Raw genomic sequence first — 55,017 nt, 5'->3', positions numbered from 1 at the left:
GGCACGGCCGGCGTGCGCGGGCCGCGCCGCGGCGGCGCGGGCGCGGCCAGCTCCATCACGCGCGTGCCCTGGCGGTCGGGCCGCAGGTAGCCCTCGGCCGCGAGATGCTCGTAGGTGGCCGTGACGGTGTTGCGCGACACCGCGAGCGCCTCGGCCAGCGCGCGCGAACCGGGCAGCCGCGTGCCGGGCGCGAGCCGGCCGTCGAGGATGGCGCGCTTCAGGCGCTCGTGGAGCTGGCGCTGCATCGAGCCGGCCTCGCGCTCGCGTGCGAGCGGCGCGTCGAGCAGCGCGCGGCGCACGGGGTCGGACAGGGTGGCGGAGGGGTCGGCGGCATCGGTCATCGGGCGTTCTCGTGGCACCATGAAATTCGCATGGCGTGGCGCTTTTCGTGGCGCCACGACGGGCGTACTGTAGCGCCTGTCGTCATCGAAAGAGAGTCCCCCATGCCCGCCTCCCACCCCCCGCTCACGCCGCGCACCAACCAGTTCGGCCAGACCATCGGCGCCGCCCTGCCCGGCTGGTCGCCGCGCCCGAAGCCGCCGCGCACGCCGATCGAAGGCCGCCTGTGCCGGCTCGAACCCTTGTCGGCCGAGCGCCACGCGGCCGACCTGCATGCCGCCCATGCGCTGGCACCCGACGGCCGCGACTGGACCTACCTCGCGGTGGAGCGCGCGCCCGACGCCGCGAGCGCGCGCGCCTACGTGGAGCTGATCGCGCAGAGCGTGGACCCGATGCACTTCGCGGTGATCGACAAGGCCACGGGCCGCGCCGTGGGCAGCCTCGCGCTGATGCGCATCGAGCCCAACCATGGCGTGATGGAGGTCGGCCACGTGACCTTCTCGCCGCTGCTCAAGCGCACGCCGCTGTCGACCGAGGCCCAGTACCTGCTGATGCAGCTGGCCTTCGACGAGCTCGGCTACCGGCGCTACGAATGGAAGTGCGACAACTTCAACGCGCCCTCGAAGAAGGCGGCGCAGCGCCTGGGCTTCCAGTTCGAGGGCGTGTTCCGCCAGCCGCTGGTCTACAAGGGCCGCACGCGCGACACGGCCTGGTTCTCGGTCATCGACAGCGAATGGCCGGCGCTGCGCGCGGGCTTCGAGCAGTGGCTCGCGCCCGCCAACTTCGATGCCGACGGCAAGCAGCGGCAGTCGCTGGAACAGCTGCGCGCGGCCGCGGCCTGAAGCGCGTCAGGCGGCGGCGGGCGCGGGCAGTTGCTCGCCGAGGAAGGCCAGGAAGGTCTTCACCACCTCGGGCAGGGTGCGGCCCGCCAGGGTCTGCAACTCGACCGCGCGGCCGCGCATGCCGCGCTCGCGGATCTCCGCCGCGTGCAGCTCGCCGCGCCGCACGCGGTCGCGCACCGTGATCTCGCCCGCGATCGTGAGGCCGCCGCCATGCAGCACGAAGCTGGCCAGCGACTCGAAGCGGTTGCTGGTCAGCACCGGCTCGAACACCAACCCGCGCTGGCTGCAGCCCACGTCGAACAGCTGGCGCACCGTGTTGTCGGCGCCCGAGAGCGCGATCGGGTACGGATGCATCTGCGCCAGGGTCACGGTGCGCAGCTTCGCGAGCGGATGGTCGGGCCGCATCACGGCGAACACCGAGGCCGGCTGGCGCCGCTCGACGCGGATGCCGTCGACCGCGGCGCGGCTGTAGGTCAGGCCGATGTCGGCCTCGCCGAGCAGCACCGCCTCCGTCACCTCGGCCGGCCGCGCAGCGCGCAGCTGGAACTGGATGCCCGGGTGTTCGGCGCGAAAGTCCGCGATGGCGCGCGGCAGGAACTCGTTGGCGAAGCCCGAGGAACAGGCGAGGCGCACCCGGCCGCGCTTCAGGCCCTGCAGCCCGCGGATGTCGGACACCACGCGCTCGGCCTCGAGCGCGCCGTGCAGCGCATGCGCGGCCAGCAGCTCGCCCGCGGGACTCGCGACCATGCCGCGCGGATGGCGCTCGAACAGCGGCACGCCGAGCAGGTCCTCGAGCATCGCCACCTGGCGGCTGATGGCCGAGGGGCTGACGCTGAGCCGCTCCGCCGCCACCGTGAGCGAGCCGCTGCGGGCCACCTCGAGGAAGTAGCGCAGGGCGGTGTCCTGCAGGCGGTGGGCGGTCATGGCTGGCTTTCGCTTTGAGGAAAACGCAAAGATATCGCCAAAAAACGGCAATTGTTCAAAAGCGGCGGGCTGCCTAAGCTGCACGGTGGCCGCCCCGGCCAGCCCCTTCCCTCATCCCACCGAACGATCCGCGCATGCACCTCCCGCTTCTCCACCGCCCCGCGCCCCGCCCACGGACCCTGCTCGCCCTGCTGGCCGCCGCCCTGGTCGCCGGCACCGGCCCGGCCCAGGCGGCCGACCTGCCGCAGGCCGAGGCCGAACGCCACGCGCAGGCCAGCTACCGCGAGTACTTCGAGCTGCTCTCGCTGCCCAACGACGCGATCGTTCCCGAGGACATCCGCAAGAACGTGGACTGGCTCGCCAAGGCCTTCGAGAAGCGCGGCTTCGCGACGCGCCAGCTCGACAACGACGGCAAGCCGATGCTCTATGCCGAGCTGCCGGGGCGCGACCCGGCGCGCAAGACCGTGCTGTTCTACATGCACCTCGACGGCCAGCCGGTGATTCCCGCGCAGTGGGCGCAGAAGAGCCCGTGGACGCCGGTGCTCAAGCGCCGCGCGGCCGACGGCGGCTGGGAGGAGATCGATGCCGCGCCGCTGTTCGACGGCCCGGTCGATCCCGAGTGGCGCGTGTTCGGCCGCGCCTCGGCCGACGACAAGGGCCCGATCATGATGATGCTGGCCGCGATCGACGCGCTCAAGGCGGCCGGCGGCACGCCCGCGGTCAACGTCAAGGTGATCCTCGACAGCGAGGAGGAGAAGGGCTCGCCCTCGATCGCCAAGGTGATGCAGGCGCACCGCGAGCTGCTGGCCTGCGACGCCATCGTGATCCACGACGGCCCGATGCACGCCACCAACCGGCCCACGCTGGTGTTCGGCAACCGCGGCGCGGCCGAGGCCCGGCTCACGGTCTATGGCGCCAAGGTGCCGCTGCACAGCGGCCACTACGGCAACTACGCGCCCAACCCGGCGCAGCGGCTCGCGAGCCTGCTGGCCTCGATGAAGAACGAGCAGGGCCGCGTGACCGTGGCCGGCTACTACGACCGGGTGCGCATCAGCGCGGCCGACCGCCAGGTGATGGCGGCGGTGCCCGACGACGAGACCGCGCTGCGCCGCCGCCTGGGCATCGCGCGCACCGACAAGGTGGGCGCCAACTACCAGGAGGCGATGCAGTACCCCTCGCTCAACGTGCGCGGCATGGCCTCGGCCGCGGTCGGCGACAAGGTCGCGAACATCGTGCCCGACCGCGCGGTGGCCGAGCTCGACCTGCGCACCACGCCCGATTCCGACGCCGCCTACCTGGGCGCGCAGATCGAGAAGCACATCCTCAGGCAGGGCTACCACCTCGTGAAGGGCGCGCCCAGCGACGAGGACCGCACGCGCTACGACAAGCTCGCGACCTTCAGCTACCAGAGCGAGGGCGCCGACGCGGCCGGCGCGCCGATCGATTCGGCGATCGGGCGCTGGGCCTACAAGTCGCTGACCGACAGCTTCGGCGCCACGCCGGCGCCGGTGCGCATCCGCATGATGGGCGGCACGGTGCCGACCGCGGAGATCGTCAAGGTGCTGCAGGTGCCGTTCGCGATCATCCCGCTGGTGAATGCCGACAACAACCAGCATGCGGCCAACGAGAACCTGCGGCTGGGCAACTACGTGAGCGGCGTGCGCACCATCTACAGCCTGATGACGCACCCGCTCTGAACGAACGGGGGCTCTCAGCCTCCCTTGCCGGGCTTCTGCGCCTGCTCGCACTTCACCTGGATGCGCTCGCGCTCGTCGAGCGTGGCGCCGATGCGCACCGCGCTGAGGCAGCCGCCCCAGACGCAGCCGGTGTCGGTCGACAGCAGGTCGGGCCGCGACACCCAGCCCAGCGTGGACCAGTGGCCGAAAGCGACCGTGGCTTCGGCCGTGCGCCGGCCCGGCACGTCGAACCAGGGCATGTAGCCCGCGGGCGCGTCGGCCGCGCCGTCGGTGGTTTCGAACTCCATCGTGCCGTCGGCGGTGCACAGCCGCAGCCGCGTGAGCGCATTGACGATCACGCGCAGCCGGTCGCTGCCTTCGAGCGTGTCGCTCCAGCGATCGGGCTGGTTGCCGTACATGGTGGCGAGGAAGGCGCCGAGGTTGGGGCCGCGCAGCACCGCCTCGAGCTCGCCCGCATGGGCGCGCACGTCGACCACGCTCCATTGCGGCAACACACCCGCGTGCACCATCAGCAGGTCGCGCGCGGCCTCGCCCGAACCGATGCGCCGGTGCAGCGCCATGTGCTGGTGGCGCAGCCAGTCGAGCATCGCCTCGCGGTCGGGCGCGGCCAGCAGCTCGGCCACCGTGTCCTTGCGGCCGGACTTGCGCACGCCGTGCGCCACGCCCAGCAGATGCAGGTCGTGATTGCCCAGCACGCTGAGCGCCGCGCCGCCCAGGCGCTGCGCGCGCCGCAGCACCTGGGCCGATTCGGGACCGCGGTTGACCAGGTCGCCGAGCAGCACCACGGTGTCGCGGCTGGGGGAAAAAGCGAGCTCGTCGAGGAGCCGGCCGAGGGCGCTGTCGCAGCCCTGGATGTCGCCAATCAAGTAAAGTGCCATCTCCTCATTCTCTCCCCCCGTACATGGATGTCTTCCTGCTGGCCTTGCTGACCACGCTCAACGCGTTGTTCGCAATGTCCGAAATGGCCCTTTCCACCAGCCGCCGCGCACGCCTCGCGGCATTGGTCGAAACCGGGGATACGGGCGCCGCCGCGGCGCTCAAGCTGATGGAGTCGCCGACCCAGTTCCTCTCGACGGTGCAGATCGGCATCACCTCGATCGGCATGCTGAGCGGCATCGTGGGCGAGGCCGCCTTCGCGGCGCCGCTGGCGGTATGGATGGAGAACGCGGGCATGGGCGCGGGCACCGCCAGCGTGGTCTCGACCGCGGTGGTCGTCACCTGCATCACCTTCTTCACGATCATCTTCGGCGAGCTGGTGCCCAAGCGCATCGGCCAGCTCTACCCCGAGCCGGTGGCGCGCTGGGTCTCGCGCCCGATGCACGGCCTGGCCAAGGCCGCCAAGCCCTTCGTCTGGCTGCTCGCGGGCGCCACCGCCACCATGCTGAAGCTGCTGCGCATCGACGCCAACGCGGCCCGCTCGGTGACCGAGGAAGAAATCTCGGCCAGCCTCGAGGAAGGCGTGGACGCCGGCGTGATCGAGCAGCACGAGCACCAGATGGTGCGCAACGTGTTCCACCTCGACGACCGGCGCCTGTCCTCGCTGATGATCCCGCGCGCCGACATCGAATGGCTCGAGGCCTCGTTCAGCGTGGCCGAGGCACTGCAAAAGGTGGCGGCCGCGGGCGCGCTCAACCTGGTGCATTCCTGGTATCCGGTGTGCCGCAACTCGCTCGACGACGTGGTCGGCGTGATCAGCGTGGCGCACCTGCTGCGCCTGGGCCCGGCCCATGTGGGCGCGCTGGGCCAGGAAGCCACGGCCGCGGTCTTCGTGCCCGAGACGCTGACCGGCATGGAGCTGCTCGAGCAGTTCCGCGCGCGCGCCGGCCGGCTGGTGTTCGTGGTCGACGAGTACGGCGTGGTGCAGGGCCTGATGACCCCGCGCGACCTGCTCGAGGCCATCACCGGCGAACTGCAGCCCGGCATGCAGACCGACGCCTGGGCCCACGAGCAGCCCGACGGCACCTGGGAGCTCGACGGCCTGATGCCGGTGTCGGAGCTGCGTGCCCGCCTGGGCATCCGCGAGCTGCCCGACGAGGAGCGCGGCCGCTACAACACGGTGGCCGGCCTGCTGATGTCGGTGTCGGGCCACCTGCCGTCGGTGGGCGAGCACATCGATTGCGCCGGCTGGTGCTTCGAGGTGACCGCGCTCGAGGGCCGGCGCATCGACCGCGTGCGCGCCTCGCGCGATCCCTCGCTGCCGAACGGCAGCGACGACTGAGGCCGCGAGGGCGCGCCGATGCTGTCGCTGCTCGCGCTCAGTTGCCCCCAGTGCTCGGCGCCGCTGCCGCGCGCCGCGCGCTGGCGCACCGTCAATTGCAGCTACTGCGGCGCGACCATCTCGCGCGGCGAGGAAACGGTGGAGCGCGAGAGCTTCCGCGCCGCGTTGCAACGCGCCAATGCACGGGGTGCCGACGGTGCGCGCGTGCTGCGCTGGCGCGGCGCGCGCTACTGCGTGCTGGCGCCGCTGGCCACCGGCGAGCACAGCGAGGTGCTGCTGGCCGAACGGCTCGGCGCCCTGCCCGAGCGCGTGACCTTCAAGCTCGCGCGCGACAGCAACGGCGCCGAGGCGCTGGCGCGCGAGCATGCCGCGCTGCAGGCCCTGCAGTCGCTCTCCATGCCGGGCGCCGCCTATTTCACGCGCCGGCTGCCGCAGCCCGTGGGCCTGGGCGCGACCGGCGCCGAGGATGGATCGGAAGGCGGATCGGAAGGCGGCCGCCAGGCGCTGGTGCTGCGCCATCCGACCGGCTACTGGGGCAGCCTGCTCGACGTGCAGCGCGCCAACCCGCAGGGCATCGATGCGCGCCACGCGGTCTGGCTCTGGCGCCGCATGCTCGAGGTGCTGGCCTTCGTGCACGACGCGGGCTGGACGCATGGCGACCTCTCGCCCGCCCATGCGCTGGTGCATCCGCGCGACCATGGCGTGCTGCTGATCGGCTGGTCACGCGCGCGGCACGACCTGGCACGGGCCGCGGACGACCTCGCGCAGAGCGCCTGGGCGGTGCGTGCCGTGCTGCATGGCCACGAGGGACTCGGCGAACCGGGCACCGGCACCGCCACGCCCGCGCCGCTGGCCGCGCTGCTGCGCCGCTGCAGCGAGGACCCCGGCGAATGCCGCCGCCTCGGCGCGCGCGGCATCGAGCAGGCGCTGTCGGCGGCCTCGCGCGAGGCCTTCGGCGCGCCCCGGTTCATTGCTTTCGATCCCGCGCCGCACGGCGGCTGACGGCTTTTTCTTCTTCTCTCTTCACGACGGGGAACATCCATGGGTTACGGAAACTATTCGCACGCCGCGCACGCGGCCCTGGTCGCGGACCGCGCCGCCAAGTCGGGCGCCGAGGTCTTCACCCAGACCGCCACCCATCCGCTGATGGACCCGCGCGGCCTCAAGGTGCGCGAGGCGCGCGACAACGCCGACCATCCGAACTCGCTGGGCATCGTGTTCGCGCTCGACGTCACGGGCTCCATGGGCGACATCCCGCAGACGCTGGCGCGCCGCGAGCTGCCGACCTTCATGAAGCTGCTGACCGACTGCGGCGTGGCCGATCCGCAGCTGATGTTCATGGCGATCGGCGACGCCACCTCCGACCGCGCGCCGCTGCAGGTGGGCCAGTTCGAATCGACCGCCAACCTGATGGACCAGTGGCTCACCTGGAGCTACCTCGAGGGCGGCGGCGGCGGCACCGGCGAGGAGAGCTACGAGCTGGCCTTCTACGTGATCGCGCAGCACACCGACATGGACTGCTGGGTCAAGCGCAAGAAGCGCGGCTACCTGTTCGTGACCGGCGACGAGCTGCCCTACCCGGCCGTCTCGCGCCACCAGATCGAGGGCCTGGTCGGCGAGAAGCTCGACGAGGACATCCCGATCGAGGAAGCCATCGCGGCCGCGGCCGAGACCTGCCACCTGTTCTTCCTGATTCCCGACGCGCAGCGCCGCCGCCGCTGCGAGCCGCGCTGGCGCGAGCTGCTCGGCGACCACGTGATCTGCATGGACTCGCCCGACGACGCCTGCGCGGTGGCCGCGGGCATCGTCGCGCTGACCGAGAAGGCCGTGCCCAGCCTCGACGAGCTCGGCCGCGTGATGGCCGCGACCGGCAGCGTCGACAAGGCGCGCATCAACGGCGTGCTGCGTGCGCTCGACGGCTATGCGGCGCTGCTCGATCCGAACAAGCCGCGCCATGCGCCGCCGAGCGCCGCCGCGTCGGCACCGCGCTCGTCGTGGTGGAAGCGCCTGTTCGGCTGACCCCGCCGCGCGCGTCGTGAGCACCGGCGCCACGCGCTATCTCTCGCTGCTGGGCCTGGGCTTCGGCGACTGCGGCAAGGGCCTCTATACCGATCACTTCTGCGCCGCGCTGCGCGCCCACACTGTGGTGCGCTTCAACGGCGGCGCGCAGGCCGGCCACAACGTGGTGCGGGCCGACGGGCGCCATCACACCTTCGCTCAGTTCGGCGCCGGCAGCTTCGAGCCCGGCGTCGCCACGCTGCTCGCGAGCGCGGTGGTGGTGCATCCCACGGCACTGCTCGTCGAGGCCGCCGTGCTGCGCGACAAGGGCGTGCCCGACGCGCTCGCGCGCCTGCGCATCGATGCGCGCTGCCGCGTGACCACGCCCTTCCACCAGGCCGCGGGCCGGCTGCGCGAGTGGATGCGCGGCGACGCGGCCCATGGCAGCTGCGGCGTGGGCGTGGGCGAGACCGTGCGCCAGGCGCTGGCCGCGCCCGATCTCGCGCTGCGCTATGGCGACCTGCTGCGGCCGGCGCTCGCGTTCGAGAAGCTCGAGGCGCTGCGCCTCGCATTGCTGCGCGAATTCGCGCCGCGGTCCGATCCCGATTGGCAGCGCGAACAAGCGCTGCTGGCCGATGTCGGCCTGTCGCAGCGCTGGCTCGCGGCCATCGAACCCTGCCTGCGCGCCGCGCCGCCCACAAGCGTCGAAGCCATCGCCGAGCAACTGGCACGGCCCGGTGCCGTGGTGTTCGAGGGCGCGCAGGGCGTGCTGCTCGACGAATGGCGCGGCTTCCATCCGCACACGAGCTGGAGCACGGTCTCGACCGCCGCGGTCGAGGCCGTGCTGCGCGACGCCGGCCTGGGCACACCGCCCGTGCGGCACCTGGGCGTGCTGCGCAGCTACCTCACGCGCCATGGCGCCGGGCCGCTGCCCACGCACGATCCCGCGCTCGCCGCGCGGCTGCCCGAGCCGCACAACGCCGACGCCGGTTGGCAGGGCGCGTTCCGCCGCGGGCATCCCGATGCCGTGCTGCTGCGCTATGCGATCGCCGCGGCTGGACCGCTCGACGGCCTGGTCGCGAGCCATCTCGATGCGATCGGGCATGCGGGCCTGCGCTGGTGCGAGGGCTATCGCGATACGGATGGCGAGACCGTCGCGCAGCTGGCCCTGGGGCCCGAGGCGGACCTCGACCATCAGCAGCGCCTGACGCGCCTGCTCGAACGCGTGCGGCCGATCTACTCGGAGGCCGGCGTCGCGAACACGCGCGACTGGCTCGAACGCGTGGAGGCCGCGAGCGGCCTGCGCGTGCAATGGGGTTCCCACGGGCCCACGCGCCAGGACGTCGCGGAATACGCGAGCTAGCCCCTCGGCCACGGCGGCGCGCGCACGAGGCCGGACAAATCCCTATCGCGCCCGCGCGCGCGATGCCTACCATGCGGCACCGGGCCGATGCCCCGCACCGCTGGGAGACACCATGACGATTCCGACGCCGCGGCAGCGCGCCCGTGGCTGGCTGTTGGCACTCGCTTGCGCCGCGCTCGGCGCGGGCGTGGCGCCCGCCCATGCGCAGGTGCTACAGCTCAAGTGGGGCCATGTCTACGAGGCCTCGAGCATCTTCCACCAGCAGGCCGAACTCGCGGCGCGCAAGATCGCCGAGCAGTCCGAGGGAAAGATCAGGATCGAGGTGGTGCCCGCCTCGAAGCTCGGGCAGGAGGGCGACTACCCGCTGATGCTGGCCAACGACTCGGTGCAGATCGCCTATGTCACGGCCGCCACGCTGGCCGAGGGCTATGCGCCGCTGCGCCTGGGGAGCTACCCCTTCGCCTTCAAGGACCTCGACCACGTGCGCAAGTACCTCGCGAGCCCGCTGCTGGGCCAGCTCATGAAGGGCTACGACGAGCGCAGCGGCAACCACCTCGTGGCCTCGGTCTACTACGGCGCGCGCCAGGTCACCTCGAACCGGCCGCTCGCGCGGCCCGAGGACTTCCGCGACCTGCGGCTGCACGTGCCCGATGCCTCGGCCTACCAGCTGTTCGCCACCGCGCTCGATGCCAAGCCCGTGACCCTGCCCTACGTCGGCCTCTATGACGCGCTGAAGAAAAACGAGGTCGAGGCGCAGGAATATCCGCTGAGCACGGTGAAGGCCAAGAAGCTCTACGAGGTGCAGAAGTACGTGCAGCTCACGGCCCATGTCTACGACACGCTGGGCATCGTGATCGGCAAGGCCGCCTGGGCCAAGCTCTCGGCGCCGCAGCAGGCGATGGTCGAGAAGGTGCTGGTCGACGGCGCCAAATGGACCAACGTGGGCGTGATCGCGGGTGAACTGGAAGACGAGCAGTTCCTGCGCGGCAAGGGCATGACGGTGTCGCAGGTCAACCGGCAGCCCTTCCTCGAGCGCATCGCGCGGCGTTCCACGCCCGAGCAGCTCGGCGCGCGGCCCGGCGACTGGGCGAAGCTGCAGGCGCTCGCGAACTGATCCTTCGTTTCCTGTTGGCGAACCGGCCGCGCTGCTGCACACTGGCGAGCGGCATGCGCCGTGACCGCATTGCCGGGAGCACACCGTGGAATTCCTCCTGGATCCGAATGTCTGGATCGCCTTCGCGATGCTGACCGCCCTCGAGATCGTCCTGGGCATCGACAACATCATCTTCATCTCGATCCTGGTCGGCCGGCTGCCGCCCGAGCAGCGCGACAAGGCGCGGCGCCTCGGGCTGGGCTTCGCGATGATCTCGCGGCTGCTGCTGCTGCTCTCGCTGAGCTGGGTGATGGGCCTCACGGCCGACCTGTTCCACGTCTTCGGCCAGGGCATCAGCGGGCGCGACATCGTGCTGCTGCTGGGCGGCCTGTTCCTGCTCTACAAGGCCTCGCACGAGATCTTCCTCGAGGTCGAGGCCGGCGAGGAGCACGGCCCCGATGCCGACGAGGACGGCGGCGCGCGCAAGGCCGCGTTCTGGAGCGTGATCGGCCAGATCGGCATCATCGACATCGTGTTCTCGCTCGACTCGGTCATCACCGCCGTCGGCATGGTCGACCAGATCGCCGTGATGATGGCCGCGGTGATCGCCTCGGTCGGCGTGATGCTGGTGGCCGCCAAGCCGATCGGCGACTTCGTCGACAAGCATCCCTCGGTCAAGGTGCTGGCACTGGCCTTCCTCGTGATGGTGGGCATGGTGCTCACGGCCGAGGCCTTCGACAAGCACGTGCCCAAGGGCTACATCTACGCGGCGATGGCCTTCTCGCTCGCGGTCGAGGCGCTGAACATCCGCGCGCGCGGCAAGCGCACCGCGGCGCGGGCGCTGAAGGCGCAGGCCAGGGCGAACGCAAAGGCGGGTGAGGCGCCCTGAGCGCCGGCCGCCGCTAACGCATCCCTGTGGCATTATCGGGTCGACTCCAGTTCATCGACCAGCGACGAGACTCCCCATGATCCGCAAGAACCCGCGCGGCGACCTGCCGCAGATCCACCCGAGCGCCTTCGTCGACCCGACCGCGATCCTCTGCGGCCTGGTCGTGGTGGAGGAGAACGTGTTCATCGGTCCCTATGCCGTGATCCGCGCCGACGAGACCGACGCGAACGGCCACATAGCCCCGATCGTCATCGGCGCGCACTCGAACATCCAGGACGGCGTGGTGATCCATTCCAAGTCGGGTGCGCCGGTCACGATCGGCGAGCGCACCTCGATCGCGCACCGCGCCATCGTCCACGGGCCGTGCCGGGTGGGCCGCGGCGTGTTCATCGGCTTCAACAGCGTGCTGTTCAACTGCGTCGTCGGCGACGGCAGCGTGGTGCGCTACAACGCGGTGGTCGACGGCTGCGAGCTGCCGCCGAACTTCTACGTGCGCTCCACCGAGCGCATCGGCCCCGAGACCCCCCTGGACGGACGGCCGACCGTCTCGGTGGATGCGAGCGAGTTCTCGGAAGACGTGGTGCGCACCAACAACGCGCTGGTGCAAGGCTACAAGAACATCCAGAACCAGTTCTAAGCTAGCGCCCTCAGCCTGCGCCATAGGCCGGCTGCGGAAATTCCAGTTCGACGCGCCGGCACGCGCGCGGGAAGATCGTGGCCACCGAACGCCACGAAGGAGCCCGCGATGCACCTCTCCCCGCCATTCCACCACCGCGCCCTGCGCGCGATGCTCCTCGCGGCCGCGTTCGCCGCGGCCGGCGGCGCCTCGGCGCGCGACGCGGCCGTGGCGGTCACGCCCGATCAGCGCTTCCAGCTCGCGCTCGAGGCCCAGTCCGCGCGCGACTACCGTTCGATGATGTCGCTGCTGCGCGAGGCCGGCGCCTCGGGCCACCGCGAGGCGCAGGAGATGCTCGGCGTGGTGCTGCTGGCCGGGCCGCTGCTGTACGGCAACGGCGTGCCCGCCGACCGCTGCGAGGCCCGCCACTGGGCGCGCGAGGCGGCGCGCCAGGGCAGCGAGGTCGGCATGCACCAGCTGCACCTGCTCAACCGCGCGCGCAACGCGCCCATGGGCAAGGAGGCCTGCGATGCGCAGCGTTCCTGAGTTCGCGCGCGGACTGCTCGCGCGGCACGGCGCGCTGGGCCTGCTGCAGGCCTGGCGCATGCTGCTCGCGGCGGTCGCGGTGGCGGCCTTCGCGGCATCGGTCGATGCGGGCAGCGACGAGGCACCGGCCGCGACCTGCACGACCGGCGACTGCGTTCGGGCCACGGCCTGCGAGCATCCGTCGCGCTAGCGATCCGCGTCGAGGCACGGGGACGACAATGGGGCACGCCCCACTCGCCGCCCCCGCATGCCCTTCCTCACCACGATCCTCTCCGTCTTCGCCCACCGGCCGATCGACGGCCTGCTCGAGAACCACGCGGCCTATGCGGCGCGCTGGGGCTACGCGCACGAGGCCAGGGACAGCCTGCACGTGTTCGGCGACCGGCAGGCCGAGCTCTACAAGTACCACGCGATCTACGGCGCCTTGCTCACGCTGGCCGACGGCGGGCTGCTGCTGGTGCTCGACGAGTTCTCGGTCGTCTACGGCCGGCAGAAGCTCGAGGACGTGGCACAGGGCCATGACTTCGTGGTCGTGTCGCAGGAGCCCGGCGCCAGCCTGCCCACATCGAGCGGGATGATCCTGCGCAACACCACCGAGGTCCGCGAGCGGCTGCGGCTGCTGGTGTTCCATCTGTCGGTGAGCGTGGCGGGCGACCCGGACACGCTGGGCAAATCCTCCGGCGAACACCTGGGCGAGGCCTTTGCCGTGCATCCGCTCGAGAACCGCCTGGCCAACGGCTTCTACAGCAGCATCCAGGCCGTCTGGGACGGCGGCGGCCGCGTCGCCATCGACCAGTTGCCGAAGGTGGTGCCGCTGGTCGCGCACGCGGCGCCGCGCTGGGAACGCCAGCATGGCGTGTGGCTGCCGACCTATGGCTACGACTTCCGCTACGTCAGCGTGCTGCTCGAGCAGGCGCGCGCCTTCGAGGAGGAACGGCCGCTCGACCTGCCGGCGCAGTGGGAGCAGGCCGCGCAGGAGGCACGGGGAGGCGAGCTGCACCTGAACCCGCAGGCGACGATCGCCTTCGTCTCGTTCTACGACGCCAAGGTGGCGGGCTACGGCCGCATCCACGAAGACAACCTCGCACGCTACTGCGAGCGCCACGGCTATGGCCATCACCTCTATCGCGAGCTGCCGGCCTTCGTGCCGGCGGGCGTGCAGGCCAACTGGGCCAAGATGCACCTGGTGCGCGAGCATCTGGCGCAGCACGAGCAGCTGTTCTGGATCGACGCCGACATCCTCGCGATCAACCAGCGCCTGGGCGTGGAAGAGGTGCTCGGCGCGCGCGACTTCGTGATCGGCATGGACCACAGTGCCTGGCCCGCGAACTCGGGGCTGATGGGCTTCAGGCCCGGACCGCGCATGCGGCAGTTCGTCGACCATGTCTGCGCGGCGATCGAGGCCGTGCCCGACAAGTCCAACGTCTACGCGGGCGGTGGCGACCAGGCCAGCGTGCTCGCGGGCATGCGCCGGTTCGGGCTCGAGAGCGCCGAGCACGTGGTCGACGCGATCTCGCTCGCGCCGGCGCCGATCTACGCGACCCGCGACAGCCGCTTCGTGCACTTTCCGTCGCAGATCAATGCCTACCGGGCCGAGGCGATGCGGGCCTGGGACCGGTGGAGCCACGAACAGTGAAGCGTCAGACGTTCTTCGCGAAGATGATGAAGCCCGTGCGGTCCGCGACCTTGTCGTAGAGCCGCTGCCCCGCGAGGTTGGTCTCGTGGGTTTGCCAGTAGACGCGCTTCACGCCGGCCTGAGAAGCGCGTTCGTACACGCCCTCGATCAGCCGACGACCCACGCCCTGCCCGCGCAGCGAGGTCAGCGTGAACAGGTCCTGCAGATAGCAGGTCGGCTCGATGCGCGTGGTGCTGCGGTGGAACAGGTAGTGCGTGAGGCCGACCAGTCGGCCCTCGTGCTCGGCCACGAGCGCATGCACGGGCTCGTAGGCGTCGAAGAAGCGCTGCCAGGTGGCCTGCGTGATCGCATCAGGCAAGGCGGTCGGGCCCTCGCGCTCGTAGAAGGCGTTGTAGCCGTCCCACAGCGGCTTCCAGTCGGCGTAGTCGTCGCGCGTGGGCGGGCGGATCACGAGGGTCGGGTTCATGGCGTGTGCAATGGCGCGGGTGCGCGTCGGGCGAAAAGCCCGCATTGCAACACGAACCGACGCGACGCGGCTAAGGATTCGCCGAAGCGGCCGTGGCCCCGAAGAAGGCCTCGAGCGCCTGCATCGGCAACTGGCCGCGCAGGCCGATCGCGACCACCGCGGCGCCTTCGGCATCGAGCGGCGCGGCGGCCCGCCGCAGCATGCCGTGGCGGCCCGCGTACTGGAGCTCGGACCAGGCCTCGCCGCCGCCCTCGGCCTCGATCTTCAGCAGGCCCTTGAGCCGCAGCACGCCGGGCGGCATCGCGCGCATCCAGGCGCGCAAGGCCTCGGGCGCGAACACGGCCGCGGGCCGCGCGCTCCAGGTCGCGAACTGCGCGCCATGGTCGGCATGGTGCGCATGGTCGTGATCGTGGCCGCAGCCCGGCACATCGCAATGCGCGTGCGGCCTGGCCTGGCCCTGCAGCCCCGAGGCCAGCGCGAGCGGCAGGTCCGACTGCGTGGTCGCGACCCGCGGCGTGCCCGGCACGGTCGCGTCGAGCCAGGCCGTGGCGGCGGCCAGCACCGTGTCGTCCGCGATGTCGGTCTTGTTGAGCACCACGAGGTCGGCCGACTTCGCCTGCCGCACCAGCGTGTCGGCCAGCAGCGGGTCGCGCGACTGCGCGGCGACCACGCTCGCATCGACCAGCACCAGCACGGCCTGCAGGCTCAGCTCGGGCGCGGCCATGCCGATCTGCGCGATGCGCCAGGGATCGGACACGCCGCTGGCCTCGATCACCACGGCGTCGAACGGCGGCTCGGCGTCGATCGTGCCCTGCAGCGCGCGGCCGAGGTCATCGCCGATCTGGCAGCAGACGCAGCCGTTGGTGAGCGCGACGGTGTCGCCATGGCGCGCGGCGATCAGGCCGGCGTCGATGTTGAGCGCGCCGAAGTCGTTGACCAGCACCGCCATGCGCAGGCCCTCGGCCTCGGCCAGCCAGCGGTTGAGCAGCGTGGTCTTGCCGGCGCCGAGAAAGCCGCCGACGACCGTGAGCGGCAGGCGCCGCGCCGTCATCGCGGTCATCGCGGTCATCGCGCCCTCATGCCTCGAACACGCGGCCCGACAGCACCGTGCCCCAGACGCGCAGGTCCTTGAGCCGCATCGGGTCGATGGCCAGCGGATCCTCCTCGAGCACGCAGAAGTCGGCGCGCTTGCCGCATTCGATGCTGCCGATCTCGCCATCGAGCTTGAGGGTCCAGGCCGCGCCCAGCGTGATGGCGCGCAATGCCTGCTCGACCGTGATGCGCTCGGCCGCGCCGAGCACGCGGCCCTTGGGCGTGACGCGGTTGACCGCGCACCAGGCGGTGAACAGCGGGCCCAGCGGCGTGACCGGCGCATCGGAATGGATCGCCAGCGGCACGCCCGCGGCGAGCGCGCTGCCGCAGGCATCGAGCCGGTTGGCGCGGTCGGGGCCCATGGTCATCTCGTAGTGCTGGTCGCCCCAGTACCAGATGTGGTTGGCGAAGAGGTTGGCGCACAGGCCCAGCGCGGCCATGCGGCGGAACAGCGGCGCGTCGATCATCTGGCCATGCTGCAGCGTGTGGCGGTGGTCGGGGCGCGGCGCGCGCGCGAGCACGCGGCCGATGGCATCGATCGCGACCTCGCTGGCCTCGTCGCCGTTGGTGTGGGTGTGGATGGTGAGGCCGGCGCGGTGGTAGGTCTCGAAATCGGCCTCGTACTGCGCGGGCGCGGTCACCCAGATGCCGTTGGGCGCGCCGTTGAAATGGCCGGGCCAGCGCAGCCGCGCCGAGAAGCCCTGGATCGAGCCGTCGAGCATCATCTTCACGAGGCCGTAACGCAGCCGGTCGGTGTTGCGTGGCATCAGCGCCTGTACATGCTCCGCGCCCTGCGCCGCGCCGTGCGTGCCGTGGAAGGCTTGGAACGCGGGCAGGATGCGCACCGCGAAATCCTCGGCGCCGGTGGCGCGCTCGAGCACGCCGCAGTCCTCCTCGGTGAGCTTGTTGACCAGGTCGGTGGCGGTGGTCACGCCCTGCATGCAGGCCAGCCGCGCGAAGGAGCGCACGCCGGCCTCGGTCATCGGCGCCAGCAGGCCCGCATTGCCGATCTTGCGCAGCACCAGGAACATCGCGGCCGGTTCCTGCAGCTCGCCCGTGGGTTCGCCCGCGGCCGGCCCGGCGGCGAACTTGACCACGCCCTCGACCTCGTTGTCGCGCGTGATGTCGGCGATGCGCAGCATCGCGCTGTTGACGTTCATCAGGTGGCCGTTGGCATGGCCGATGACGATCGGCCGCGTGGCGCTCGCGCGGTCGACGTGTTCCACCGTCATGCGCTCGCCGCCGAAGTAGATCGGATCGAAGCCCCAGGCCACCAGCGGCTCGGACTCGGGCCGGCCCTCGGCCTGCATGCGCGCGGCGATCTCGGCCAGCCGCGCGACCACGGCCTCCATCGAGCGCAGGCCGCTCCAGACCTTGCCCTGCGGATCGCGCCGGTCGAACCAGCCGAGGTATGCCCAGTCCCACATGCTGCCTTCCTTGAGGTGGCAGTGGCCCTCGACCAGCCCCGGCATCAGCACCTTGGACGCGAAGCGCTCGTCGAGCGCGAAGTCGCCCCAGGCGCGCATCTCGTCGAGCGAGCCGACCGCGAGCACGCGCCCGTCGCGCACCGCGACATGCGTGGCCTCGGGCTGCATCGGGTTCATCGTGAGGATCTTGCGGGCGCTGTAGACGGTGGTGGCGGTCATGGATTCGGGAAGGAGGATGGACGGGGCGCGACGCGATGTTCGCGCGGATTCAATCGGCCTGCAGGCGCAGGGGCGGCAACGGCAGGCCGTCGGCCAGCCCGACGCGGCGGCAGCGCACCCAGTGGCCGGGCACCACCTCGCGCAGCGGCGGCGGCTCGGCCGCGCAGGCCGGCTCGGCCACCGGGCAGCGGCCGGCGAAGCGGCAGCCGTGCGGCGGATCGATCGGGCTCGGCGGATCGCCCGTGAGCTTGATGCGGCCGGCGGCGCGGCGCCGGCCGCCGCCCACGGTGGGCACGGCCGACATCAGCGCCACGCTGTAGGGATGCAGCGGCTGCGCGAAGAAGGCGCGCCGCGGCGCGCGCTCCACGATCTGGCCCAGGTACATCACGGCGATGTCGTCGCAGATGTGCTCGACCACCGCCATGTCGTGCGAGATGAACAGGTAGGTCAGGCCCAGCTCGCGCTGCAGCCGCGCGAGCAGGTTGAGGATCTGGGCGCGGATCGCGATGTCGAGTGCCGACACCGGCTCGTCGCAGACCACGAGCTCGGGATTGGTGGCGAGCGCGCGCGCGATGTTGATGCGCTGGCGCTGACCGCCCGAGAACTGGTGCGGAAACAGCTGCTGCTGCTCGGGCCGCAGGCCCACGGCCTCGAACAGCTCGGCCACGCGGCGCGTGCGTTGCTCGGGCGTTCCCACCTGCATCAGGTCGAGCGGCGCGCGCACCGCGGCGCCGGCGCGCTCGCGCGGGTTGAGCGAGGAAAACGGGTCCTGGAAGATGATCTGCATGCGCGTGCGCGAACGGCGCAGCGCCTCGCCCTCGAGCGCGCCCAGGTCGGTGTCGCCGAGACGGATGCGGCCACCGGTCAGCGGCGACAGCCGCATCACCGCGAGCGCGGTGGTGGTCTTGCCCGAGCCCGATTCGCCGACCACCGCGAGCGTGCGGCCGCGCCGGATCTCGAAGGACACGCCGTCCACCGCCTTCACCACCTCGGGCTTGCGGCCCCAGCCGGCCCTGGCACGCGGGAAGTGCACCTGCAGGTCGTCGACCGCGAGCAGCGTGTCGGCCGGTTCGATCAGGCTCATGCCGCCTCCTCCGCCAGCGCCTCGGCATGCAGCCAGCAGGCCGCGCCGTGCGAGCTGCCGCCATCGCCCTCGCCGGCCAGCGCGAACATCGGCGGCACCTCGTGCGCGCAGCGCGGCATGGCATGCCGGCAGCGCTCGCGGAAGGCGCATCCGCTGCCCAGTTCCCAGATCGAAGGCACGACGCCGGGGATCTCGGCCAGGTCCTCGCGCGTGTCGTCGTCGAAGGCCGCGCTGCTACCGAGCTCGGGCAGGCAGTCGATCAGGCCGCGCGTGTAGGGATGGCCGGGCGCGGACAGCACCTGGTCGGCGCTGCCCTGCTCGATCACGCGGCCCGCGTACATCACCATCACGCGGTCGGCCATCTCGGCGACCGCGCCCATGTCGTGCGTGATCAGCAGGATCGCCGTGCCCTTCTCGCGCTGCAGTTCGCGCAGCAGGTCGAAGATCTGCGCCTGCACCGTCACGTCGAGCGCGGTGGTGGGCTCGTCGGCGATCAGGATGTCGGGCCGGCAGGCCAGCGCCATCGCGATCATCACGCGCTGGCGCATGCCGCCAGAGAGCTGGTGCGGGTACTCGTCCACGCGCCGCTCGGGCGCCGGGATGCCGACCTGGCGCAGCATCTCGATGGCGCGTTCGCGCGCGGCCCGCGCATCGAGGCCCGCATGCAGCCGCAGCGATTCGCCGATCTGGTCGCCCACGCTGAACACCGGGTTCAGCGAGGTCATCGGTTCCTGGAAGATCATCGAGATGCGGTTACCGCGCACCTCGCGCATGCGCGCGTCGGTGGCGCGCACCAGGTCCTCGCCCTGGAACAGTACGCGGCCGTCGCGGATGCGCCCCGGCGGCGAGGGAATGAGCCGCAGCAGCGCGAGCGCGGTCATGCTCTTGCCGCAGCCCGATTCGCCGACCACGCACAGCGTCTCGCCGGCGCGCAGCTCGAAGTCCACGCCGTTGAGCACCAGCGCCTGGCCGCGCCGGGTCCGGAATTCGACGTGCAGGTCCTGCACGCGCAGCAGTGGCTCGCTCATCTCAGCGCTCCCTCAGCTTGGGGTTGAGGGCATCGTTGAGGCCGTCGCCGATCAGGCTGACCGCGAGCACGGTGACGAAGATCGCGGCGCCCGGGAACGCCACGGCCCACCAGCACGACAGCACGTACTGGCGGCTCGAGCCGATCATCAGGCCCCAGCTCATCTGGTTCGGGTCGCCCAGGCCGAGGAAGGACAGCCCGGCCTCGAAGAGAATCGCGGCGCCGATCGCCAGCGTGGCCGAGACCACCAGCGGCGGCAGCGCATTGGGCAGGATCACCTTCCAGATGATGCGGGCGTCGCGCGCGCCGATGGCGCGCTCGGCGCGCACGAACTCCAGCCCGCGGTACTTGAGGAACTCGGCGCGCGTGAGCCGCGCGGTGCCGGTCCAGCTCACGACGCCGATGGCCAGCGTGACCGTCACCAGCGTGGGCGAGAACAGCGTCACCACCACCATCGCGAACAGCAGCGCGGGCAGCACCTGGAAGAACTCGGTGATCTTCATCAGCACCGCGTCGACCTTGCCGCCGTAGTAGCCGGCGAAGGCGCCGAGCGTGATGCCGATCAGCACCGACAGCAGCGCCGCCACCGCGCCCACCAGCAGGGTGGCGCGGCCGCCGTAGATCAGCGCGGTGAGCACGTCGCGCCCGAGGTAGTCGCTGCCGAGCCAGGCCTCCTCGCTGAACGGCGGCGTGAGCGGCGCGGCCTTGATCTCGAAGGGATCGGCCGGATAGAGCCAGGGGCCGGCGATCGCGACCGCGAGCACGATCAGGAGCAGCACCATGCCGGCGATGGCCGCGGGGTTGCGCAGGAACATGCGTGCGGCCTCGATGCCGGGGTGTTCGGCGCGCGGGCCGGCGGTGGCGCTCGTGCGCGCGGGCGCCGCCGGCTTCGCGGCCGGTGCCGGGTCTGGGTCGAGGGTCATCGTGGAGGTCGCATTCATCGGGGGAGGCGTCACGCGGTCTTGATGCGCGGATCGATCAGGCGGTAGCAGAGGTCCGTGAGCTGGTTCATCACCACCACCACGATGGAGGAGAACAGCAGCACGCCGAGGATGGTCGGGTAGTCGCGCCGCAGCACCGAGTCGAAGGCCAGGCGGCCGAGCCCCGGCCAGTTGAAGACGGTCTCGACCAGGATCGCGCCCGCGAGCACGTTGCCGAACTGCAGCCCCAGCACCGTCACCACCGGCAGCAACGCGTTGCGCAGCGCATGCTTGTAGAGCACCACGCGCTCGGCCAGGCCCTTGGCGCGCGCGGTGCGGATGAAGTCGGAGCCGAGCACGTCGAGCATCGACGAACGCGCGAGCCGGCTGTACTGCGCGAGGTAGACCAGGCTCAGCGTGATCGTGGGCAGCACCAGGTGGTGCGCGACGTCGAGCACGTCGGCCAGGCCGCCGCCGGTGGAATCGATGGAGCGCATGCCGGCCACCGGCAGGATCGGGAACACCGAGGCCAGCAGGATCACCAGCATGATGCCGATCCAGAACACCGGCGCCGCGAAGCCCACCAGCGACAGCACGGTGATGAACTGCGACAGCAGCCCGTTGGGCCGGCGCGAGGACAGCACGCCGAGCGCCGTGCCGACCACGAAGGCCAGCAGCACCGAACTCAGCACCAGCAGCAAGGTGGGGGGCACGCGCTCGGCGATCATCTGCGTGACCGGCAGGTTGAAGAAGTAGGAATAGCCGAGGTCGCCGCGCAGCACCTTGCCGAGGTAGACGCCGAGCTGCACCGGCAGCGGCCGGTCGAGACCGTACTGCGTGCGCAGCTCGGCCATGAGCTCGGGTGACATGCCGCCGCTGGCGCCCGCGATGGTCTCGACCGGATCGCCCGGTGCCGCGTGCACCAGCACGAAGTTCAGCACCACCACCGCGAGCACCAGGGCGAGGCCCTGCAGCAGGCGCGAGGCGGCGTAGCGAAGCATGCCCATGTGCGCCCCCGCCTTACTTGATGTAGACCTCGTCGAGCGGCGACAGCGGCCCCCAGATGGTGGTCGGCACATTGCCGACCTTCTTGCTGGTGATCGTGTGGTAGGGCACCTGGTTGATGAACTCGATCGGCAGCTCGTCGGTCACGATCTTCTGGAAGGTGGCGTAGTAGGCCTTGCGCTGCGTCGGGTCGGTCAGGCCGCCGGCGGTGTTGAGCAGCTCGTCGACCTTCGGGTTGGCATAGGACTGGGTGTTGGTCCAGACGATGGGCTTGATGTTGGTCGACAGGTAGGTGCGGTGCACGCCGATGATCGGATCGCCCCAGTTGAAGACCGCGTCCATCGACATGTCGAAGTCGTGCGTGGCCAGGCGCTTGGCCCAGGCCGGGAAGTCGGCCGAGGCGCGCACCTCGACCGTGATGCCGACCTTCTTGAGCTGGCCGCGCACGTACTCGGCCACGTTCTTCTGCTGGTCGTCGCCGCCGGGCAGGTAGTCGATGGTGAGCTTGAAGCGCTCGCCGTTGGCGCCGGCCTTGTAGCCCGCGGCATCGAGCATCTCGCCGGCCTTCTTGAGGTCGAGCGGATAGCGCACCAGGTCGTTGACCGCGAACGGGCTGCTGGCCACCAGCGGGCCGTCGGACACGGTGGCGAAGCCGCCCATCAGCGCCTTGGTGATGAAGTTCTTGTCGATCGAGTGCGCGATGGCCTTGCGCACCTGCAGGTCGGACAGCGGCTTCTTCGCGGTGTTGAAGGCCAGCCAGTTGAGCGGGCCGATGCCGTCGTAGCCCTTGGGCGTGAGCGACACGCGCGGGTCGTTGGCGAAGCGCTTGAGGTCGGTGGGCAGGGTCGCGAAGGGCAGCATCTGGATGTCGCCGCGCTCCACGCCGAGCACCAGGCTCGCCATGTCGGGCGTGATGCTCACGATGACCTTGTCGAGATACGGCTTGTTGGGCAGGAAGAACTTGTCGAAGCGCTCCATCACGATGCGCTGCGAGGGCTTGAACTCGGTGACGCGGAACGGGCCCGAGCCGACCACGTCGGTGCTGTTGCGCGGATGGTTCTTGAGGTCGGTGCCGTCGCCGTAGATGTGCTTGGGCAGGATCGGGCACAGCGCGGGCGACATCGCGAGCACGATCGCCGGATGCGGCGCGCTCATGCGGATGATGGCGGTGTAGGGATCGGGCGTGTCGACCTTCTCGACCGGGCCCAGCATGGTGGTGAAGGGATGGTTGGCCTTGATGGCCATGATCGAGAACGCGACGTCGGCCGAGGTGATGGGCTTGCCGTCGTGGAACACGGCGTTCTTGCGCAGGTTGAGCGTGAGCGACTTCGCGTCGTCGGCGAGCTTCCACGATTCGGCCAGGTAGGGCTGCGGGTTCCACTTGTCGTCGAAGCGCAGCGGGCTCGCGAAGATCTGCGCCGAGGGCAGCGCGGTGGCGATGCCCGACTGCACGGCGCCGTTGAGGTGGCGCGGCGTCTGCGTGCTGCCGATCACCAGCGTGCCGCCACGCTTGGGTTCTTGCGCCGCGGCGGGCAGGGAGCACAGCGCGAGCGCGGCCAGCGAGGCCGCCGACAACAGGGTGACACGGCGCGTGAAGCGGGAGAGCGGAAACGGCATGCGGGACCTCTGGATGGCTACTCGAAGAAGAAGCGGCGCGCGGTGCGGCGCCGACGAGATCGACGATAGGCCCCCGAGCAGGTGCCACGAAGAGCCACGTGGCACCGATCCGCAGGGCCAGACGCTGCGGGTTTGCCCCGTTGTGCGGCGTGCGATGCGCCGTTTGCGGGAAGGCGCACCGGATGCGGGAGCGCGATGGTGCCGGCGCGCGCTACTTCTCGTCCTTGAGCCAGTACCACTTGTAGAGCATGCGCTGGCCCATGCGGCGGAACGGCGCGAAGGCCTGCGACTCGACCAGGCCCATCACGTTGGGGAAGGGCAGCGGCGAGTCGTAGATCGGCAGCTCGAACACCTCGCGGCCCGCATCGCGGCCCGCGATGCGCTCGGCCAGGCGCTTGCCGGCCCAGGTCGAGAACGAGACGCCGTTGCCGCCATAGCCCACCGCGTACCAGATCTTCTTCGACGCATCGGGCTGCGTGATGCGCGGCATCATGTCGTGGCTCATGTCGACCCAGCCCCACCACGAGTGGTCGATGCGGATGTTGGCGAGCGGCGGGAACTTGCGCGCGATCGCGTCGGTGAGCAGCTTGAGGTGCACCGGTGCCTCGGCATCGGCGCCGCTGACCGAGCTGCGGCTGCCGATCTGCAGCCGGTTGCCCTCGAGCAGCCGGTAGTAGAAGCGCAGCGTGCGCGTGTCGGTGAGGAAGGTCTTCGAGCGGAAGTTGGTGGCCTTGAGCTCGGCCTCGGTGAGCTCGCGCGTGACCACCGAGTTCGAGAGGATCGGCATCACGCGGTTCTTCAGCAGCGGGCTCAGCGCCTGGCCCGTGTAGCCGCCGGTGCACACCGCCACGCGGCGCGCGCGCACCGTGCCGCCGGGCGTGCGCAGGTGGTGCACGCCGTCGATGGTCTGCCAGCCCTGCACTGGGCTCGAGGTGTGGACCTTCACGCCGAGCGCGCGCGCGCGCCGCAGCAGCCCGAAGGTGAACTTCAGCGGATGGATGCCCACGCCCTCGGCCTCGAACATCGCGCCCACGGTCTCGCGCTCGTCGCAGTAGTCGCTGCGCACTTCCTCGGCGCTCATCATGCGCGTGGCATAGCCGAAGGTGTCGCGCATCAGCGCGGCCTCGGCGGCGAGCACCGGCAGCTTCTCGCGGCGGTGCGCGAGGTAGAGATGGCCGCCGTCGAAGGCATCGCAGTCGATCTGCTTCGTGAGCGCCTTGAAGTTCTCGAAGCCCGCGCGGATCTCGGCGTCGAGCTTCTTCGCGGTATCGAGGCCCCAGCGCGCGATCCACTGCGAGCGCTTGAGGCGGCCGCTGGCGTTCTGGCCCTGGCCGCCGCTGCGGCTCGAGCAGCCCCAGGCGGCCTGGTTGGCCTCGAGCACGGTGGCGCGGATGCCGTGCTCCTGCGCGAGGTAGAGTGCGGTCGACATGCCGGTGGCGCCCGAGCCCACGATCGCCACGTCGACGTCGATGTCCTGCACCAGCGGGCCGTCGTCCTCGGGCGGCGTGCCCGCGCTCGCGACCCACCAGGTGGGCGCATAGGCGCGGCCGGCGCCGGGGTCGGGCGCGAGCAGCGGGTCGTAGCGCGGGTCGTAGGGCCGCGAGGGCGTGGCGGGCACGGCCTCGGCGGATGCGAAGTGCGTGGCGGTACCGGTCGTCATGGCCTTGTCTACTTCGCCGCGGGCAGGTTCGGCCGTGCCTTGCGGAACACGTTCTTGAGCTGGATCTTCCCGTCCTTGAAGGTGAAGACGTCGATGCCGTCGGTCTCGATGCGGCTGCCGTCGGCGGCGGTGCCGGTGAAGGTCCACTGCGAGGTGCCGAAGTCGCCGTGCACGAAGTGCACGCCGTCGATCCACTGCGCGTCGGGCACGGCCTGCCAGGCCGCCGCGAAGGCCTTGCGCACGGCCTCGGTGCCCGTGTGGCGGGTGCCGCAGGCATCGGGGCCGGCGGCGGTCTGGAACACGCAGTCGTCGCTCATGAAGCTCATCAGCGCATCGATGTCGTGGCGGTTCCAGGCCGCGCTGAAGGCGGCGAGGGTGTCGGTGGTGACGGGCGGGAAGGAAGAGGACATGGCGCTCGGATGAAAGTCTTTGGGGAATGAATGGAGCCGAGGGTAGGCAGCGGGCGGGGTGCGCGATAGGGCCAGATGCGGGGATTCGACCGAGCCAGAGCGCACCGCCCTGCGCGCCAGCGCAAGCCCTGCCCTAAACTGCGGCGACCATGGCGAGCCATCCCCGAGCCACCCAGTGGGCACAGCTCTTCGCGCTGCCCGACCAGCCCGCGCTGCCGCTGCAAGCGCGGCTGCGCGCCGCGGTGGTGCAGGCCATCCTCGAGGACCACCTGAGCGCGGGCGCGTCGCTGCCCTCCTCGCGCGAGCTCGCGGTGCTGCTGGGCCTGAGCCGCAACACCGTGACCTCGGCTTACCTGCAGCTGATCGACGAAGGCTTTCTCGAGGCGCGTCCGCGCAGCGGCGTGTTCGTGGCGCGCAATGCGCGCCCGCCCGCGGCGGCGCCGGCCGAACCGCTGGTGGGACGCAGCGGGCAGTCGGGCCAGCCGCCCGACTGGTCGGCGCGCGTGCTGCGCTCGCTGGTGGACCAGCCGACGCTGTCCAAGCCCGAGCGCTGGCGCGACTATCCCTATCCCTTCGTCTACGGCCAGCACGACCCGCTGCTGTTTCCGACCGAGGACTTCCGCGAGTGCTGCGCGCGCAGTCTGGCGCGCTCGCAGCTGCAGCACTGGACGCCCGACTTCGAGACCGACGACGTGCCCGACCTGATCGAGCAGATCCGCACGCGCCTGCTGCCCAAGCGCGGCGTGTTCGCGCTCAAGGAGGAGATCATCGTCACGCTCGGCGCGCAGCATGCCTACTACCTGCTGGCCGACACGCTGTTCGACACCCACACGCGCGTGGGCCTCGAGGAGCCCGGCCATCCGCATGCGCGCAACAGCTTCTCGCTGCGCCAGCCCAAGTGGGTGGAGGTGGCGGTGGATGAAGACGGACTGGTGGTCGATGCGCTGCCCGCGGCCGACTACCTGTTCGTCACGCCCTCGCACCAGAGCCCGACCACCGCCACGCTGAGCCTGGAGCGCCGCCAGTGGCTGCTGCGCAAGGCCGAGCTGCAGGACTTCGTGATCATCGAGGACGACTACGAGGCCGAGAACCTCTACGAGGGCACGCCGATGCCGGCGCTCAAGAGCCTGGACAAGACCGGGCGCGTGATCTACGTGGGCTCGGTGTCGAAGAGCCTGTCGCCCGCGCTGCGGCTGGGCTTCATCGTGGCGCCGCGCGCGCTGATCAAGGAGCTGCGCGCCATCCGCCATGCGATGGTGCGGCATCCGAGCGCCTTCCTGCAGCATGCCTATGCGCTGTTCCTCTCGCTGGGCCACCACGAGTCGCATGCGCGGCGCGTGAACCACGCGATGCAGGAACGGCTCGCGCTGGCGGCGCAGGCGCTGCGCGACCACCTGCCCGATTTCGAGTTCAGGCTGCCGCAGGGCGGCGCGTCGCTGTGGGTGCGCGCGCCGGCCTGGGTCGACGCGGGCGAGCTGTCGCTGATGGCGCGCAGCCACGGCGTGCTGATCGAGGCCGGCGACGTGTTCTTCGCGAAGCCGCCCTATCCATGCCCCTTCTTCCGGCTGCGGCTGTCGTCGATCCCGGCGGCGCAGATCTCGGCCGGCATCCGCGCGCTGGGGCTGGCGGTGGAAGAGCTCGCGGCCGCGCGCGGCGAGCGGCGCCCCGCCGGCGGGCGCACGCACTGAACGGGCGTCCATGAAAAAGGCCGCGACATGCGCGGCCTCGTTGCTGGGCGATCGGCGAACCGATCAGCTCGGCTCGGGCGTCTTGAACAGCGCCGCGATCTTGCGCTTGCTCTTGATGTTGCTCGACACGCCGGTGCGCGCGGGCGCCTTGGCAGCGGCTTCCCAGGCCGGTGCGGCCTCGCTGTTGCCGGCCTCGTAGGGCTGGTCGAAGAAGGGATCGCGCGGCGCCGAGGGCGCGCGGTGCGGACGTCCGCCGCCGCGCCGCGCATCGCTGCCGTAGCCGCGTTCGCGCGGCTGGTCGAGCACGTCGCGCGCGTCGCCGGCCTCGCCCTCTTCGCGCCAGTGGCGGCGGCCGTCGTTGATGCGGCCGCGCGGGCGGTCTTCCTCGAACTCGACCGGCTCGAGCTCGATCTTCTTCTTGATCAGCTTCTCGATGTCGGCCACCAGGCGCGCGTCGTTGCCGCCGCTCGCGAAGCTTACGGCCAGGCCCGAGGCGCCGGCACGGCCGGTGCGGCCGATGCGGTGCACGTAGTCCTCGGCATTGAACGGGATGTCGAAGTTGAAGACCGCGGGCACGTCCTTGATGTCGAGGCCGCGGGCCGCGACGTCGGTGCACACCAGCAGGTCGACCTCGCCGGCCTTGAAGGCGGCGAGCGCCTTCAGGCGTTCGTCCTGGCTCTTGTCGCCATGCAGCGCCGAGGTGCGCAGGCCGTCGCGCTCGAGCGTGCGCGCGAGCCGCGCGCAGCCCAGCTTGCTGTTGACGAACACGAAGGCCTGGGTGATGCCGCGCTGGCGCACGATCTGCTTGAGCGCGCGGCGCTTGTCGTCGTCGGACACGCTGTAGAAGTGCTGCTCGACGGTGGAGGCGGTCTCGTTGGGACGCGCCACCTCGATGGTCACCGGGTTCTGCAGGTAGCTGCCGGCCAGGCGCTTGATCTCGGGCGAGAAGGTGGCCGAGAACAGCAGCGTGGTGCGCTGCTTGGGCAGGTAGCTGAGGATGCGCTGCAGGTCGGGCAGGAAGCCGATGTCGAGCATGCGGTCGGCCTCGTCGAGCACCACGTACTCGACCTGGTTGAGCACCGCGTTCTTGGCCTCGATGTGATCGAGCAGCCGGCCCGGCGTGGCCACCAGCACCTCGACGCCCTTCTTCAACTCCAGCGTCTGCGGCTTCATGTCGATGCCGCCGAACACCACCGTGCTGCGCAGGTTGGTGTACTTGGCATAGAGCTTGATCTGCTGCGCCACCTGGTCGGCGAGTTCGCGCGTGGGCAGCAGCACGAGGGCCCGCACCGGATGCCGCGCGGGCGAGGTGGAGGCGTTCTCGTGCTTGAGCATGCGCTGCAGCAGGGGCAGCGAGAACGCCGCGGTCTTGCCGGTGCCGGTCTGCGCTGCGCCCATCACGTCCTGGCCCGAAAGCACGACCGGAATGGCCTGCTCCTGGATCGGCGTCATGGTCTCGTAGCCCATTTCGGCCACGGCACGCGCCAGCGGAGCCGCCAGCGATAAGTTGGAGAAGGAACTTGTCATTGAGCCCGCTATTGTCGCACTGCCGCAAAAAACGGCAGTGACCGCGCGATGACAACGCCCGCTTTCGCGGCATTGCTATTTATTCAATAGCAAACAACGGAGCACTGGCGCGCGGTCCAAGACGCCACGCTGTCAGGCAATCGTGTGCAACCGTCAGAGGTTGCGCGCGTTGAAGGTGTCGCAGGCCTGAACGCTGCCCGTTTGGTAGCCGGTTCCGAACCAGCGCTGGCGCTGCGCGCTGGTGCCGTGGGTGAAGCTGTCGGGCACCACCGCGCGCCCCGCGGAGCGCTGCAAGGCGTCGTCGCCGATCTTCTGCGCGGCATTCATCGCGGCCTCGATGTCGCCCGGGTCGAGCCACTTCTTCGACTCCTGCGAGTGATGCGCCCAGATGCCCGCGAAGCAGTCGGCCTGCAGCTCGACACGCACGCTCATCGCGTTGTTCTGGCTCTGGCTCAGGCGGCGGCGCATGCCGTCGACCTTGGCCGTGATGCCGAGCTCGTCCTGCACGTGGTGGCCGACCTCGTGCGCGATCACGTAGGCCTGCGCGAACTCGCCCGGCGCGCCGAGCTGGTTCTTGAGCGTGTCGTAGAAGCCGAGGTCGATGTAGACTTTCTTGTCGCCCGGGCAGTAGAACGGCCCCATGGCCGATTCGCCGGTGCCGCAGGCCGTGGGCGTGGCGCCGCGGAACAGCACGAGGCGCGGCGCATGGTAGGTGCCGCCGTTCTTCTGGAAGATGTCGCTCCAGACCACCTCGGTGTTGCGCAGCACGGTGCTGACGAAAGCGGCCTCGCGGTCGTTGGCCGGCGGCTTGGGCGCCGGGCCCTGTTGCTGCTGCTGCACCGGTGCCGGGCCACCGCCACCGCTGAGCAGGCTCAGCACGGTGAGCGGATTGATGCCGAAGACCCAGCCCGCGATCAGCGCGACGGCGATGGTGCCGATGCCGATCCCGCGGCCGCCGATGAAGCCGCCGCCACCACCGCCACCGCCCTCGCCGCGGCGGTCTTCCACGTTGTCGGATTGCTCGTTGCCTTCCCATCTCATCGCATGCTCCTTGCCGGCCTCTTGCTGGGGTTTTGGCCGGTGATCGCCGGATGGTAGCGGCCCCGGGAGGCGCCGGGGTAACCGGGCGTCAGCGCAGGCCGCGCGCGCTCGAGGGAGACGCGCTCGACAACGCGATCAGGTCTTGGGCAGCGTCACGCCGCGCTGGCCCTGGTACTTGCCGCCGCGGTCCTTGTAGCTGGTCTCGCAGACCTCGTCGCTCTCGAAGAACAGCACCTGGGCGCAGCCCTCGCCCGCGTAGATCTTGGCCGGCAGCGGCGTGGTGTTGCTGAACTCCAGCGTCACGTAGCCTTCCCATTCGGGCTCGAAGGGCGTGACGTTGACGATGATGCCGCAGCGCGCATAGGTACTCTTGCCCAGGCAGATGGTCAGCACGTTGCGCGGGATGCGGAAGTACTCGACGGTGCGCGCCAGCGCGAAGCTGTTGGGCGGGATGATGCAGTAGTCGCCGTGCATGTCGACGAAGCTCTTCTCGTCGAAGTTCTTCGGGTCGACCACCGTGCTGTGGATGTTGGTGAAGACCTTGAATTCGGGCGCGCAGCGGATGTCGTAGCCGTAGCTCGAGGTGCCGTAGCTGATGATCTTGTGGCCGTCGGACTCGCGCACCTGGCCGGGCTCGAAGGGCTCGATCATGCCGTGCTGCTCGGCCATGCGCCGGATCCATTTGTCGCTCTTGATGCTCATATGCGGTCGCTGCTGCGGGGGAACGGGCGCGAATTGTGGCACGGCGGCCGCGCCGCGCCGCGCTGCCCCGCCTACCCGGCCTGCGAGATCACCGTGCGCTCGACCAGCCGGTCGTCGCCCAGCACGATCAGCGCGAACAGCAGCTCCTCGAGGCCGTTCGCCCGCGCGGTCTTGCGTTCCAGCAGCGGCGTGGCCTTGGGGTTCAGCACCAGGAAGTCGGCCTCGCAGCCCGGCTGCAGGTTGCCGACCACGCCATCGAGCCCCAGCGCGCGCGCCGCGCCGCCGGTGTGGCGCCACCAGAGCTCCGAGGGCGCGATGCTCAGGCCGGCCTTGGTCTGGCCCTCGCGGCCCACGTAGTAGGCGGCCATCATGGTGTGGAAGGGGCTGAAGCTGGTGCCGCCGCCCACGTCGCTGGCCAGGCCATAGGGATGGCCCACGTGGTCGGCCTTGCCGAAGTCGAAGAAGCCGCTGCCCAGGAACAGGTTGCTGGTCGGGCTCACGGCCGCGGCGGTCTTCGTCTCGCGCAGCAGCGCGCGGTCGGTGTCGTCGAGGTAGATGCAGTGCGCGTAGACGGCGCGCTCGCGCATCAGGCCGAAGCCGGCATAGACGTCGAGGTAGGAACGCGCCTGCGGATACAGCTCGCGCACCCAGGCCACCTCGTCGCGGTTCTCGGCCACGTGCGACTGGATCCAGGTGTCGGCGTACTTCGCGGCCAGCTCGCCGGCGCCGCGCATCTGCGCGTCGGTGCTCGCGGGCGCGAAGCGCGGCGTGATCGCGTAGCCGAGCCGGTCGACGCCGTGCCACTTGCGGATCAGCGCCTCGGAATCGATCAGGCTCTGCTCGGTCCGGTCGCGCACGCCGTCGGGCGAGTTGCGGTCCTGCAGCACCTTGCCGGTGATCATGCGCAGGCCGCGGCGCCGGGCGTCCTCGAAGAAGGCATCGACCGAGGCCACGTGCGAGGTCGCGAAGGTCAGCGAGGTGGTGACGCCGTTGCGCAGCAGCTCGTCGAGGAAGAAGCCGGCCACTTCCTTCGAATGGGCCGGATCGGCGAAGCGGCTCTCGGCCGGGAAGGTGTAGTTCTCGAGCCAGGGCAGCAGGCCCGGCGAGGGCGAACCGATGATGTCGGTCTGCGGGAAATGGATGTGCATGTCCACGAAGCCCGGCGCGAGGATGCGCCCCGGCAGGTGCGTGGTGTGGACCTCGGGATGGCGCGGCGCCACGGCGGCATGGCTGCCCGCATCGAGCACGCGCTGGCGGCCGGCGGCATCGGGGCCGACGACCAGCAGGCCGTCTTCGTCGAACTGGGGGAGACCGGCGGCGTCGAAGCGCAGCAGGGAGGCGCGGTAGGCTTTTTTCATCGTGGAGGCCGAGCGTAATGCAGCCTCGCGCCGCCGCAATTTCCATGCGCGTATGAGCGCTATATGGCGCGCGGCCTGCGGGTTATCCCGAGGGCAGGGCCGGAAACGGCAACGCCGGACCGTCGCGGCCCGGCGGGAAATTCAGACGCTCAAGACCTCGGAAGCTCAGGGCTTCGCGAGCATCTTGCCCAGCGCGAACACCGAGTTCGGCACGTTCGTCGGGCGGGCCACGCTGGGCGCGGCCTGGCGCGAAGTCGCGTGGCGGACCACCGCCGGCGCCTTGGCCTGGGTCGCGTTGCGCGCGAGCTGCTCGTCCATCAGGTGCTGCAGCGTGACCGAATCGAGGAACTCCACCATGCGGCTGTTGAGCGATGCCCAGAGCTCGTGCGCGGTGCAGCGCACGCCTTCTTCCTCGCTCGCGGAGGCCGAGGACGGCGCCGCTTCGGCGGCGTCGACCGCGAACACGATGTCGGCCACCGTGATGCGGGCAGCCTTGCGGCCCAGCGAGTAGCCGCCGCCCGGGCCGCGCGTGGAGGCGACCAGTTCGTGCCGGCGCAGCTTGCTGAACATCTGCTCCAGATAGGACATCGAAATCTTCTGCCGCAGGCTGATGGCAGCCAGCGTGACCGGACCGGTGGTCTGGTGCAGGGCCAGGTCGATCATGGCGGTGACCGCAAAGCGGCCCTTGGTGGTGAGACGCATCTCATCTCTCCTTCGTGCTTCTTGTAGACGTGAGGCCATTGCGGCCCCGTGGCGAAGCTTCCTTTGTTGTTATACGTTCTTCCAGAAACTCGACGCCGGAGTATCGGGCCTCACGGACCGACTACCGGCAGATCCCGCCATTGTCGGCGAAAGATCTGCCTTTTTGGCACCGGAAAAGCACTGAAGCCTTCCCGAAAACCGGCATAGAGCGATTCGACACGAAAAACTGGATTCGGTTCCCGAACCCGTCGACGGGCGTTCCGCTCAGCGCGCGATCCGCCCCTGCACGCCCTCGGCCAGCCAGTTCATCCGCAGGATCTGCTCGTCGGACAGCTGGCTGCCCTTGGCGATCACGGTGTGGCCCTCGTTGTCGCGCACCTCGGCCGCCACGGCGCGGAACGGCTGCAGCCGGCCGGCCGCGATGTCCTGCTGGCGCGCCAGCACCTCCTGCTGCACCGCCTGGGGCACCTTGGTGCCGAAATCGCCGACCCGGATCATTCCTTCCTTCACGCCGCCCCAGAGGTTGGTGCTCTTCCAGCTGCCGTCGAGCACCGCGCGGGCGCGCTGCGTGTAGTAGCCGCCCCACTGGTGCGTGACCGCGACCACCTGGGCGTCCGGCGCGATCTTGCGCATGTCCGAGTGGTAGGCGATCGCCAGCTTGCCGCGCTCCTGCGCGGCCGCCATCACCGCGGTCGAGCCGGTGTGGAAGGCGATCACGTCCACCGACTGGTTGAACAGGGTCATGGCCGCGTCGCGCTCCTTCGGCGGATCGAACCACTCGTTGAGCCAGACCACGCGCACGGTGGCCTTCGGATTCACCGAGCGCATGCCGAGCGTGAAGGCGTTGATGCCCTGCAGCACCTCGGGGATCGGGAAGCCGGCCACGTAGCCCGCGACGTTGCTCTTCGTCATGCGCCCGGCCGCCACGCCGGCCAGGTAGCGGCCCTCGTAGTAGCGCGCGTTGGCGGTCGCCACGTTGGGCGCGGTCTTGTAGCCGGTGATCGACTCGAACTTCACCTCGGGGAAGTCGCGCGCCACCTTGAGCGTCGGCTCCATGTAGCCGAAGCTCGGCGTGAAGATCAGCCGGTGGCCCTGCTGCGCGAGGTCGCGGATCACGCGCTCGGCATCGGCGCCCTCGGCCACGTTCTCGACATAGGTGGTCTTGACGCGGGCGCCGAGGGCCGCTTCCACGGCCTTGCGGCCCTCGTCGTGCTGGCGCACCCAGCCGGCCTCGGTCAGCGGCGTGACGTAGACGAAGCCGATCTTCAGCGGCGGCGCGGGTTGGGGTTGGGAGTGGGCCCGGGAGTGGGCGGACAACAGAAAACAGGCGGTCAGCCACGCCACCAAGGCGCGGCCCGCGAGGTTTTTGTACATGGTGTTCCTCTACATGGCCCCGGTAAAAAGAAATCCCCGCACCGGCCGGGACGCCCGGTGCAGGGGCGGGCATTTTACTTGTCGAAGGCCGGGTCGACCGGCACCCGGTAGCCGTTGACCAGCCGGTTGGTCTCGTTGGCCATGCCGACCACGGCCATCAGCTCGGCGAACATCGCAGGCGTCATGCCGGCCTTCTCGGCACCCGCATGGTGGCTCGCGATGCAGTAGTTGCAGCCGTTGCTGACGCTCACGGCCAGGTAGACCATCTCCTTGACCACCGGGTCGAGCGCGCCGGGCGCCATCACCTCCTTGAGGCTGGACCAGGTGCGCCGCAGGGTGGCGGGGTCGTTCGCGAGGTACTTCCAGAAGTTGTTGACGTCGGGCACGTTGCGCGTGGCCTTGATGTCGTCGAACACGGCGCGGACCTCGTCCGGGGCGTTCGCGTACTCGATGGGCTGGGGTTTCATGCGGTGTTCTCCTGGGTGTCTGTGGCCGGACGTCCATTAGAGCGAAAGCCGCGCGGCCGCGCCGCCACCCGTGCACAGCCGCGATGGCTGCCGCCGCCAATCGGCAGGCGCCAGGGCGCGCGGGCGGCGGGACAATTCCGCCACCCCATGACGACCGACGCACAGCCCTCCTCCACCGCCGCGTTCACGCATTCCACCCACTGGCGACGCAACCTGGTCGTCTGCATGTTCGGTTCCTTCACCACCATCGTGGCGATGACGCTGCTGCTGCCCTTCCTGCCGCTGTACGTGGAGCAGCTCGGCGTGAAGGACCATGCGGCGATCGTGCAGTGGTCGGGCGCGGCCTATGGCGCGACCTTCCTCAGCGCGGCGCTGGTGGCGCCGCTGTGGGGCTGGCTGGCCGACCGCTACGGGCGCAAGCCGATGCTGATCCGCGCCAGCCTCGGCATGGCGGTGGCGATGGCGCTGATCGGCGTGGCCGGCAACGTCTGGCAATTGGTCGGGCTGCGGCTGCTCGCGGGCCTGCTCGGCGGCTATGCCTCGGGCTCGATGGTGCTGGTCGCCACGCAGACGCCCAAGGACCGCACCGGCTGGGCGCTGGGCACGATGTCCTCGGCGATCATGGCCGGCAACCTCGTGGGGCCGCTGGTCGGCGGCGCGCTGCCGCCGCTGATCGGCATCCGCGCCACCTTCTTCGCGGCCGGCGCGATCATCTTCGTGGCCTTCCTCGCCACGGCCTTCCTGATCCGCGAGGAGAAGAAACCGCGCGCCGCCGCGGCCAGGGGTGGCGATGCCGGCGCCGGCTGGGCCGCCGTGCCCGACAAGGGACCGCTGGTCGCGATGCTGTTCACCGGCATGCTGCTGATGCTCGCCAACATGTCGATCGAGCCGATCATCACGGTCTACGTGGCGACGCTGGTCGAGGACCCGGCGCGCGTGACCATGATGGCCGGCTTCGTGATGTCGGCCGCCGCGCTCGGCAGCATCCTGTCGGCCTCGCGGCTGGGCAAGCTGGCCGACCGCGTGGGCCACTGGAACGTGATCGTGGGCTGCCTCGCGGTGTCGGCGCTGCTGCTGATCCCGCAGGCCTTCGTGACCTCGGGCTGGCAGCTCGTCGTGCTGCGCTTCCTGATGGGACTGTCGCTCGGCGGGCTGCTGCCATGCATCGCGAGCGTGATCCGCCACAACGTGCCCGAGCGCGTGGCCGGCAACATGCTCGGCTATTCGACCTCGGCGCAGTACACCGGCCAGGTCGCGGGGCCGCTGCTCGGCGGCTTCGTGGGCGGCCACATCGGCATGCGCGCGGTGTTCCTCGGCACCTGCGTGCTGATGGCGGCCGGCGCGGCGTGGAACTGGGCCGCCAAGCGGCGCTGAGCGGATACCGATCGCGCGCCCATAAAAAAACCGAGGCGGGGCTTTGGGGCCCGCACCTCGGCAACGCAGTGAAGGATGGGAGCGGGCCCGTTCGCCGAAGTTCAACCTTTCTTGGCTGTTCCGACGAACGGCGTTCCGCGCCTCATTCGCTGATCGAACTGGTCTTCAGCGCGGCATCGCCCTGGATCTCGGCTTCGGAGAACGGCACCTTGAGCCACTGCCCGGCGCTGTAGGCGCGGGTGTAGTCGGCGTTGTGCGCCGAGGCCGGGTCGTCCGACAGCGAGAAGGTCAGGAAGGTATGGGCTTCCACGCCGCCGGCCGGGAAACGCACGATCTGCATGTAGCTGTTGCCGTTCGGGTCGTTGTCCATGCTGTAGCCGCCCTTGTCGAGCGGGTTGTCCGAGCACGAGATCGTGAAGTAGCCCGGACCGCCGCAGCCGCCGTACAGCGGGATCTTCTGGCCGCCGCGGGTGGCGAACAGCACCTCGCCGCGCGTCGCGTCGACCGCGAAGCCGCTGGCCTGCACCTTCGCGACGGCGGCGCCGAAAGCCGTCGACAGCGCGGCGGCGGCACCGGGCTTGAGGTCGCGCGGCGTGTGGATCGGGTCGGCCGGGTCGAAGGGCACGGCGTAGAGCGAGGCCGCGGGCAGGCGCTCGGCGCGATCCCAGAACTCGTCCCACACGTGGGCGCCGCGCGCATCGCGGGTGCCGGCGTTGTTCCAGGCGCGCAGCGTGGCGCAGGCGCCGCTCACGTCGATGTCGCGCCCGATGGCCGCGTTGTCCAGCGGGTCGGCCGCGACGTTGATGGTCGCCTTCGCGCACACCATCGCCAGCGCCTGGTCCTTGAACAGCTCGGCCGTCAGCGCGCGGCTGTTGAGCACCATGCGCTTGACCGTGTCGGCGGTCGCGCCCTTGGCGCCGTAGCTGTCGCTGCCGTCGATGCGCCCTTGCGCCAGCAGGTTGCCCATGCGGGTGCGGAAGCTCACCTCCTGCGTGCCGGCCGGGCCCATGATGGGCGGGTAGCCCGTCATCGGCGCCTTCGGGTTGGCGAGCCAGTAGCTGTCGTTCATGTTGGCCACGTAGTCGTCGCGCTGCAGGCTGGGCAGGCGCGCGGCGCCGATGATGCCCTTCTGCGGCGAATCGGCATCGCTTTGCCAGTCGCAGGCGCTGCGCGAACCATCGAACACGGGCACGCCCGGCAGCGCGTCCGCGAGCGCCAGGCCCACCGGCGTGGTGCACTGCGCCGTCTGCTCGGCCGACACGTTGGGGATGGCGCCGATGTCGGCATACCAGGCCTTCGCGGCGCCGCGGCCCACGGCCACGGTGTTGACCCACGGGATCGCGACCTCCTCCTTCTGGATCGCGATGAACTCGTCGAGCGACTTGGCCTGGTTCCAGCGCTGCCAGTTGCGGAACAGGCGGAAGTTGTCGGCGTTGACGTCGCGGATCGCGAAGGCGCTGGTCTGGCTCCAGCCCAGCGCCGCGTTCATGCTCGCCAGGTTCGCGATCGGGCCGTACTCCGACTTGTACAGCGTGCGCGTCACCGGCACCACGCCGCCGCCCGACTGCTTCACCTGCACCGTGATGCTCGCGGCGCGCATCTTCACCGCCGCGCCGTCGCGCATGTAGCTGGTCGGGTCGCCCGAGGCGAGCGTGAGCTGGTAGAGGCCGAAGCGGTTCGCGGTCGACACCGTGTGGCTCCAGGCGATGTTGTCGTTGAAGCCGATCAGGATCACCGGGATGCCGAGGAACGAGGTGCCGCTGATGTTGAGCTGGCCCGGGATGGTGAGCTGCGCCTGGTAGAAGCGGTCCGGGCCGCGCCAGTACCAGTGCGGGTTGCCGAACAGCAGCGGGCTCGCATCGCCGGTGGCGCTGGTGCCGAAGCCGATCATGTTGCTGCCCACGCCCTCGTGGCCGCCGACCTGGAAGTCGGGTCGGCGCAGGTCCGCCGCGGCCAGTTGCGTGATGCCGCCGCTGGCGCTGCCGCGCCCGCCGGCCTTCGCCATCTTCGCCGCGGCCGGCGCGGTGGCGTTCGCGATCGCCGGCAGGAAGTTGCTGAGGCCGGCCGCGAGGTTGGCCGAGTACATGCGCCGGAAGATGTCCTCCCGCGTCACGCTCTGCACCCAGGGCTCGTTGCGGCAGGCCGCGTTCGCACCCGCGCTGCCGCCTGCCTTGATCTCGCGCACATAGCGGTTGTAGCCCGCGGCGAAACCCTCGACCAGCTTCAGCAGCGTGTCCGGCTGCTGCTTGAGCATCGCCGCCACCACGTCGTCCGAGATCACGTGCTTGTGGAAGAAGTCGGAGTCGATGTTCTTCGGCCGGCCGATGGTGCTGCTGAACGGGATCTGCGCGTCGGCGCCGAAGTAGCGCGAGCGCTCGCCGCGGTAGGTGAGGAAGGAGTTGGCCATGGTGCACAGGTCGTCCTGCGCCTGCGCATAGCCGTAGCCGTAGCCCGCGCCGGCCCAGTTGTCGGCCTTGATGTGCGGCACGCCCATGGCGGTGCGGCGGATATCGGCCTTGTAGGTGGCGTTCTCGGCCGGCGGCGGGTTGATCGGTCCGATCGGGAAGAAGCCGCTGCCGCCTCCTCCACCGCCGCCGCAGGCGACCAGCAGCGTGGCTGCCGCGGCCATCGCAGTGGCCGTGAATGCGAGGGCGAGCGGCCGCCTCCGGCCGCGCGGATTGTCTTGTCTCATGTCGGATGTCTCCTGTGAATGCTCGGTCATGCTCTCTTGATGGAGCCTCGCCAGCTTAGGCAGCGCACGAGGGGCTGGCTTGAACGAAGCCGCTGTATTGCGACCGCGCGCGCCGCTTCAGCAGGCGCTCAGGAATGCATCGGGGCCGCGCCGTGGCCCCAGGCCTGCGAGGCCTGCTCGTCGGCCTTGACCTCGACCTTGCCCGCGAGGAACGAGGGCGCGAGGCCGAAGTAGCTCTTGAAGGTGCGGCTCATGTGGGCCGCGTCGGTGAAGCCGCTGGTCAGCGCGACGTCGGTCAGCGGGCGCTGGCCGGTGAACTGCTGGACCGTGCGCCGCACCTTGGTCCACAGCGCATAGCGCTTGATCGACACGCCCACCTGCTGCGCGAACAGGTGGGTGAGCCGGTCGGGCGAGAGGCAGGCCACGGCCGACAGCTCGCGCAGCGACACCGCGCCCGCGCGGTGGCGGATCGCGTCGAGCACGCGCTCGATGCGCGGATCGTTGGGCATGCGGCGCTCGGGGCTGCCGGTGATGGTCTCCACCAGGCCGCGGCTCAGTGCCTGCAGCGCGGCATCGTCGAGCGCGCCGGCCTGCGCGGGCTCGAAGCCCTCGCGCAGGCGGCCGAAGCGGCGCGCATCGAGCACCTGGATGCCGTGCCCGCCGAGCTGGCGCGAGAGCATGCGGTAGGCGACCGAGGCCGGATCGATGTTGAGCGACAGCAGCCCGCAGCCCTCGACCGCGAGCCGGCGCGCCACGTGCGGCGCCACCACGGCGGCGGTGCAATACGTGCGAGTGCCGTCGGCCGCCTCGAGCATGAACGGATGCCCGCTCACCGAGGCCAGCACCGTGGCCGAGGAGCGCGCGGTCAGGCCCGACTGGATCGCCGGCGTGATGTAGAGGAACCTGTCGTCCCACAGGTGCAGGAAGTTCTTCGGGGTGGCCATGGACTGGCTTGTCTCGTCTTGTCTCTTGTCTTCTGCGCCCCATTCTGGGGCGATCCAAGCGCAGGCGGTATGAGGCATTGCCCTCACTGCGCCGAAGAACGGTCGGCCCGGCCCCGGGCTCAGTGCAGCACGCTCCCCTCGCCCTGCACATGCTCGCGCACTGCCTCCAGCAGCAAGGTGCCCAGCCGCGCGGCCGGCGCTTCCGCCTGCGCCTGCGCGCGGTAGAGCGACAGCGACATCTGCGGCAGCGCGGGCAGGCCGAGCAGCGTGCGGTCGATGGCCCGCACCTGGCGCGGCAAGCCGAAGGGCGTGCGCACCGAGAGGCCGAGGCCGGCCGAGCTCGCGGCCCACAGCGCGGCCAGGCTGCTGCTCGCGAAGGCATGGCGCCAGGGCACGCCCGCGCGGTCGAGCGCGTCGGTGACGATGGCGCGCAGCGGACAGGGCGCGTCGAGCAGCACCAGCGGCAGCGGCTCCTGCGTCTTGCGCGCGGCCCCGGCGCCGCGTTCGCGCTCCTTCCACCAGGGGGCATCGCACATCGCCGGATCGACCGGGCCGATCCACTGCAGCGGCAGCCGCGCCACGCGCTGCGCATGGGCGGAGATCGGCTGCTCGCCCGCGTCCCAGGCCAGCGCGAGGTCGAGCTTGCCGAGCTCGAGCCGCTCGCGCAGGTCGCCGCTGCGCGCCACGCAGGCCTCGATGCGCACCTTGGGATGGGCGCGCGCGAAGCGGCCCAGCACCGCGGGCAGCAGCGTCTCGCCGAAATCCTCCTGCAGCCCGAGCCGCACCCAGCCCTCGAGGTCGACGCCGCGCATCGCGGCGCCCGCCTCCTCGTTGAGCGCCAGCAGCCGGTGCGCGTAGGCCAGCAGGGTCTCGCCCGCGTCGGTCAGCTCCAGCCCGCGGCCGGCCTTGCGGAACAGCACCGTGCCGGCCTGCGACTCGAGCTTCTTGAGCTGGGCGCTGACCGCCGAGGTCGAGCGGCCGAGCCGGTCGGCCGCGCGCGCATAGCTGCCGAGCGCCACGCCGGTCGAGAAGCTGCGCAGCACGTCGAGATCGAACATCACCTGGGACATGGCAACCATCCTGTTTTTTCGAACGATGCTACGATTATTTTCTGATTTTCAAAACCTTCGCAAGCGCGGAGACTGCGTCACCTATGACCCATTCCGCCCCTTCCCCCACCCCGCTCCCGCCGCGCCACCGCTGGAAAGTGCTGAGCGCGGGTGTCGCGGCCAACGCCGCCTTCTCGGTCGCCTTCAGCGGCATCCCGATGACCGCCGTGCTGATGCGCTCGGGCTACCAGCTCGACAACGCCACGCTCGGCCTGGTGCTCGGTCTCATGGGCCTGGGCATCGCGGTCAGCGAGCTGCCCTGGGGCCTGCTGACCGACCGCTGGGGCGACCGCCCGGTGCTGCTGCTGGGCCTGGGCGCCACCGCGCTCGCGCTGGCGGCGATGGCGCTGTGGGCCGCGCCCGTGGCCGGCCACGTCCCGGGCCTGGGGCTGCTCGGCGGCGGGCTGCTGCTGGTCGGGCTGCTCGGCGGCAGCGTCAACGGCGCCAGCGGCCGCGCGGTGATGACCTGGTTCGCCGCCGGCGAGCGCGGCCTCGCGATGAGCATCCGCCAGACCGCCGTGCCGCTGGGCGGCGGCATCGGCGCGCTGGTGCTGCCCTGGCTGGCGCTGCACCTCGGCTTCGCGGCGCTCTACGGCGTGCTCGCGCTGCTGTGCGCGCTCAGCGCGGGGATGGCCTGGGCCTGGGTGCACGAGCCGCCGCCGGAACGCGCCGCACGGCCCTCGGCCGCGCCGGCCGCTTCAGGCACCGGCCCGCTGCGCGATGCGCGCGTGTGGCGCATCGTCGCGGGCATCGGCATCCTCTGCGCGCCGCAGTTCGCGGTGCTGTCCTTCGGCACGGTGTTCCTGCACGACTTCGGCCATGCGGGCCTGGCGACCATCACCGCCGCCATGGTCACGCTGCAGGCCGGCGCGATGGCGATGCGCGTGTGGAGCGGGCGCTGGACCGACCGGCACGGCAACCGGCCGGCCTACCTGCGCGCCTGCGCCAGCCTCAGCGTGGGGCTGTTCGCGCTGCTCGCGGTGCTGGTGTTCTGCACCGGCACGCAGTTGGCCGCCGAGTCGCAGGCGCTGCGCATCGCGCTGGTGGTGCTGCTGGGCGTGAGCGGCATCTGTGTCTCGGCCTGGCACGGCGTGGCCTACACCGAGCTCGCCACGCTGGCCGGCGCCGCGCGCGCCGGCACGGCGCTGGGCATGGCGAACACCAGCGTGTTCCTGGTCTGCTTCGTCACGCCGTTCTCGATCCCGCACCTGATGGCGGCGCAGGGCTGGCCGCTGGTGTGGCTGGCGGCGGCCGGCTGCGCGCTGGTCGCGGTGCCGCTGCTGGCGCCGCGCGCGCCTTCGACCTCGGCCGGTGCCTGTCAGGCGCCGAAGTCGGCGAAGACGGCGTTGAGCCGCTCCACGTAGGCGCGCTTGGCGGCCTCGTCGATGAAGCTGCCCTCGAAGCTGTTGGCCGCGAGCTGCCAGGCGTGGCGCGCGCTCAGGCCAGTGGCCTCGAAGGTCTGCGTGAAGTTCTGGTTCATGTAGCCGCCGAAGTAGGCCGGATCGTCGGAGTTCACCGTGGCGACCAGGCCCGCGTCGAGCAGGGTGCCGAGGTTGTGCTGCGCGAGGTCGGGGAACACGCACAGCTTGAGGTTCGACAGCGGGCACACGGTCAGCGGGATGCGGTCCTGCGCCAACCGCTGCATCAGCGCCGGGTCCTTCGCGCTCTGCACGCCGTGGTCGACGCGCTCCACCTTGAGCACGTCGAGTGCGCTCCACACGTATTCGGGCGGGCCTTCCTCGCCCGCATGGGCCACGAGGTGCAGGCCCAGTTCGCGGCAGCGCGCGAACACGCGCGCGAACTTCTCGGGCGGATGGCCGACCTCGCTCGAGTCGAGCCCCACGCCGATGAACTTGTCGCGATGGGGCAGCGCCTGCTCCAGGGTCTCGAAGGCTTCTTCCTCGCTCAGGTGGCGCAGGAAGCACAGGATCAGCGAGGCGCTCACGCCCAGCTTGTCCTTCGCCTCGACGCAGGCGCGATACAGGCCATCGACCACGGTCTGCATCGCCACGCCGCGCGCGGTGTGGGTCTGCGGGTCGAAGAACATCTCGGTGTGGACCACGTGGTCGGCCGCGGCGCGCTCGAGGTAGGCCCAGGCCATGTCGAAGAAGTCCTGCTCCTTGAGCAGCACGCTCGCGCCTGCGTAGTAGATGTCGAGGAAGCTCTGCAGGTTGGTGAAGGCGTAGGCTTGGCGCAGCTCCTCGACGCTGGCGTAGGGAATGGCCACGCCGTTGCGCTGCGCGAGCGCGAAGATCAGCTCGGGCTCGAGCGAGCCCTCGATGTGCATGTGCAGCTCGGCCTTGGGCATGGCGCGCAGCAGCTCGGGCAGGCGCTCGGCGGGAATGGCGTCGAAGCGCAGGTGGTCGGCGGCGGGGCGGAAATCGGTCATGGTGGGGTCTGGCGCATGGGGGGCGCCGTGGGGCATTGCGTTCGCGCGAGCATAAAGGCTGCCCGCGGCCGCGCAATGCGCGAAACCGTATGGCCTCAATCGAGGCTGCGCGCCGAGCTCGTGAGCGAGCGCGCGCACAAGAGCAAGGTGGGCGCCAGCTTGCGCACCGCCTCCTCCAGCGTCCAGCGGCTGGTGGGCGCGACCACGTGCACCGAGGCCACGGGCCGGCCCTGGCTGCCGAGCACCGGCGCGGCGATGGTCATGTCGCCGAGGAACAGCTCCTCGGCATTGGTCGCGAAGCCCTGCAGCCGTGCCTGCCGCAAGGTGGCCAGGATCGCCTCGACCTCGGTCAGCGTGTGGGTGGTGTGGGCCACCCGGTCCGAGGCCTCGATCAGCGCGCGCGCCTCGTCCTCGGGCAGCGCGCTCAGGAAGGCGCGGCCCGAGGCGGTGCAGTACATCGGGATGCGGCTGCCGATCGGCATGTGCACCGGCACGAACTGCGCGCTCACGAAGCGCGCCACGTAGACCATGTCCAGCCCGTCGGGCTCGGTGAGGCAGGAGGTCTCGGTCGTCACCTTGGTGAGCTCCGACAGGTAGGGATTCGCCACGTCGATCAGCGCATTGGCCGCGAGGTAGTTGAAGCCGATCTCCATCACGCGCGGCGTGAGCTGGTAGCGCCGCGTCTTCGGATGTTTGCGCAGGTAGCCGAGCTTCTCGAGCGTGAAGACCATGCGCTGGGCCGAGCTCTTGGTGATGTCGGTGGCCGCGGCCACGTCGGCCAGCGTCATGGTGCGCCGCCGCGCGCTGAAGGCGCGCAGCACGGCCAAGCCCTTCTCGAGCGACTGGTTGAAGAGAAGGCTCTGGCTGTCCTCGGGCGCCGCGTCGTCGGCGGTTCCGGTGGGGGCGGTCGTGGGGTCCATGGCGTCGAAGTATAGCTAGGGCTCGTCGAAATATCGAATATCGATACGATCAATTCGACTAGTGGTTTTCATTTATTGATTAAAGAGTCGATCGAATCGATTATTGGCATGCATGTTGCGTCGACCCCGCTTCCTTCGCTTCCTTCCTTTCTCTCTCTTGTCCTGAGGAGTGCTTCCATGAATCGCATCGTTCGCCACCTCCGCCCGCTGCGCCGCCTCGCGCTCGGCCTCTGCATCGCCGGCGCCGCCTCGCTCGCGGCGGCCCAGGGCGCGGCCCCGGCCAGCTTCAACGTGGGCGCCACCGCCACCGGCGTGCCCTTCACCTTCCTCGACGTGAAGAGCAACAGCATCCAGGGAATGATGGTCGACACCGTCACCGCGGTCGGCAAGGCCGGCGGCTTCACGGTCAACGTGCAGCAGACCGTGTTCTCGGCGCTGATCCCCTCGCTCACGGCGCGCAAGATCGACATCGTCTCGGCCGCCATGCTCAAGACGCCCGCGCGCCAGGAGGTGGTCGACTTCAGCGACCCGGTCTATTCGTACGGCGAGGGCCTGATCGTCAAGGCCGACGACACCCGCGCCTACGCCACGCTCGACGAGCTCAAGGGCGAAGTGATGGGCGCGCAGGTCGGCACCGTGTTCCTCGACATGCTCACCAAGAAGGGCATCTTCAAGGAGGTGCGCAGCTACGACTCGGTGGCCGACATGACGCGCGACCTCTCGCTCGGCCGCATCAAGGCCGGCCTCGGCGACCAGCCCATCATGGCCTACCAGATCCGGCAGAACACCTTCCCGGGCGTGAAGCTGGTCGACAGCTACAAGCCCGTGAACGTGGGCGACGTCTGCCTGGTGGTGCGCAAGGGCGACACCGAGACGCTGGCGCGGCTGAACAAGGCCATCGCCGCGATCAAGGCCGACGGCACGCTGGCGAAGATCGTCCAGAAATGGGGCATCTGAGCGCGCGCTGAGCCATGACCTCCTCGTTCCTCCAACACGCGCAGGACTTCCTGCCGATCCTGCTGCAGGGCGCGGTGGTCACGGTGCAGGTCACCGTGCTGTCGTTCCTGCTGAGCAGCGTGCTCGGCCTCGCGCTGGCGCTGATGAAGCTGTCGCCGGTGCGCGCCGTCTCGTGGACCGGCGCGGTGATCGTCAACGTGATCCGCGGGCTGCCGATCATCGTGCAGCTGTTCTACATCTACTTCGTGCTGCCCGAGTTCGGCGTGCAGCTCACGGCCTTCCAGGCCGGCGTGATCGGCCTGGGCATCGCCTACTCGGCCTACCAGGCCGAGAACTTCCGCGCCGGCATCGAGGCCGTCGACCCGGGCCAGCGCGAGGCCGCGCAGGCCATGGGCATGCGCTCGGCGCTGATCATGCGGCGCGTGATCCTGCCGCAGGCCTTCCGCATCGCGCTGCCGCCCTACGGCAACACGCTGGTGATGATGCTCAAGGACTCCTCGCTGGTCTCGACCATCACGGTGGCCGAGATGACGCGCGCGGGCCAGCTGATCGCCTCCTCCACCTTCCAGAACATGACGGTCTACACGCTGGTCGCGCTGCTCTACCTGCTGATGAGCCTGCCGCTGGTCTGGGGCCTGCGCCAGCTCGAGGCGCGCTTCGGCGCCGGAAGGAGGAAGCCATGATCCACGTCGAAGGCCTCGAGAAGCGCTTCGGCGCGCACCGCGTGCTGCAGGGCGTGAGCCTGCGCGTGGACAAGGGCGAGGTGGTGTGCCTGATCGGCCCCTCGGGTTCGGGCAAGTCGACGGTGCTGCGCTGCATCAACGGCCTCGAGTCGTACGAGGGCGGCGAGGTGCGCGCCTTCGGCGAGCGCGTGGACCGCAACGCGCCCGCCATCCACCGGCTGCGCAGCCGCATGGGCATGGTGTTCCAGCGCTTCAACCTGTTCCCGCACCGCACCGTGATCGAGAACGTGATGGAGGGCCCGGTGCACGTGCTGCGCCAGAACCCCGCGCAGGCGCGCGAGGAGGCGCTCGCGCTGCTCGCCAAGGTCGGGCTGGCCGAGAAGGCGCAGGCCTGGCCGGCGCAGCTCTCGGGCGGCCAGCAGCAGCGCGTGGCGATCGCGCGCGCGCTCGCGATGAAGCCCGAGGCCATGCTGTTCGACGAACCCACCTCGGCGCTCGACCCCGAGCTCGTGGGCGACGTGCTCGGCGTGATGCGCGCGCTGGCCGACGAGGGCATGACCATGATCGTGGTCACGCACGAGATGGGCTTCGCGCGCGAGGTGGCCGACCGCGTGTGCTTCCTGCACAGCGGCAGCATCGTCGAGGAAGGCCCGGCCGCGCAGGTGCTGGGCGCGCCGCGCCAGGCGCGCACGCAGGACTTCCTGCGGCGCGTGCTGCATCCGTCGGCGGAGGTGCGCGCGTGAGAATCGCGACATCGACACTGCCTCCTTCGCTGTGGGCCGCCACCGCGCCAGCGGCACCGCCGACGCCGCCACTGGCGGGTTCGCAGCGCGCCGACGTGCTGATCGTGGGCGCCGGCTTCACGGGCCTGTCGGCCGCGCTGCACCTGGCCGAGGCCGGCACCAAGGTCTGCGTGCTCGAGGCGCACGAGCCGGGCTGGGGCGCCTCGGGGCGCAACGGCGGCCAGGTCAATCCCACGCTCAAGCACGATCCCGACGAGCTGGTGCGGCTCTACGGCGCCGCGCGCGCCGAACCGCTGATCGACGCGGTCTCGCGCTCGGCCGACCTGGTGTTCGAGCTGATCGAGCGCCACGGCATCGACTGCCAGCCGGTGCGCAAGGGCTGGCTGCAGGTGGCCTATTCGCCCAAGCACATCGCCGCCATGCATGCGCGCGCCGAGCAATGGGCGCGGCGCGGCGTCGCCACGCAGATGCTCGACCGCGCCGACGTGGCGGCGCGCCTGGGCACCGAGGCCTTCGCGGGCGGCTGGCTCGACGGCCGCGCGGGCGGCATCCAGCCGCTGGCCTACACGCGCGGCCTGGTGCGCGCCGCGCAGGCCGCGGGCGCATCGGTGCACGGCGGCAGCGCGGTCACGGCGCTCGAGCGCCGCGGGTCGCAGTGGCATGCGGGCACGTCGAGCGGCGCGAGCGTGGTCGCCGACCAGGTGCTGATCGCGACCAACGGCTACACCGGCGGCCTGTGGCCCGGCCTCTCGCGCACGGTGCTCGCGGCCAACAGCTTCATCGTCGCGACCGCGCCGCTGCAGGGCGCGGCGGCACACGCCATCCTGCCGGGCGGCGAGACCGCCTCGACCTCGCAGCGCCTGTTGCTGTACTTCCGCAAGGACGCGCAGGGCCGGCTGCTGATGGGCGGTCGCGGCCACTTCGCCGACCCGGCGGGGCCGGCCGATTTCGCGCACCTCGAGCGCTCGCTCGAACTGCTGTTCCCGCAGCTCGGGCCGCTCGAATACGAGTACCGCTGGGCCGGCCGCATCGCCGTCACGCGCGACTTCATGCCGCATGTGCACACGCCCGCGCCGGGCCTCACGATCGCGCTGGGCTACAACGGGCGCGGCATCGCGCTGGCCACCAGCATGGGCCGACACGTGGCGGCGCGGCTGCTGCAGCCCGGGGCGGATTTCCCGTACCCGGTGACGCCGCTCCAGCCGATCCCGCTGCATGGACTGCAGCGCTTCTACATCGCGGCGGGCGTGGCCTGGTACAGCCTGCTCGATCGCTTCTCCTGAGCCGGCGCCCCGCTTGATAAGCTGGGCCGCATGCACACCCTGATCGGCATCGCGGCGTATCTCCTGATCGGCATCGCCGTGGCGCCGTTGCTGCTGCTCGGGCTCTATGTGCTGGCCGACAGGCTCGGACTGAAGGTGGCCGACCGCATGCTGTCGCTGACGGCGCGGCTGCTCCAGTGGCAGTGGCTCAGTGGCGGCGTGGTGAACATCGTCGGTGGCCTGCTCATCGCCGCGCTCGGGGTCTGGGGCGCGCTGTCCCTGGCGCCGCCGCTGCATCGGCTGGCCAGCGCGCTGCTGGTGCCCTTCGGGCTCTGGCGGGCCTTCAGGGGCGTGGCCGTGCTCAAGGCGCTTTCGACCATCGACGAATAGCACGCCCAGGGCCGCCAGCCGATACCATGGCGTGCTCCATCCACCCACAGCATCGGACACACCCCATGTCGATCGACACCCTTTCCACCTGGCACCAGCTCGTGAAGACGCGCGACGCGGCGGGGCTCGACGTGCTGCTCGACGAGAGCGCCGTCTTCCATTCGCCGGTGGTGCACAAGCCGCAGGTCGGCAAGGAGATCACGCGCCGCTACCTGGCCGCGGCCTTCGAGGTCTTCTTCAACCCGAGCTTCCGCTACGTGCGCGAAGTGAAGGCCGAGCGCGACGCGGTGCTCGAGTTCGAGGTGGAGCTCGACGGCATCGTGGTCAACGGTGTCGACATGATCCGCTGGAACGACGCGGGCAAGATCACCGAGTTCAAGGTGATGCTGCGCCCGCTCAAGGCCGTGAACCTGATCCACCAGAAGATGGCGGCGCAGCTGCAGGCCGCGCAGCCACCTCAGGCCTGACGGATCAGAGCGGCTCGAAGCCCGGCGCCTGCGTCATCTCGGTGGGCTTGTAGATCTTGTGCGCGGCCGTGGGGGTCGCCACGTCGGACACCACCAGCAGGCGCCACAGCGGCTCGCCGACCGAGCTCAGCTGCTCCTCGCGCGTGAGGCGGAAGGTCGGGAAGCCCGAGGCCGTGCCCTTGACCGTGACCTTGAGCAGGGTCGCGCCCTTCGAGTTCGACACCACGATGTCGTAGCCGGTCTTCTGGCTGCGCACGTCCTCGGCGTTGTAGCCGTAGCCCTTGAAGTGGCGCATCACGTAGTCCATGGCGGCCTCCTGCACGGCCTCGGCCGAGCCCAGCTTCGAGGCGCCGTCGGCACCGGCCACGGCCTCGTCGGGCACGTTGCCCTTGGCGCGGGCGGCCTGGATCGCGGCCTCGTCGGGCGCCCAGTCGCGCGGGCCGCGCACCAGCACCGCGAACTTGCGCTCGGGCTCCCAGCTCGCGACATGCCATTCGGCGTCGTCGCGCACGCGCGTCGAGACCTTGGCGCTGCGGTTGGTCTCGATCTCGCCGATGGCGATGCGGTTGGTCTGCACCACGGCGCGGAAATTCTGGCCGGCGTCGAAGGTGCGCTTGAGCAGCGCGAGGCGGTCGGCGGCGCGCTGCGACTGGAACGCGGAGCGCGGGCCGCCGCCGGGGCGGAACTGCACGTCGAGCGACTCGAGGCAGAACCAGCGCCCGCCCTCGCCGAGGTTCACGTACTCGCCCCAGATGGTGGCGATCACGTTGTCGCCGGTGGCGAGCCAGGCGTGGTCCGAGGCCTTCTCGCGCGCGTCGAACACCCCCATCTTGGCGACGATGTCGACCGGCGTGAGCCGGGGGCCGGAGAGGCGCATCTCATCGATGACGGCGAGTACTTTGGGGTCGACTTCCTTGTCCATGCGGGGGTCTTGTGCGAGAGGCAGATTGGAGATTGCGGGGGGTGGCGAGTATGCCGCAACCGGGAACCGGCCGCCCTCGAGCGCGCGCTCACCAGGCCGTGGCGTCGCCCTCGAGCGCGCGCCGCGCCAGCAGGAAGGTGGCGGCATTCCAGCTCTGGCCCGCCATGCCCATCGGCGCCAGCGTGCGGCCATGGAACCACTCGGTGAAGCGCCAGCCGTCGAGTTCGTTGGCCCGCGCCAGCTTCGCGAGTTCGGCCCAGCCCTCGGCCGCGAGCCCCAGCCTGGCGAGCGCCATGGCCCAGAAGCCGCCCACGAAGGGCCAGATGCCGCCGTTGTGGTACTGGTGCACCAGGTTCTGCCGGTGCCGGCCCATGTAGGCGCGCCACAGCTCGTGCTGCGGCGACAGCGGATGCAGCACCACGCGCACCGGGTAGGGATCGCTCGCGCGCGCGCCCTCGATGGTGTTGACGATGCGGTGCGCCATCGCCTCGTCGGCCAGCCCGGCCTGGATCGCCAGCACGTTGCCGAACACGTCGCCCTCGTCGCCCACCACCGCGAGGTTGACGAAGCTCAGGTACAGCCCCGGATCGCGCCGGCCACGGCGTGCGTAGTGCTGCAGCAGCCGCGCGCGGTGGTATTCGGGCAGGTCGCGCTGGAACGGATTGAACAGGTGGTTGAAGTGGTGCCGGGTCTCGTCGGCCTGCGCGATCGCGAAGCGGCGCTTGACGTCGAACCACAGCGCGTTGGTGTAGAGCACGTAGCCCGAGCGCGGCATGATGTCGGCCCAGTCGCTGGCCTCGTTCTGCTGCAGCAGCCGGAAGTGCTGGTGCTCCTGCGCCAGCAGCCAGCCGATCGCGCGCTGCACGCCATCGGCCCAGTGCGTCGCGCCCACCTGGCCGTGGCGGCGCACGTGGTCCACCGCGATCAGCCACCAGAGCGTGGCGTCGATGCAGCCCAGATACCAGAAGTCGGCGTCCTGCCCCTCGGGGTCGACGTACTTCGGGATCTGCCCGTTGGCCGCCTGCTGCGCCGCGAGCGCGTCAAGGCTCGCGACCGCACCCTGCTCGAGCGCCGGCACGCCGCTGCCGCACATCGCCATCACGCAGATCGCCGCGTCGCGCCCGAAGATGCGCGTGTAGCGCCGCGCCACCGCGGCCTCGGTGCGGCTCGCGGCCAGGATGCCGTGCGGCGTGAGGTTGGCTTCGAGCAGCGCGAGCGAGGCCTGGCTGCAGGCATCGACGAGCGCGAGCGAAGGGGCATCGAGGGAATCGTGGGTCATGGGCGTCGGCGCGGTGCGCGAATCGATGGATCCTCGCTCATTCCTCGTCTTCGTCGGCGAATTCCTCGTAGCGCAGGAAGGCTTCCATGAACTCGGCGAACGAGCGCGCGAGCACGCGCACCGAGGCCGGCGACGCGGCATGCGCGTAGTAGACGACCGGGTACTCGCCATCGACCAGCCCCCGGCTCACGTCGAACAGCACCTGGTCGCCGTCCGCCTCCATGAAGAACTCCGCGAAGCACAGCATGCCGTTCGACGGTGGCGGCCAGCTGCCGCCGCGGCGCTTGACCACGGCGCGCTGCGCCTCGCCGAGCCGATCGAGCGGTTCGAACTCGTGGAAGAACGGATGCTGGTCGCCGAACTGCACGACACCGCCCATCAGCATGAAGCCGCGGCTGCAGCGCAGCAGTTGCTTGTAGGACTCCGGCAGCGGCACGCCCAGCGATTGCTCGAGTGCCGCGATCTCGGCGTCGGTGGCTGGCGGCTGCACGTCCTCGAGATCGAAGTCGGGTGCGAGGCGGGAGAACTGGGGGAAGTGGGCTGCGCTGCGTTCGAGCATGGGAATGACTGTGGACGTGGGAGGTGTCTGTTCGATGGCGGCGTGTCTCAGGGATCGGTCTCGCGCGGCAGGCCGAGCGACGCGGGCAGCGCTTCGGCCTCGGCCGCGCCATGGTGCAGGCCCACGCCGGCTCCGAGGCCCGCGCCCATGCCGGCGCCCATGCCACCGCCGCCTCCGCCCTTGCCACCGGCACCACCGCCGGCATTGCCGCCGCCACCGCCCGTGCGCTCGCCGCGCGTGGCCGTGCCCTTGAGCCGCAGCGGCCCCTGCTTCGGGATGCCGAGCGTCGGCGGCACCGGATCGAGGTCGAGCACCGCGCGGATGAAGGTGCGCAGCGAGACCACCAACTCGGCCGTCTCCACGCTGCGGCCCGCGACCATGTCTGCCGCGGCCTTCGCGGCCAGCCGCACCTGCTCCTCGGTGCCGAGCAGGATCACGTCGGACAGCGCGGTCTCGACCGCATCGCGGATGCGACGGCGCCGGTCCGAGGCGGGCAGGCCGGCATCGGCGCCGCCTTCGGCCTCGGCCTGCAGGCCGCGCGTGCGCAGTTCGCGCAGATGGCTGGGGTCGACCGCGAGCTCGCCGGTGAACGAACCGCCGAGCACCTTGTAGGCCGCGATCAGGGTCTTGAGCCGCTCGTTGATCTGCCGGTTCTGCCGCTCGCGCCGCTGCTGCACGCTCAGCATCACGACGATGCGGATGCCGACCGCGACCAGCGACACGAGCACCAGGCCGAGCAGGGTCGAGAGCAGGCCTTGCCAGGATGTGAAGTCGATCGAGTTGCGCATCGGTGAACCCAGGGAGGCGGCAGGGAACGGCCGGCGCTCGCGACGCCGACCCTGTGCCGAGTATCCCCGGGCGGCCGGGACGCGGCTGTAGGCCCAGGACGCAGGCGCGGCCGCTCAGCCCTGCGGCTGCGGCTCGGCGACGAAGCGATCGCCCTCGAGCCGGCAGGCGATGCGGCTCGCGTCCTCCTGCAGGCACAGCGCGACGTCTTCGGCGAAGCCGCGTTCGCGCAGTTCCACGGCCGAGCCGCATTCGGCCAGCACCCGCGCCCGTTGCGCACCGAGCCCTTCGTAGGCCAGCGCGGCGGCGCGCGCCTCGGGGGAGGCGTCCGCGCGCCCGAGCGCCGAGACGATGCCGCCGGCCGCGACGTGGTCCTCGAGGCCGGGGCGCAAGCCCGCGTCGCCGGGCCAGCGTTCGCCGCAGGGCACCACGAGCACGCGCGCATGCGGCGCGCAGGCGGCCGCGGTCGCGCGCAGGTTGCGCAAGCCGGCGCAGTAGACGGCCTTGCCCAGGGCCTTCGCACGGTAGGCACAGGCGGACCCGTTGGGCGACGGCAGCACGAGGCGCAGGCCTTGATGCGCCGCCAGCATCGACTGCGGCGACAGCGACCAGCCCCGCGCGAAGCGCTGCCTGCCGCTGGCCACCTCGGCGCCGCGCGCCTCGGCGTAGCGCTGCGCGCTCTCGTCCTTCCAGGGGTAGGGATGGACGATGGCGCCCCGGTCCACGGCGATGCTGACGCAGGTGGAGAAGGACATGACGTCGACGACGACGATGCAGTCCGCGTCGGGCCCGAGCCGCTCGATGGCCGCCAAGCCCCATTCGAGGCGCACCGAGAAGCCGTGCTGCGCGAACGGGCTCAGGGACACACGAGCTCCGTCTTCGCCACCGCGCACAGCCGCGCCTTCTCGGCCTCGGTCAGCGCCGGCCCCTTCACCATCCCGTCGAGCATCAGCACCGCGGGATAGAGCCGCCGGTCGCGCGGGTTCTTGCGGTAGGCCTGCATCACGCGCTGCTGGCTCTCGTCCTTGCAGACCTTGGCCATCTCCCGCTTCACCTCGCGGTCGCGCGCCGAGCCGTCACCGCCGAATTCACCGGCGAAGTGGAAGCACATCGCGGCATCCTCGACGGCCTGGCGCAGCGGCTGCTCGTCCTTCGAGAAACGCGGCGGCGTCTCGCCGGCCGCGGCGGCGGGCAGCGAGACCAGCGCCGCGAGGACGGCGGCAACGAAGGGGCGAAGACTGCGCAGCATCGAACGGATCCTCCATGAAAAAAGGCCGCCTCGAAGGCGGCCTTGCCTGCATCGCGACGCGAAGCAGCCTGCTTGTTTACTTCTTGTCGCCGCCCGGCACCTTGCCTTCGACGCCCTTGACGTAGAAGTTGATGCCGGTCAGGAACTTGTCGTCGGCGACCGCGTCCTTGGCGACCACTTCCTTGCCGTCCTGGCCGAGGATCGGGCCCTTCCAGATCGAGAAGCTGCCGTCCTTCAGGCCCTTCTTGACCTCGTCGACCTTGGCCTTGGCCTCGGCCGGCACGTCCTCGGCGATCGACACGAGGTCGATGGCGCCTTCCTTGACGCCCCACCAGGCCTGGCCGGTGGCCCACTTGCCGTCGAGCGCGTCCTGCGTGGCCTTGATGTAGTACGGCGCCCAGTTGATGGTGGCCGAGCCCAGGTGGGCCTTGGGACCGTAGGCGGTCATGTCGGAGTCCCAGCCGAAGGCGCGCTTGCCCTTTTCCTGCGCGGTCTTGAGCACGGCCGGCGAGTCGGTGTTCTGGAACAGGATGTCGGCGCCACCGTTGATCAGGGCGGTGGCGGCCTCGGTTTCCTTCGGCGGGCTGAACCACTCGTTGACCCACACGACCTTGGTCGTGATCTTCGGGTTGACCGACTGGGCGCCGAGCGTGAAGCTGTTGATGTTGCGCAGCACCTCGGGGATCGGCACCGAGCCGACGACGCCGAGCGTGTTCGACTTGGTCATGGCGCCCGCGATGATGCCGGCCATGTACGCGCCTTCGTAGGTGCGGCTGTCGTAGGTGCGCATGTTCTCGGCGGTCTTGTAGCCGGTGGCATGCTCGAACTTGACGTCCTTGCTGTCGTTGGCCACCTTGAGCATGGGCTCCATGTAGCCGAAGGTGGTGCCGAAGATCAGCTTGTTGCCCTGGCCGACCATGTCGCGGAACACGCGCTCGGCGTCGGCGCCCTCGGGCACGCTTTCCACGAAGGTGGTCTTGATCTTGTCGCCGAATTCCTTCTCGAGCGCCTTGCGGCCGTTGTCGTGCGCGAAGGTCCAGCCGCCGTCGCCCACGGGTCCGATGTATGCGAATGCGATGTTGAGCGGCGCTGCCGGGGCCGGCGCGGCGGCGGCGGGTGCCGGAGCCGGTGCGGGCGCGGCGGCCGGTGCTGCCGCTTCTTCTTTCTTGCCGCAGCCGATCAAGGCTGCCGAAGCGACCGCCGTGAGGGCGGCGAGCTTGAGCAGGGAGCGCTTGTTCAGATCATTCATTGTCGGAAATCCTCAAAAAGGACGGGTTGGCGGAAAAACGAAAACCGCGATTATGAGCCGGGGTAGAACGGTTTCCCGATCGAAGCCGGCATGTTGACGCGAATGAATGCGGGGTTGCGCGAGATCAGGGCCAGCACCACGATGGGCGCGATGTACTGCAACATGCTGAGGAACTGCGAGGGCACGTCGACGCCGCTGCTCTGCAGGTGGAAGCCCAGCATCGAGACGCCGCCGAACAGGTAGGCGCCCAGCAGCACGCGCATCGGCCGCCAGGTGGCGAAGGTGGTGAGCGCCAGTGCGATCCAGCCGCGGCCCGCGACCATGCCCTCGACCCACAGCGGGGTGTAGACGGTCGAGAGGTACGCGCCCGAGAGGCCGCACAGCGCCCCGCCCGCGATCACGGCCAAGAGGCGGATGCGCCGCACCGGATAGCCCAGCGCATGCGCCGATTCGGGCGACTCGCCGACCGAGCGCAGCACGAGGCCGGCGCGCGTGCGGTAGAGAAACCAGATCAGGCCTACCGTCAGCAGCACGGCGACGTAGACCATCGGGTGATGGCGGAACAGCGCGGGGCCGAGCAGCGGAATGTCGGCCAGCACGGGGATCGCATAGCTGGCGCTCTCGGGCAGCTTGGCCTGCACGAAGTTGATGCCCGCGAAGGCCGAGAAGCCGACACCGAACAGGCTCAGCGCGAGGCCGGTGGCGTACTGGTTGGTGTTGAGCCAGATGACGAGCACGCCGAAGAAGGCGGCCAGCAGGGCCCCGGCGGCCATGCCGGCGAGCAGGCCGAGCCAGGGGTTGTGGGTGGTCACCACGGTCGCGAAACCGGCGATGGCGGCGCACAGCATCATGCCCTCGGCGCCGAGGTTGACGATGCCGGCCTTCTCGTTGATGAGGAGGCCGAGCGCGGCGATGGCGAGGACGGTGCCGGCGCTCAGGGTGGAGCCGAGCAGGAGTGCGTAGCTGTCCATTTTTTTAGTGGCTCTCGTTGCTTGGGTTGCTCGGGGTGCAGAGGGGACGGTCGGGGCGCGTGCACAGGACAGCGGGTACTTCCCTCCGCGAATGTCCCCCGCCTTCGGCTCCTCCTTTATTTCGC

General features: G+C 70.5%; 54 protein-coding genes. 21 read left to right on the top strand and 33 right to left on the bottom strand.

Going from position 1 to position 55,017, the window contains the following annotated elements:
- On the bottom strand, nt 1-341 hold a 341-nt coding region (locus tag AC07RM_RS40265), incomplete at its 3' end, for a GntR family transcriptional regulator (RefSeq protein WP_495338045.1).
- A 102-nt stretch (nt 342-443) separates the two neighbouring features.
- On the opposite strand from AC07RM_RS40265, the gene AC07RM_RS40260 reads away from it, so the two are divergent.
- Nucleotides 444-1,181: a GNAT family N-acetyltransferase gene (locus AC07RM_RS40260; RefSeq protein ID WP_490878949.1), complete on the top strand. Its 738-nt coding sequence runs from the start codon at nt 444-446 to the stop codon at nt 1,179-1,181.
- 6 nt (nt 1,182-1,187) lie between these two features.
- Here AC07RM_RS40260 and AC07RM_RS40255 read toward each other — a convergent pair whose 3' ends face one another.
- Nucleotides 1,188-2,105: a LysR substrate-binding domain-containing protein gene (locus AC07RM_RS40255; protein WP_296783305.1), complete on the bottom strand. Its 918-nt coding sequence runs from the start codon at nt 2,103-2,105 to the stop codon at nt 1,188-1,190.
- 134 nt (nt 2,106-2,239) lie between these two features.
- Here AC07RM_RS40255 and AC07RM_RS40250 point away from each other — a divergent pair, with 134 nt between their 5' ends.
- The gene (locus AC07RM_RS40250; protein ID WP_495338044.1) at nt 2,240-3,802 is read left to right on the top strand and encodes a M20/M25/M40 family metallo-hydrolase; all 1,563 of its coding nucleotides are present in this window, start codon (nt 2,240-2,242) and stop codon (nt 3,800-3,802) included.
- A 14-nt stretch (nt 3,803-3,816) separates the two neighbouring features.
- Here AC07RM_RS40250 and AC07RM_RS40245 read toward each other — a convergent pair whose 3' ends face one another.
- A complete protein-coding gene (locus AC07RM_RS40245; RefSeq protein WP_495338043.1) occupies nt 3,817-4,680 on the bottom strand; it encodes a symmetrical bis(5'-nucleosyl)-tetraphosphatase in 864 nt (287 codons plus the stop codon).
- A gap of 23 nt (nt 4,681-4,703) precedes the next feature.
- Here AC07RM_RS40245 and AC07RM_RS40240 point away from each other — a divergent pair, with 23 nt between their 5' ends.
- The 10 genes from AC07RM_RS40240 to AC07RM_RS40195 all read left to right on the top strand — a co-directional run bounded on the left by AC07RM_RS40240 (nt 4,704) and on the right by AC07RM_RS40195 (nt 14,161).
- Entirely contained in the window at nt 4,704-6,020 is a 1,317-nt protein-coding gene (locus AC07RM_RS40240; protein WP_296783297.1) for a hemolysin family protein, read from the top strand.
- An 18-nt stretch (nt 6,021-6,038) separates the two neighbouring features.
- Nucleotides 6,039-7,022: a protein kinase family protein gene (locus AC07RM_RS40235; RefSeq protein ID WP_495338042.1), complete on the top strand. Its 984-nt coding sequence runs from the start codon at nt 6,039-6,041 to the stop codon at nt 7,020-7,022.
- Nucleotides 7,023-7,061: 39 nt separating this feature from the next.
- Nucleotides 7,062-8,039, top strand: a complete 978-nt coding sequence (locus AC07RM_RS40230) for a VWA domain-containing protein (protein WP_495338041.1) — start codon at nt 7,062-7,064, stop codon at nt 8,037-8,039.
- Between the two features lie 16 nt (nt 8,040-8,055).
- Complete coding sequence (locus AC07RM_RS40225) at nt 8,056-9,381, top strand: adenylosuccinate synthetase (protein WP_495338040.1); 1,326 nt, start codon at nt 8,056-8,058, stop codon at nt 9,379-9,381.
- Between the two features lie 112 nt (nt 9,382-9,493).
- A complete protein-coding gene (dctP, locus tag AC07RM_RS40220; RefSeq protein WP_495338039.1) occupies nt 9,494-10,495 on the top strand; it encodes a TRAP transporter substrate-binding protein DctP in 1,002 nt (333 codons plus the stop codon).
- A gap of 127 nt (nt 10,496-10,622) precedes the next feature.
- Nucleotides 10,623-11,363, top strand: a complete 741-nt coding sequence (locus AC07RM_RS40215; protein ID WP_209544237.1) for a TerC family protein — start codon at nt 10,623-10,625, stop codon at nt 11,361-11,363.
- Nucleotides 11,364-11,439: 76 nt separating this feature from the next.
- Nucleotides 11,440-12,000, top strand: a complete 561-nt coding sequence (locus AC07RM_RS40210) for a gamma carbonic anhydrase family protein (RefSeq protein ID WP_495338038.1) — start codon at nt 11,440-11,442, stop codon at nt 11,998-12,000.
- Between the two features lie 108 nt (nt 12,001-12,108).
- Nucleotides 12,109-12,525: a sel1 repeat family protein gene (locus tag AC07RM_RS40205; protein WP_495338037.1), complete on the top strand. Its 417-nt coding sequence runs from the start codon at nt 12,109-12,111 to the stop codon at nt 12,523-12,525.
- Nucleotides 12,509-12,715, top strand: coding sequence for a hypothetical protein (locus AC07RM_RS40200; protein ID WP_296783278.1), 207 nt, complete (start codon nt 12,509-12,511; stop codon nt 12,713-12,715). The genes AC07RM_RS40205 and AC07RM_RS40200 overlap by 17 nt, the downstream gene beginning before the upstream one ends.
- 57 nt (nt 12,716-12,772) lie before the next feature.
- Nucleotides 12,773-14,161, top strand: coding sequence for a glycosyltransferase family protein (locus AC07RM_RS40195; RefSeq protein ID WP_495338036.1), 1,389 nt, complete (start codon nt 12,773-12,775; stop codon nt 14,159-14,161).
- A 4-nt stretch (nt 14,162-14,165) separates the two neighbouring features.
- On the opposite strand, the gene AC07RM_RS40190 is transcribed toward AC07RM_RS40195, so the two are convergent.
- The 10 genes from AC07RM_RS40190 to AC07RM_RS40145 all read right to left on the bottom strand — a co-directional run bounded on the left by AC07RM_RS40190 (nt 14,166) and on the right by AC07RM_RS40145 (nt 25,088).
- A complete protein-coding gene (locus AC07RM_RS40190) occupies nt 14,166-14,627 on the bottom strand; it encodes a GNAT family N-acetyltransferase (RefSeq protein ID WP_495338035.1) in 462 nt (153 codons plus the stop codon).
- Nucleotides 14,628-14,697: 70 nt separating this feature from the next.
- On the bottom strand, nt 14,698-15,696 hold the full coding sequence (locus AC07RM_RS40185) for a CobW family GTP-binding protein (RefSeq protein ID WP_495338034.1): 999 nt from the start codon (nt 15,694-15,696) through the stop codon (nt 14,698-14,700).
- A gap of 7 nt (nt 15,697-15,703) precedes the next feature.
- Complete coding sequence (locus tag AC07RM_RS40180) at nt 15,704-17,365, bottom strand: amidohydrolase (RefSeq protein ID WP_495338033.1); 1,662 nt, start codon at nt 17,363-17,365, stop codon at nt 15,704-15,706.
- 49 nt (nt 17,366-17,414) lie between these two features.
- Nucleotides 17,415-18,449 (bottom strand): ABC transporter ATP-binding protein, encoded by a 1,035-nt coding sequence (locus AC07RM_RS40175; RefSeq protein WP_296783267.1) that lies wholly within the window; start codon nt 18,447-18,449, stop codon nt 17,415-17,417.
- On the bottom strand, nt 18,446-19,477 hold the full coding sequence (locus AC07RM_RS40170; protein WP_495338032.1) for an ABC transporter ATP-binding protein: 1,032 nt from the start codon (nt 19,475-19,477) through the stop codon (nt 18,446-18,448). The genes AC07RM_RS40175 and AC07RM_RS40170 overlap by 4 nt, the downstream gene beginning before the upstream one ends.
- Nucleotide 19,478: 1 nt before the next feature.
- Nucleotides 19,479-20,399 carry an ABC transporter permease gene (locus tag AC07RM_RS40165; protein WP_093341230.1) on the bottom strand — a complete coding sequence of 307 codons (921 nt, stop codon included), beginning with the start codon at nt 20,397-20,399 and terminating at the stop codon, nt 19,479-19,481.
- 29 nt (nt 20,400-20,428) lie between these two features.
- Nucleotides 20,429-21,403, bottom strand: a complete 975-nt coding sequence (locus AC07RM_RS40160; protein ID WP_495338031.1) for an ABC transporter permease — start codon at nt 21,401-21,403, stop codon at nt 20,429-20,431.
- Nucleotides 21,404-21,416: 13 nt separating this feature from the next.
- On the bottom strand, nt 21,417-23,018 hold the full coding sequence (locus tag AC07RM_RS40155; protein WP_495320685.1) for an ABC transporter substrate-binding protein: 1,602 nt from the start codon (nt 23,016-23,018) through the stop codon (nt 21,417-21,419).
- A 211-nt stretch (nt 23,019-23,229) separates the two neighbouring features.
- Nucleotides 23,230-24,678 carry an NAD(P)/FAD-dependent oxidoreductase gene (locus AC07RM_RS40150; RefSeq protein WP_495338030.1) on the bottom strand — a complete coding sequence of 483 codons (1,449 nt, stop codon included), beginning with the start codon at nt 24,676-24,678 and terminating at the stop codon, nt 23,230-23,232.
- 8 nt (nt 24,679-24,686) lie between these two features.
- A complete protein-coding gene (locus AC07RM_RS40145) occupies nt 24,687-25,088 on the bottom strand; it encodes a nuclear transport factor 2 family protein (RefSeq protein ID WP_057591954.1) in 402 nt (133 codons plus the stop codon).
- A 149-nt stretch (nt 25,089-25,237) separates the two neighbouring features.
- Between AC07RM_RS40145 and pdxR the strand changes: the two genes are divergently transcribed.
- Complete coding sequence (gene pdxR, locus AC07RM_RS40140; protein ID WP_296783256.1) at nt 25,238-26,776, top strand: MocR-like pyridoxine biosynthesis transcription factor PdxR; 1,539 nt, start codon at nt 25,238-25,240, stop codon at nt 26,774-26,776.
- Nucleotides 26,777-26,839: 63 nt separating this feature from the next.
- On the opposite strand, the gene AC07RM_RS40135 is transcribed toward pdxR, so the two are convergent.
- From AC07RM_RS40135 to AC07RM_RS40105, 7 genes are all read right to left on the bottom strand, one after another.
- A complete protein-coding gene (locus AC07RM_RS40135) occupies nt 26,840-28,303 on the bottom strand; it encodes a DEAD/DEAH box helicase (protein WP_093340402.1) in 1,464 nt (487 codons plus the stop codon).
- Nucleotides 28,304-28,456: 153 nt separating this feature from the next.
- Complete coding sequence (ypfJ, locus tag AC07RM_RS40130) at nt 28,457-29,344, bottom strand: KPN_02809 family neutral zinc metallopeptidase (protein WP_093340404.1); 888 nt, start codon at nt 29,342-29,344, stop codon at nt 28,457-28,459.
- Nucleotides 29,345-29,479: 135 nt separating this feature from the next.
- Entirely contained in the window at nt 29,480-30,046 is a 567-nt protein-coding gene (gene dcd, locus AC07RM_RS40125; RefSeq protein ID WP_057591958.1) for a dCTP deaminase, read from the bottom strand.
- A gap of 71 nt (nt 30,047-30,117) precedes the next feature.
- Nucleotides 30,118-31,404 carry a guanine deaminase gene (gene guaD / locus AC07RM_RS40120; RefSeq protein ID WP_208509683.1) on the bottom strand — a complete coding sequence of 429 codons (1,287 nt, stop codon included), beginning with the start codon at nt 31,402-31,404 and terminating at the stop codon, nt 30,118-30,120.
- 165 nt (nt 31,405-31,569) lie between these two features.
- Nucleotides 31,570-32,106: an Rrf2 family transcriptional regulator gene (locus AC07RM_RS40115; protein ID WP_093340407.1), complete on the bottom strand. Its 537-nt coding sequence runs from the start codon at nt 32,104-32,106 to the stop codon at nt 31,570-31,572.
- A gap of 264 nt (nt 32,107-32,370) precedes the next feature.
- A complete protein-coding gene (locus tag AC07RM_RS40110; protein ID WP_495338029.1) occupies nt 32,371-33,480 on the bottom strand; it encodes a BMP family ABC transporter substrate-binding protein in 1,110 nt (369 codons plus the stop codon).
- Nucleotides 33,481-33,554: 74 nt separating this feature from the next.
- Nucleotides 33,555-33,947, bottom strand: a complete 393-nt coding sequence (locus AC07RM_RS40105) for a carboxymuconolactone decarboxylase family protein (RefSeq protein ID WP_057591963.1) — start codon at nt 33,945-33,947, stop codon at nt 33,555-33,557.
- A gap of 147 nt (nt 33,948-34,094) precedes the next feature.
- Between AC07RM_RS40105 and AC07RM_RS40100 the strand changes: the two genes are divergently transcribed.
- Entirely contained in the window at nt 34,095-35,321 is a 1,227-nt protein-coding gene (locus tag AC07RM_RS40100; protein WP_495338028.1) for an MFS transporter, read from the top strand.
- Between the two features lie 142 nt (nt 35,322-35,463).
- On the opposite strand, the gene AC07RM_RS40095 is transcribed toward AC07RM_RS40100, so the two are convergent.
- From AC07RM_RS40095 to AC07RM_RS40085, 3 genes are all read right to left on the bottom strand, one after another.
- Nucleotides 35,464-38,013, bottom strand: coding sequence for a penicillin acylase family protein (locus AC07RM_RS40095; protein ID WP_495338027.1), 2,550 nt, complete (start codon nt 38,011-38,013; stop codon nt 35,464-35,466).
- A gap of 128 nt (nt 38,014-38,141) precedes the next feature.
- Nucleotides 38,142-38,957 (bottom strand): helix-turn-helix domain-containing protein, encoded by an 816-nt coding sequence (locus tag AC07RM_RS40090; protein ID WP_398498860.1) that lies wholly within the window; start codon nt 38,955-38,957, stop codon nt 38,142-38,144.
- Nucleotides 38,958-39,076: 119 nt separating this feature from the next.
- Nucleotides 39,077-40,027: a LysR substrate-binding domain-containing protein gene (locus AC07RM_RS40085; RefSeq protein WP_495338026.1), complete on the bottom strand. Its 951-nt coding sequence runs from the start codon at nt 40,025-40,027 to the stop codon at nt 39,077-39,079.
- An 83-nt stretch (nt 40,028-40,110) separates the two neighbouring features.
- On the opposite strand from AC07RM_RS40085, the gene AC07RM_RS40080 reads away from it, so the two are divergent.
- The gene (locus tag AC07RM_RS40080; RefSeq protein ID WP_495338025.1) at nt 40,111-41,430 is read left to right on the top strand and encodes an MFS transporter; all 1,320 of its coding nucleotides are present in this window, start codon (nt 40,111-40,113) and stop codon (nt 41,428-41,430) included.
- Here the strand turns inward: AC07RM_RS40080 and AC07RM_RS40075 are convergent.
- Nucleotides 41,385-42,455, bottom strand: a complete 1,071-nt coding sequence (locus AC07RM_RS40075) for an adenosine deaminase (protein ID WP_495338024.1) — start codon at nt 42,453-42,455, stop codon at nt 41,385-41,387. The genes AC07RM_RS40080 and AC07RM_RS40075 overlap by 46 nt on opposite strands.
- Nucleotides 42,456-42,550: 95 nt before the next feature.
- A complete protein-coding gene (locus AC07RM_RS40070; protein ID WP_093340419.1) occupies nt 42,551-43,375 on the bottom strand; it encodes an IclR family transcriptional regulator in 825 nt (274 codons plus the stop codon).
- Nucleotides 43,376-43,552: 177 nt separating this feature from the next.
- Here AC07RM_RS40070 and AC07RM_RS40065 point away from each other — a divergent pair, with 177 nt between their 5' ends.
- The 6 genes from AC07RM_RS40065 to AC07RM_RS40040 all read left to right on the top strand — a co-directional run bounded on the left by AC07RM_RS40065 (nt 43,553) and on the right by AC07RM_RS40040 (nt 47,877).
- Nucleotides 43,553-44,332, top strand: a complete 780-nt coding sequence (locus tag AC07RM_RS40065) for an ABC transporter substrate-binding protein (protein ID WP_495338023.1) — start codon at nt 43,553-43,555, stop codon at nt 44,330-44,332.
- A 14-nt stretch (nt 44,333-44,346) separates the two neighbouring features.
- A complete protein-coding gene (ehuD, locus tag AC07RM_RS40060; RefSeq protein ID WP_495338022.1) occupies nt 44,347-45,015 on the top strand; it encodes an ectoine/hydroxyectoine ABC transporter permease subunit EhuD in 669 nt (222 codons plus the stop codon).
- Entirely contained in the window at nt 45,012-45,758 is a 747-nt protein-coding gene (locus tag AC07RM_RS40055) for an amino acid ABC transporter ATP-binding protein (protein WP_093340422.1), read from the top strand. Before ehuD ends, AC07RM_RS40055 begins: the two co-directional genes overlap by 4 nt.
- Nucleotides 45,755-47,041, top strand: coding sequence for an NAD(P)/FAD-dependent oxidoreductase (locus tag AC07RM_RS40050; protein WP_495338021.1), 1,287 nt, complete (start codon nt 45,755-45,757; stop codon nt 47,039-47,041). Before AC07RM_RS40055 ends, AC07RM_RS40050 begins: the two co-directional genes overlap by 4 nt.
- A 30-nt stretch (nt 47,042-47,071) precedes the next feature.
- Nucleotides 47,072-47,410, top strand: a complete 339-nt coding sequence (locus AC07RM_RS40045; protein ID WP_495338020.1) for a hypothetical protein — start codon at nt 47,072-47,074, stop codon at nt 47,408-47,410.
- Nucleotides 47,411-47,475: 65 nt separating this feature from the next.
- Nucleotides 47,476-47,877 (top strand): nuclear transport factor 2 family protein, encoded by a 402-nt coding sequence (locus AC07RM_RS40040; RefSeq protein ID WP_495338019.1) that lies wholly within the window; start codon nt 47,476-47,478, stop codon nt 47,875-47,877.
- A 4-nt stretch (nt 47,878-47,881) separates the two neighbouring features.
- Here the strand turns inward: AC07RM_RS40040 and AC07RM_RS40035 are convergent, their stop codons facing one another.
- The 8 genes from AC07RM_RS40035 to AC07RM_RS40000 all read right to left on the bottom strand — a co-directional run bounded on the left by AC07RM_RS40035 (nt 47,882) and on the right by AC07RM_RS40000 (nt 54,892).
- Nucleotides 47,882-48,799, bottom strand: coding sequence for a protein NO VEIN domain-containing protein (locus AC07RM_RS40035; protein ID WP_208508466.1), 918 nt, complete (start codon nt 48,797-48,799; stop codon nt 47,882-47,884).
- A gap of 88 nt (nt 48,800-48,887) precedes the next feature.
- Complete coding sequence (locus AC07RM_RS40030; RefSeq protein WP_495338018.1) at nt 48,888-50,078, bottom strand: glycoside hydrolase 100 family protein; 1,191 nt, start codon at nt 50,076-50,078, stop codon at nt 48,888-48,890.
- Between the two features lie 37 nt (nt 50,079-50,115).
- Complete coding sequence (locus AC07RM_RS40025) at nt 50,116-50,637, bottom strand: SMI1/KNR4 family protein (protein ID WP_495338017.1); 522 nt, start codon at nt 50,635-50,637, stop codon at nt 50,116-50,118.
- Between the two features lie 47 nt (nt 50,638-50,684).
- Nucleotides 50,685-51,425, bottom strand: a complete 741-nt coding sequence (locus AC07RM_RS40020) for a hypothetical protein (RefSeq protein WP_495338016.1) — start codon at nt 51,423-51,425, stop codon at nt 50,685-50,687.
- 114 nt (nt 51,426-51,539) lie between these two features.
- A complete protein-coding gene (locus AC07RM_RS40015; protein WP_495338015.1) occupies nt 51,540-52,289 on the bottom strand; it encodes a 2-phosphosulfolactate phosphatase in 750 nt (249 codons plus the stop codon).
- Nucleotides 52,280-52,672, bottom strand: a complete 393-nt coding sequence (locus tag AC07RM_RS40010) for a hypothetical protein (RefSeq protein WP_296784255.1) — start codon at nt 52,670-52,672, stop codon at nt 52,280-52,282. Before AC07RM_RS40010 ends, AC07RM_RS40015 begins: the two co-directional genes overlap by 10 nt.
- Nucleotides 52,673-52,748: 76 nt before the next feature.
- Nucleotides 52,749-53,921, bottom strand: a complete 1,173-nt coding sequence (locus tag AC07RM_RS40005; protein ID WP_057591996.1) for a BMP family ABC transporter substrate-binding protein — start codon at nt 53,919-53,921, stop codon at nt 52,749-52,751.
- Nucleotides 53,922-53,971: 50 nt separating this feature from the next.
- Complete coding sequence (locus tag AC07RM_RS40000; RefSeq protein ID WP_093340438.1) at nt 53,972-54,892, bottom strand: ABC transporter permease; 921 nt, start codon at nt 54,890-54,892, stop codon at nt 53,972-53,974.
- Between the last annotated feature and the right edge of the window lie 125 nt (nt 54,893-55,017).

This window comes from Variovorax sp. GW821-FHT09B05, assembly GCF_059418265.1.
The sequence above is the reverse complement of the archived record's forward strand: the minus strand, read 5'-3'. Positions and strand labels throughout refer to the sequence as shown.

What these genes read in the sequence shown, in the direction of transcription:
- AC07RM_RS40025 (WP_495338017.1), bottom strand. Translation starts at nt 50,637, where the DNA reads ATGCTCGAACGCAGCGCAGCCCACTTCCCCCAGTTCTCCCGCCTCGCA.
- AC07RM_RS40020 (WP_495338016.1), bottom strand. Translation starts at nt 51,425, where the DNA reads ATGCGCAACTCGATCGACTTCACATCCTGGCAAGGCCTGCTCTCGACC.
- AC07RM_RS40200 (WP_296783278.1), top strand. Translation starts at nt 12,509, where the DNA reads ATGCGCAGCGTTCCTGAGTTCGCGCGCGGACTGCTCGCGCGGCACGGC.
- AC07RM_RS40155 (WP_495320685.1), bottom strand. Translation starts at nt 23,018, where the DNA reads ATGCCGTTTCCGCTCTCCCGCTTCACGCGCCGTGTCACCCTGTTGTCG.
- AC07RM_RS40260 (WP_490878949.1), top strand. Translation starts at nt 444, where the DNA reads ATGCCCGCCTCCCACCCCCCGCTCACGCCGCGCACCAACCAGTTCGGC.
- AC07RM_RS40070 (WP_093340419.1), bottom strand. Translation starts at nt 43,375, where the DNA reads ATGGACCCCACGACCGCCCCCACCGGAACCGCCGACGACGCGGCGCCC.
- AC07RM_RS40195 (WP_495338036.1), top strand. Translation starts at nt 12,773, where the DNA reads ATGCCCTTCCTCACCACGATCCTCTCCGTCTTCGCCCACCGGCCGATC.
- AC07RM_RS40185 (WP_495338034.1), bottom strand. Translation starts at nt 15,696, where the DNA reads ATGACCGCGATGACCGCGATGACGGCGCGGCGCCTGCCGCTCACGGTC.
- AC07RM_RS40115 (WP_093340407.1), bottom strand. Translation starts at nt 32,106, where the DNA reads ATGCGTCTCACCACCAAGGGCCGCTTTGCGGTCACCGCCATGATCGAC.
- AC07RM_RS40175 (WP_296783267.1), bottom strand. Translation starts at nt 18,449, where the DNA reads ATGAGCCTGATCGAACCGGCCGACACGCTGCTCGCGGTCGACGACCTG.
- AC07RM_RS40075 (WP_495338024.1), bottom strand. Translation starts at nt 42,455, where the DNA reads ATGACCGATTTCCGCCCCGCCGCCGACCACCTGCGCTTCGACGCCATT.
- AC07RM_RS40105 (WP_057591963.1), bottom strand. Translation starts at nt 33,947, where the DNA reads ATGAAACCCCAGCCCATCGAGTACGCGAACGCCCCGGACGAGGTCCGC.
- AC07RM_RS40095 (WP_495338027.1), bottom strand. Translation starts at nt 38,013, where the DNA reads ATGAGACAAGACAATCCGCGCGGCCGGAGGCGGCCGCTCGCCCTCGCA.
- AC07RM_RS40000 (WP_093340438.1), bottom strand. Translation starts at nt 54,892, where the DNA reads ATGGACAGCTACGCACTCCTGCTCGGCTCCACCCTGAGCGCCGGCACC.
- AC07RM_RS40040 (WP_495338019.1), top strand. Translation starts at nt 47,476, where the DNA reads ATGTCGATCGACACCCTTTCCACCTGGCACCAGCTCGTGAAGACGCGC.
- AC07RM_RS40080 (WP_495338025.1), top strand. Translation starts at nt 40,111, where the DNA reads ATGACCCATTCCGCCCCTTCCCCCACCCCGCTCCCGCCGCGCCACCGC.
- AC07RM_RS40245 (WP_495338043.1), bottom strand. Translation starts at nt 4,680, where the DNA reads ATGGCACTTTACTTGATTGGCGACATCCAGGGCTGCGACAGCGCCCTC.
- AC07RM_RS40210 (WP_495338038.1), top strand. Translation starts at nt 11,440, where the DNA reads ATGATCCGCAAGAACCCGCGCGGCGACCTGCCGCAGATCCACCCGAGC.
- AC07RM_RS40150 (WP_495338030.1), bottom strand. Translation starts at nt 24,678, where the DNA reads ATGACGACCGGTACCGCCACGCACTTCGCATCCGCCGAGGCCGTGCCC.
- AC07RM_RS40030 (WP_495338018.1), bottom strand. Translation starts at nt 50,078, where the DNA reads ATGACCCACGATTCCCTCGATGCCCCTTCGCTCGCGCTCGTCGATGCC.
- AC07RM_RS40100 (WP_495338028.1), top strand. Translation starts at nt 34,095, where the DNA reads ATGACGACCGACGCACAGCCCTCCTCCACCGCCGCGTTCACGCATTCC.
- AC07RM_RS40170 (WP_495338032.1), bottom strand. Translation starts at nt 19,477, where the DNA reads ATGAGCGAGCCACTGCTGCGCGTGCAGGACCTGCACGTCGAATTCCGG.
- AC07RM_RS40180 (WP_495338033.1), bottom strand. Translation starts at nt 17,365, where the DNA reads ATGACCGCCACCACCGTCTACAGCGCCCGCAAGATCCTCACGATGAAC.
- guaD (WP_208509683.1), bottom strand. Translation starts at nt 31,404, where the DNA reads ATGAAAAAAGCCTACCGCGCCTCCCTGCTGCGCTTCGACGCCGCCGGT.
- AC07RM_RS40205 (WP_495338037.1), top strand. Translation starts at nt 12,109, where the DNA reads ATGCACCTCTCCCCGCCATTCCACCACCGCGCCCTGCGCGCGATGCTC.
- AC07RM_RS40090 (WP_398498860.1), bottom strand. Translation starts at nt 38,957, where the DNA reads ATGGCCACCCCGAAGAACTTCCTGCACCTGTGGGACGACAGGTTCCTC.
- AC07RM_RS40255 (WP_296783305.1), bottom strand. Translation starts at nt 2,105, where the DNA reads ATGACCGCCCACCGCCTGCAGGACACCGCCCTGCGCTACTTCCTCGAG.
- AC07RM_RS40035 (WP_208508466.1), bottom strand. Translation starts at nt 48,799, where the DNA reads ATGGACAAGGAAGTCGACCCCAAAGTACTCGCCGTCATCGATGAGATG.
- AC07RM_RS40010 (WP_296784255.1), bottom strand. Translation starts at nt 52,672, where the DNA reads ATGCTGCGCAGTCTTCGCCCCTTCGTTGCCGCCGTCCTCGCGGCGCTG.
- dctP (WP_495338039.1), top strand. Translation starts at nt 9,494, where the DNA reads ATGACGATTCCGACGCCGCGGCAGCGCGCCCGTGGCTGGCTGTTGGCA.
- AC07RM_RS40165 (WP_093341230.1), bottom strand. Translation starts at nt 20,399, where the DNA reads ATGACCCTCGACCCAGACCCGGCACCGGCCGCGAAGCCGGCGGCGCCC.
- AC07RM_RS40230 (WP_495338041.1), top strand. Translation starts at nt 7,062, where the DNA reads ATGGGTTACGGAAACTATTCGCACGCCGCGCACGCGGCCCTGGTCGCG.
- AC07RM_RS40065 (WP_495338023.1), top strand. Translation starts at nt 43,553, where the DNA reads ATGAATCGCATCGTTCGCCACCTCCGCCCGCTGCGCCGCCTCGCGCTC.
- AC07RM_RS40250 (WP_495338044.1), top strand. Translation starts at nt 2,240, where the DNA reads ATGCACCTCCCGCTTCTCCACCGCCCCGCGCCCCGCCCACGGACCCTG.
- AC07RM_RS40005 (WP_057591996.1), bottom strand. Translation starts at nt 53,921, where the DNA reads ATGAATGATCTGAACAAGCGCTCCCTGCTCAAGCTCGCCGCCCTCACG.
- AC07RM_RS40135 (WP_093340402.1), bottom strand. Translation starts at nt 28,303, where the DNA reads ATGACAAGTTCCTTCTCCAACTTATCGCTGGCGGCTCCGCTGGCGCGT.
- ehuD (WP_495338022.1), top strand. Translation starts at nt 44,347, where the DNA reads ATGACCTCCTCGTTCCTCCAACACGCGCAGGACTTCCTGCCGATCCTG.
- AC07RM_RS40145 (WP_057591954.1), bottom strand. Translation starts at nt 25,088, where the DNA reads ATGTCCTCTTCCTTCCCGCCCGTCACCACCGACACCCTCGCCGCCTTC.
- AC07RM_RS40235 (WP_495338042.1), top strand. Translation starts at nt 6,039, where the DNA reads ATGCTGTCGCTGCTCGCGCTCAGTTGCCCCCAGTGCTCGGCGCCGCTG.
- dcd (WP_057591958.1), bottom strand. Translation starts at nt 30,046, where the DNA reads ATGAGCATCAAGAGCGACAAATGGATCCGGCGCATGGCCGAGCAGCAC.
- AC07RM_RS40190 (WP_495338035.1), bottom strand. Translation starts at nt 14,627, where the DNA reads ATGAACCCGACCCTCGTGATCCGCCCGCCCACGCGCGACGACTACGCC.
- pdxR (WP_296783256.1), top strand. Translation starts at nt 25,238, where the DNA reads ATGGCGAGCCATCCCCGAGCCACCCAGTGGGCACAGCTCTTCGCGCTG.
- AC07RM_RS40085 (WP_495338026.1), bottom strand. Translation starts at nt 40,027, where the DNA reads ATGTCCCAGGTGATGTTCGATCTCGACGTGCTGCGCAGCTTCTCGACC.
- ypfJ (WP_093340404.1), bottom strand. Translation starts at nt 29,344, where the DNA reads ATGAGATGGGAAGGCAACGAGCAATCCGACAACGTGGAAGACCGCCGC.
- AC07RM_RS40240 (WP_296783297.1), top strand. Translation starts at nt 4,704, where the DNA reads ATGGATGTCTTCCTGCTGGCCTTGCTGACCACGCTCAACGCGTTGTTC.
- AC07RM_RS40215 (WP_209544237.1), top strand. Translation starts at nt 10,623, where the DNA reads ATGCTGACCGCCCTCGAGATCGTCCTGGGCATCGACAACATCATCTTC.
- AC07RM_RS40110 (WP_495338029.1), bottom strand. Translation starts at nt 33,480, where the DNA reads ATGTACAAAAACCTCGCGGGCCGCGCCTTGGTGGCGTGGCTGACCGCC.
- AC07RM_RS40160 (WP_495338031.1), bottom strand. Translation starts at nt 21,403, where the DNA reads ATGGGCATGCTTCGCTACGCCGCCTCGCGCCTGCTGCAGGGCCTCGCC.
- AC07RM_RS40045 (WP_495338020.1), top strand. Translation starts at nt 47,072, where the DNA reads ATGCACACCCTGATCGGCATCGCGGCGTATCTCCTGATCGGCATCGCC.
- AC07RM_RS40055 (WP_093340422.1), top strand. Translation starts at nt 45,012, where the DNA reads ATGATCCACGTCGAAGGCCTCGAGAAGCGCTTCGGCGCGCACCGCGTG.